Raw genomic sequence first — 57,671 nt, forward strand, 5'->3', positions numbered from 1 at the left:
CCCCGCCACAGTTTCCACACACTCCACACATACTTCCCCACTATCCTAATTGGCATCATCTTCCTCATTCCCTTATTTATCAATCACTTATCATACATTATCTAATTTTGGCACGCGCTTTGATCTTTAATTAGACGTTAGCGAAAAGCAATAACCGATTCCTTAACACAAAGGTAGAGAATTGAAAACATATGTCTAATAATCATTAAAGCAAACGATTATGAAAAAATTAGTATTAGTAGTAGCAATGTTTATGTTTGTTTGTGGTGGTTCATTCCTTGTAAAGGCTCAGAGTTCTGCAGAAGCTGTGACAGCCCCGACAGAAATCAATGCAACAGTTGTCAATGATACAGTAGTAAAAGATACTGTAACTAAAGAAGACGCGCCTGCAAAGGCATCACTGGTTGCACTCGCCGCCAATGTCAATGATACAGTTGTCACAGACACTACATCAAAAGACAAACCGGCTGAGCCTGTCAAGGAATAACCTTGCCAACAACATGCAGGACATAGTCTGCCGAAGAATAGTAAGCACACTACAAAAAAAGCCATCCCTACTTTCGTCTATTCCGGGGATGGCTTTTTTATTATCCTATCTTCTTACAATCATTCTGTAGGAGTACTTGTTTCCAATATCGGATCTGTTTTCCAACTTGAAACAATATTTGCCGCCTCTGCTTCGAAGCTCTTTCCTGCCAAGGACACAAATGTCTTGGTATTACCATTTCCATTATTGAATAACCAATTAGCTACCATTCCATCCTTATCCTCACTCAACAACTTGCCGCTCTGCTCGGAGATCTGTTGATCCGACAAGGCTTTTGTCCAAATACGGGCATAACTGATAGCTCCGTTCAACCGGCGTTTACCATCAGACTGGCCGATGTAGAAATCAGAAGTAAGATTGATCTCTTTCAAATCATCCGGCGTACCGTTTGATAATTGAAGCGTTTCTCTGACACCATTTACATACAATGCAATCCGTTCGCTTCCGCTCTTACTATTATCCAATACCACAGCCACATCATACCACTTATTGGTTTCTATCTTAGTAGAGCCCTCATAGCGAATACTACCTTTATCATCTGCAGCAAGCTGAAGGAAACGTTCCTCATCATTGCTTCCTCCCTTATGCACATCGACACGCAGCAAGAATTTCTTCTCTATACCCATCACCGTATTAATCCGGGCATTTCCATTGTCATTGCCATTCAACGACTCAATGTTGAAACGAGCCTCAAATGTGAGCGTACTCAAATTCTTTAGCGATTCATCTGCCGTACCATTATATTCAAACGGTACTTTAAAGTAATTACCGCTACCCAGGTTTGCCACTTTATCTGCCTGTACCACCGTTACGGTCAGACTTAATTCCTGTTCCGCTTCGTCTCTGACAAACACGGTAGTGATACCCGCTTTCTTACCTATTAAATTGAAACGAGTGTCATCCACCTGCTGAATAGCTACAATCTCTTCATTCTCTGCTGTCAGACTATAACCTCCGTTTCCTTTTTCTACCGTAATCATGATCTTATTGTTGACTCCCACTCTCGGTGTCAGATTGGAGACATCGATAGAAATCGGATTTACCGTCACCTGAACCACTGCCTGTTTTCCTTTATGGTCTGTAAAAGTCACTGTTGTATGTCCGTTCTTCAAACCTGTCAAAGTATAGAAAGGACGGAATTGATCTGTATTAACCATGCTGACAACCGTTTCATCCTCCACCTCATAAGACAATTCATCATTACTGGAAAAGTTTCCCATGCTGACAATCAGTTGCTTTTCACCGGCAACTTCCAAGACCACCTCCGGTTCATTCACTTCCAATTCAAATACACCTACATTCACAGAAATATTGGCAACTACTCCTTCTCCATCCATTACTTCGACGGTAGTGGCCCCATTCTGTGAGCCACTTTTTACAGTTATCAATTCGCCGGAAACGGTAGCCGTTGCAATGGCAGTGTTGAAACTTCTCACGGTATAGTTTCCGTTTCCAACCACTACATTCACTTTGGCTTCCTCATTCTGCCCGATACGTATTACCGGTTTGTTCACAATCAACTCTATCAAGTCTTTAGCCACATCGTCGTCGTCATCGTCATCACAACCTGTAACGGCAAACGATAATACCGACAAAAGCAACAGACACATATATGTATAGATTCGTTTCATCTGATTTTCTTTTTAAAGTTATACATTCCTACCGGTTTACCATCCGGGATTTTGTTCAATGGTCGGTGTCTTCTGCAACTCACTCTGGCGAATCGGGAACAGATAATGCTGAATAGAGAACGTACGTTCTTCCACGCAGAAACGCTCCATTCTATATTTCACACCGTCAACCGTAATGGCCCCATTCTCATCCTGCACCGGACGCATTCCGTTAATCATTCGCTGGCAACGGGGCAATGCACCGTTATTGGCAGCCCAGTATTTCTGCGTACGTTTTGAATTGTCACTCCCGCTCGATTTCCAAAGGCTTTCCTTTGCTAGCTCTTCCTTACTGGTGGGTTCCAGATACAAGCGGCAAGTCCACGGACGTTTTCCTTCATAAAAAAGTTCCACGCGACGTTCGCGCTGAATGTATTCACGCATCAACTGTTGATTAGTCTTTACTTCCGGCGGCATCGGTTTCATAAAAGAACGTTCACGAACCGTATTCACCAATTTATAAGCTTCATCGATATCCTCGCCCAATTCATTACAAGCCTCTGCATAAATATAAATAAACTCCGGAAGACGCCAGATGGCGGGCGCATTGATACTGAAGTTACCGGATTTGTTCCATGACTCCTGTTGGAATTTACGTAAATAATAACCGGTAGTAGTTGCATTGGTAGCACCAATCTTATCGGAACCACTCGCCGTATTGATCGTTTTCGACTCGTTCTTATTATTACGGTAAGGAGCTCCGTGATAAATTACATCACGATAGAAACGCGGGTCACGAGTACCTTTCACATACGGATTAGTATCATCATAGCCACCTTTGCGGGCTTCTGCCGAATATACCGGATAGCCATAATCACCTACGATATATTCGTATTCATCCACTTGTTCCTGCACCGGTTGCTGGCGCGAACTTCCCTCACGGCTGGGCGGATAAATATCACCCTGCCATGCCTGATCCTTGCTCTTCGTCATAAAGAACACATACTCATTGGCAAAGGCATCCATATCATAAAACATATCCCACAAACGAGCATATACATGGCTGTCATTCAGATTACCGTCAGCCGGATCCTTGAAATCATTTGCATCATGTTTCGTATAGAGAGAATAACGCTTGGTTCCGCCGACTTCGAAATCCAGAACGGCTTTAGCCGCTTCTTTGGCTTTTCTCCAACGAGTAGCATCATAAGCATACTCATTTTCAAACACACGACGCAAGTTGTATCCATATTGAGAAGCACCGTTCCACAACGGAGTAGCCGCTACCCAGCGAACAAAAGAAATCAATCCCAGACAGGCTCCCTTATCCACACGCCCAAAATTCTCGGAAGTTTTCACATATTTATTAGGAACCATGCCATAAGCAGTTTGCGCATCCGTCACAATCTTTTCAACCATCGAATGAACAGATTCTTTCTTGAAGTCCATATTATCTCCGGCATTAATCACACGGTCAATATAAGGAGCTTCGCCATACATACGCAATAACAGCATGTGGAAATAACCACGCATGAAATACATCTCACCGATACGGTTGCGAAGATCACCATCCTGCTGTGGGTTGTCGGGCGTGTTATACTTCTGTACATTTTCTATAATCAGGTTCGCTTTACGGATTCCTTCATAAAGAGCTTCCCAATATTGCCCTACACTACCGGGCAAAGAATTCGGGTTCCAAGCACCGTTATTGAAGTTATTCGTAATGTTTCCCTCTACGTTGGTTCCTTCACATTCGTCCGTAATGGCACTGTTGCTGAAGTGCTCGAAGAACACCAGCGGACGGTCTGCTTTCTTTGCAGCCGCGTATACGTCGGAAACCAGTCCGTTCACTTTTTCGTAACGGGCAAAAACGTCCGCTTCCGTAATATTATCATCATCGTCCCGATCCAGGTAATCGCTACATGAAGTAAAGACCAACGGCAGGACCAATAAAGCAATTGCTGAAAATCTATATAACTTTTTCATATTTCTATCTTATTTAGAATGTTATATCAATACCAAAATTGAATACCTTTTGAATAGGATACCAAGAAGCTCCGTCTCCGGATTTCGTTTCCGGATCTATATCCACATCACCCAGTTTATCAAAAGTCAACAGATTCAGACCTTGCACATAAATACGTGCCTGTTGCACATGGAATTTACGTAATAATTTGGGCGATACATTGTAACCAATTTCCACATTCTTAAGACGCAGGTAGGAAGCATCATACAAAAACAAACTACTGTTTCCATTCTTGTTGTTATCATGTGTTCCATAATGCAATGCCGGATATTTGGCAGTAGCAGCCGTTTCCGGTGTCCAACGGTCCAGATGCATTTTCTTCACACGTCCGATCTTATCTTGTTCAAATTGCGGGAAGTCAAATACAGCAGCCCCATTCAACAGAATAGATGATTTTGTCGCACCTTGCAATAATACACTAAAATCAAAGTTCTTATACTGGAAACCGAAAGGAATACCGAACATCAGTTCCGGACTACGCGGATTTCCCATTGCTGTACGGTCTTCATCATCAATCACTCCGTTACGATCCAAATCCTTATAAACAACATCTCCCGGAATTAATTGTCCCCACGGCTGATAACCGATCTTGTTCAAACGGTCAGCCTCTTCCTGATCGGCTACAAAATGATCGAACACATAAACGAAGTTTTCGTATAAACGTTTACCGGTTTCTTTACGCCAGGAGTTCTTGCGGGCAACTTCCGCTTTATATTCCAAACGGTTGCGGGAGAAAGTCAGGTTCGGACGAATATAGTAACGGAAATCCTTTCCAATCTTATCATTCCAGCTCAATTCGATATCCACACCGCGGTTGCTTACTTCACCCAGATTCTGTAAAGCTGCATCTTTACCTACAATATCCGGATATCCCATGATACCGTCACTATTCATATCTGTAATAATGTCAAAACGATATTCATAAAATGCATCTATCGTCAATGCCAAACGTTGGTTCAGGGTAGTAAAGTCAATACCGACATTCAGTTTACGGGCTTTCTCCCAAGTCAGATTCGCATTAGCCAGATTACCTTCGGAAGTACCGCCTACATTCGTACCAAAGTTATTACCGAAATCATAACCACTGCCACCACCGTAGAAAGCCAGATATGGGAAACGGCTGCTGACATTGTCACTACCTACCAAACCATAGGAGGCTCTTACTTTCAGGAAGTCAATCCAGGAAGCCTTTTTCATAAATTCCTCTTCAGAGACTACCCAACCGATTGAACCAGCTGGGAAGAACCCGTAACGTTTGCCCGGAGCGAAGTTTTCGGAACCATTGTAACCGAAGTTAAATTCCATCAGATACTTCTGATTATAATAATAAGCAAAGCGTCCGGTGATACCCTGGCTATGATAAGCCAGTTCATTGTTAACAGTACGGTTACCACGGTTTGCCAATAACATGGCGGTCACTTCGTGGCGGTTGCTAAACAAACGGTTGTAATCCAAACGTGCCTGTATATAAGTACGTCCGTCAGAAGCGTTATGACTGAATCCGTTGCCAATAGTCTGGTCAATATCATATTTGTTACCCGTTTTGTAAGCACCCGTATAGTGTCCGCCTGCCATATAAGCATCCGAACCTTCGATCGGCATAAACGTCGCATATTTCGGATATTCACGATAACCGTCTTTGTAAGTATCCAGTTTGCGATTAATCCAGCGTCCTTCAGAAGCATCATAAGAGAACATCACTTCCGCTTTTAATCCTTTCGTCAGAAATTCCATATCCAGATTCATGGCAAAACTACCATTCAGATACGTGTTCTTTTCATTCAGATAACCGGTACGGCTCAATTCACCCAGAAGATTGTAACGGTAGATATTGTCACCATAAAGCATTCCACGAGGATTTTGCTGAATGTATTCCTCATTCTGCGGATGCGCATTTTCTTCCACCAGGATGGGCAGATATGGAGGCTGGGTAGCACAGATGGTCATCAGGCGACCGGCTGTTGTACCCGGTGCATTACGGTCGGTAATACGGGCCCCCAAATCCAAACGGGTACTCAAATAACGATTAATGTTGATATCGATGTTCGAACGGAAGTTGTAACGGGTGAACTTGGTTTGCGAGTCATATTCACCGGCATTCGAATATTTGTAGTTACCGCCTTGTGAAAAGTAATTGGCCAATACATAATAACGTACCTTGTCCGTACCGCCACGGATGGAGAGGCTGACATCTTCCTGCAAACCGGGTTTGAAAGCAAAATCATAATAATCCCAGTCATATCCCAAACCATCGGAGTTGTCTCCTTTCGCACGGCGGAAATTGTCAATCGCCTGTTGAGAGAAAAGGTTCAAACTGCTGATGTCTGCGCCCGTCATCTTAGCATCGTTCAATCTGGCTTCATTATATAAAGTTGCATAATCGGCAGAACCTAAATATTCGGGGAAACCGATCGGCTGGTTAATACCGATAGAGGCTTTCAGGTTCACGGTTGCCTTTTCCGCTGCCTTACCACGTTTGGTAGTAATAACGATTACACCATTTGCACCACGGATACCATAAGCGGCAGTGGCGGAAGCATCTTTCAGGATAGTGAATGTTTCTATTTCATCCGGTGCGAGGTAACTCATGTCACGTTCGATTCCATCGACAATGACAATGGCACTCTGGTTACCGTAAGTTGCCTTACCACGGATAAACAATTCACTTTGATCCACACCCGGTTCACCACCCGCATACTGGTTTACAATCAACCCCGGCAGACGTCCGGCAAGCGCATTGTTGATATTGGCAGTAGGACTCTGCGTCAGATCTTTCGTTGTGATGGTAGCCACAGAACCGATCATGGTTTCTTTACGTTGTTTGGTATAACCAACTACAACCACTTCCTGCAATGCTTTCGTATCTTCCTGCAACAAGACAGTCAGTTCTTTCTTTGCACCGGGAACAATCTCCTGTGGCTGGTAACCCAGATAAGAAAACACCAACGGAGCTTCCGCATAAGGCAGTTTAAGCGTAAACTTACCATCCATATCCGTAATCGTACCTGCATTGGCCACCCCTTTCACGACAACAGACACACCGATCAACGGGTCATTTGTCGTCTTGTCCAATACCGTACCCGACACTGTTATTTTATGGTTTTGTGTGGTCTGCACCTTTGCCGTTCTTCCCGTTTGCGCCACACCCTGCAAAGGTATACCTGCAAGAAGAGTGCAAGAAACAGCCACCAGACAAATATTTCTTTTTATATGTATCATCTTTCTTTTCGATTTTCTATGTGTAATAAATCAATCTTATTCCTCTGCTTTCTTACCGAAATCCGGTCCGACCCAGTTGGCCTTTTCCGTTGCTTTACCTTGCACCCAGTCTTCATAACGGGCACGGATTTCAATCATTGTTGCTCCCGGGACTTCCGCATTCAAGGAAATTGTCAGGCGATCTTCCCTGTTGTCACGATTACCGAAGGTCGGTGCTTTTGCCCAATCGTACTCCCACACATAATAGCCTTCGGGATGAGCCAACGTCCAAAGCACATCAGAACAGCTGCGCAATGCAGCGATAAACTTATTCTTGGTCTTTTCCGGATAAAGGCTGTTAGTCGGCTGTTTCACCATATCCAGGAAGTAACGGACAAATATTCCACGGAATAAAAGATTATCTCCCGAATTTCCTTCACCACTGAATACCGGATAGTTAGAGTCCATTTTCTTATTTACCTGATAAGAGCCGAAAGCAACCGCATTACGAAGATATTCCTCCTCACCGGTAGCGTTGTACAGCTCCAGGGCAGCCGCCATAAATGTTCCCTGATTATAAGACAAGGCTACTTTATCAGGATCTCCCGGTGTTCCGTCATCTTTAATACTAAGATTATCATATACCTGTCCGGTGGAAATATCACACAGATAAGCCGTCATCCAGTTGTATACCTCTTTAGCGAAGTTCAGGTAATAAGCAGCCTGCTCTTCCCAGCCGTCTTTAGCCTCCTTAACGGTAAGTTGATACAATTTCATAGCCAGAAGGCAACCGGGACCATTGGAACAAGACATACGTGAAGCCGGCGCATCCGTTTTCCATGCCATTCCTCCTACCCCTTTATAGTCATTCTTCGCTCCCTTGATATGGTTCCACATCTTCATCAACGCACTGTAGTAATCCTGATCGCCAGTCAATTCATAAACCCGCAGACAAGACAGTGCCATCCATTCCATATCATCATAGAAGTTATTCCAGAAGTCTTTGCCACCATAACCGCAATGTTCATTCCAGTCATCAAAAGCCGGCAGGAAAGGTTTCATGATGTTTTCATACAAATGAGCTTGATATTCGGGATTGTTTGCGTGACGGATATAAGCATCGATCACGATGTCCAATGCATGTCCCTGCGACCATCCGCCGCTACCGCCCGTGCTTGCCGGTTCTCCGGTTTCCGGTGTATTCGGTTTTTCCCAGTAAATGCTTCCGCAAAAGGTATCCCGTCCGCTGGCATTCTCATAGAAATATTTGATATAAGTTCCCGTACTTTTGTCGGCTGCATCTGTCCAGTTCACATCCGACACATATTCACCGGATGAATTACCTTTGTAGATGTCTCCCAGATCGCCGTCGTCACAAGCTGTAAATATTGCCAGTGCACCGCTTAACAACAAAGCTCTTTTTGATAATGATACTATATAGTTCTTCATATTATTATTCAGTTTTAATCTTCATTCGTTTCCGAAGCTACCCAACGGTGGGTGTACGTTCCAAACTCTGCATTGAAATAGAGGGTTACATCGGTTTTCACCGTAGCATAATAGACATTTCCCTGCTTTTCGCCCCATTGCAGTAATTCGTCGCAGAAACGGAAACTGTAATCCCATGGATCTGTGCCCAATGCCAGTTGATATAAATTATAATAGCTGTTGTCGGTAGTCAGATTCGGTTGCCCTTTATCTTTCTCCTTATGTCCCCAACGGTAGGTTGTTCCGTTGATTTCCATCTTAAAGCTATGACGGGTTTCACCGCTTCCTGCCCAACTTTCCGTTTGTTTCCGGGCAGTATAATTCTTCACACCCCATTTGCCATATCCCAGATAGTTGAAATCCTGTCTATACCCACCCGAATGGTTATAAAGATATACAGCTCCTATTTCATCGTAACTGATCGTTTGTTCACCCATATTGATGGTAATCCGGTAGATGCCTGATTGAGGAACCGTAACTGTATAGTCTTCACCATCATTACGCTCACGCAACACTCCGTTGTCGTCTACATAATAATAGCATTTGCGACCTTCTACAGTAGACATAAATATAAATGGCTGGTCGGCTTTCAATTGAGTGAAAGTCTGATAGATTCCTTCATTCTGACGGAGCATTTGTTGTGCTTCCGCTTCATCACCATCATCTTCCGTACCCACGCCAGTGATATAAACCGGCTCGTTTTCAGAAGGCATATCATCAATGCCGTCCATCATAAAAATTACGAAATAACCTTCCAGACTACTAAGAGCCTGATCCAATCCGCAATAAGCACGCACCTTCCAACGCAGTGTGCCGTTGGTATTGCAACGGAATTTAGCCAGTTTACCTATTGTGTTTGCCTGATAATGGGTTAAAGTCAACTGTGATTCCAAACCGTTATTGTCAGAAAAGATCGTTTCTACCGGTTTGGTAAAGTCTCCCCCGATCGTATCAATCAATACTTCATAACGATATACTGTATTTCCGTGTTTCTCGGTAGGCGTCCATTTCAGAACAATATCCGTCAACGAAGCACCCGAAAGTACTACTCGCTCGCCACTAGCCATTGCATCCATTGTTCTAACAGGTTCAGGCGGAACAATCGGTTCATAATCATCCGGATCAAATCCCGGATTCAGTTTATTGTCACAAGCCGTCAGTCCGATAAGAAAAAACAGCAGGGCAAATTTGATTAGTTTTTTTGTTATCATATTGTTTCTCATATTATTATATTCCTAGTTTTAGTATGAATGAGGACATTCAATTGGTTCAAAGCGGCTCTTATCTCCATTATAAGTTGCAGGAAGTTCCGCTCCCCAGGCAGGTTTATTTTCGCTTATATTCTGCAAACAAACTTGCGCATCCAATCCGCTGCCGCCATTTCCCCAATTTTCAAAAACTGTAGTACCTCCGACACCTTTCGAGAATACCCAATATCCCATCAAGTCAGAGTGTTCTTCTGCATTAAGGATTTTGCACATATTCGCTTTAATTTCACTTTCGTCCAACGCTCTCTTCCACATCCGTGCCTGATAAACTTTGCAATATCCTACCCGATATGAATCTCCGGAACGTCCAATCAACAGTGCTTTATCATTTCCACCTACATCTGTCAGATTGAGAGATGAATTAGGGGCACAATCCTCATAAGAGTTATCTGCAGGAGTCAACGTTTCTCTCACCCCGTTTATATACATTTTATAAGCCTCTTTAGTACTTGATTTCGTTCCATCATATACAATGGCTATATGATACCATTTACCCGGAGTCTTACGTCCACCTTCCGAATCATCGCAATAAATAGTTTGCTGACTACGGAAACGGGGATCACTCTTACCATTAATTTTAGTGGCTATTTCAAAACGCGGATTCACATCCTTAGCTTCTGCACGAAGCAGGAATACACTTTCCAAACCTATAAACGATTGCATAGAACGAGTATAAGTCGGGTAGAACACAACCTCAAAAGTAAGCTGATTCATACTTTTCACCTCTGAATGTGATTCGGCATACTTTTTAATATCAATTTTAAAGCATACGTCATATTCCATACGATAACATACCGGATTCACATAAACTGGTAACGTCAATTTCTGACCTGCCGCATCAGACAGTTCCAGTGTGGTAGTCCCGAGCTTCTTTCCTGTTAGTTTTAACTTGGTAGCCCCGTCTTCCGTAATCAATTCTGCGGTTTTCAAATAGGTTTTATTATCATCTGTGAGTTGTGCCAACTTATAATCACCATTTCCTCTGGTAATAGCTATTTCTGTAGATGCCTCATAACCACCGATGATTAAAGAAGTTGCTTCATTTTCCAGTTTAAGGTTATATGGATTCACTTTCACCGAAATCTCCTCCACAGAACCTTTCTGGTCTGTCACAATCACTTTCACATCACCTCTAGCTTTGGGTTTCAAGGTAATCAGGTTCTCTTTTTCAGTAGCTTCCACAATCGTTGCATCCGTAGTAGGCTCGCCGTCTCCCACCTGATAAGTGAAACTATATCCGCCATTACCTCTCTCAATAGAGATATATTGAGATTCGGCATCCGGTTCGGCAAAAGTGGCTTCATCACTTTTCAGTGTCAGATCCACGATGTTCACTACCACAGGAATAGTGATTGTCTTACCTTTCTTATCTGTTATCGTAATATTTACCGGATCGGCTCCAGTCTCGAACTTGGCAGTCAACGGAATAACTTGTCCGGATAGTTCACCCACTTCCAAAAACTTATCAGCACCTTCCGGTATGGAAATCTGATAATCTCCGTTACCGGTCAAAATCTTCACCAGTCTCTTTTCACCGATAAAAAGGTCAAAACCTTCTTCCGGTGCATCTACCGTCAAATCCCAGAGTTTTGCTACCCGAACCAGCACTCTAGCCACTTTCTTACGTCCATCTACTATTAATATAGTGGTTTCCGTACGGTTATTTTCTTCCAACTGGCTATTTTCGGTAGCTTTAATAGTCACCTTATTACCATTGATTGTAGCCGTCGCCACGTTTTCATCAAATGGCTTCACATAATAATCGCCATTACCGGAGGTGATACTCACCGTAATTTCGTCTCCTTGTAGTAGTGTCACCGAATTATTATCGACAACCAGATCTGTTGCCGGTTTCACTTCCTGTTCTTCTTTATCATCACTGCACGAACCCATAAAAAATGGAATGGTCAATGCTGAAAGAAATAAAAAACTAAGTTTCCTTTTCATTAGATTAAAGATTAATAAATTAATACTTTTCAAGTTTATCTACTTAAAAACTTCGATGAGACAAAGATAAAATCACTAAACTCTACCAAAAGAAAATTAACTATCCTTTTTTACCTTTTGGCACGGATATTTACTATATTAACACGGATATTTACTTCTTCTTTTTCTTTAAAAATTCCCGCCACAGGCTACTGCTGAACCTCTTCCAAATGTTTCATCCGAAACTCTTTTGGCGTGCACTCATACTTTTCACGGAACACCTTAAAGAAAGTAACTTTGTTCGAGAATCCCGAATCGAATACAATTTCATCAATCGTCTTTTTAGTGGTCAGCAATAAATCTTTCGCTATGTGCAAACGACATTCCTTAATCAGATCGGTCGGGCTATCCTCTCCTATCTCTTCCATCTTCCGATAAAGACTCCGGGGACTGATTGCCAGTCGATCGGCGATATAACGCGGAGTCAAATCTTTGTTCGTTATATTATCATTGATAATCTTCAAAACCGACTGAAGGAACTTCTTCGACTCTTTATGCGTCAACTTCCCGTCCGACTTTTCAAAAGAACTGATCGGCGAACTGAAATAATTTTTCAACACCTCTTTCCGTTCTATCACCTGACAGACAGAGATACGAAGATACTCCGCACTAAACGGTTTTGTGATATACATTTCCGCACCGGCAGAAAGGGCTTCCATCTGTTGTTCCATCTCGTGTCGTCCGGAAACCACAATAATAGGAATATGCGCCGTCTCTTTCACCGATTTAATCCGCCTGGTCAGTTCAATGCCACCCATTCCCGGCATCATGACATCACAGATAATCACATTCGGATAAACCTCATTCATCACCTGATCCAGCCGTTCGGGATCTTGCAAGGTTACCACATTGAAGTCAGCCGAGAAGATTTCTCCAATAAACCATAGCATTTCGATTTCATCATCGACAACCAAAAGCGTAGGACGCATCTTATCAAACTCATACTGGGGAAGTTTCAATATCGGTTGAGTATCTATCTTGGGGATATATTCCGCCATCAGTCGTTTGGTTTCCGACACTCCGGTAGTCAGCTCCATGACCGGCAAGGTTAATGTAAACATCACCCATCCGTCAGAAGTGTTTTCCACTTTCAATGTACCATTCAGCAACTTAGCCATATTATAAGAAATAGCCAGCCCCAGGCCATTCCGTGAAAAGTTCTTTTCATCCTGATTCTCGAAATTATCCAAAATGGCATACCGATTAAAAATATACTGAAAATCCTTTTCCTTGATGGTACTTCCTTCATTTGCTACACGAAGAGCCAGCATATTTTCCCGGCTCGTATCCACTTCAATCTTGAGACTCTGTCCGTCGGGAGTATATTTAAAGGCATTAGAAATCAGATTAATAATGATCGTATTCAGGAATCCTTTGTCCGAGTTCCACATCACCTGCTCGGGTATCTTGCTCAAGAAAGTGATGTTTCTGGATTTAGCCATTTCAACAAACGTTTTGGCTATTCCTTTCACAATGGAAGACACATTCAATGATTCAACCCGCACTTCCCTGTTTCCCGTTTCAATCCGACGGAATTCGATCAACTCATGAATCAGGTTGTTGAGACGCTCCGCATTCGTCTGAATCATCTGTACGTAGTCCACGACAAATTTACTAAGTCCCTTCGATGAAAGGATCCGTCCGCAAGGACCATAAATCAAAGTCAGCGGAGTACAAAATTCATGTGCGATATTAGTAAAGAAACGAAGTTTGGACTCAAAGACATTCTTTTGATGGCGTTTCTCTATCTCGTTCAGCAATTCCTGCTTTTTACGTTTGGAGCGCAGGATAAAGGAACGTATCAGCAAGGCTGCCAGTAAAAGCAGACACAGGGCATAAATCAAATAAGCCCACCAGGAAGCATACCACGGATCACCTATACGAATCACCAGAGAATAGACATCACTCTCTTTATCAAAGACACTATTGTAATATTTCACCAGTAAGGTATATTCGCCGGGAGCCATATTCGTAAAAGAGACTCCGCTTTCCGAACCATTGTTTACCCATTGGTCACTCAATCCTTTTAGTTTATAGAAATAGGTACAGTTATTACCATTCAGATAATCCACAGAGGCAAATGAAACAGAAAAGAAATTCTGGTCATACTGCAAATTCAAGACTTCAGTTTCTTTTTTCCGGGTGAGAAATTCGCCCAGATTGTATTGTTCACCGAAGATAGACAGCTTATCAAAATAAACAGGAGGCATATAAAGCTGCTCCGGACGGCCATCCGCCCGGATAGCCACGACTCCATTAATTCCGCCAAAGAACAGAGTACCAGTCCGGGAATCCCGAAAACCGGCACCGTCACTAAACTCTACCACTTTTAAACCATCTCCAAAGCCATACGAACGAAAGACATTCCGTTTCGTATCGAAATTGATTAATCCGAGATTGGTGCTCAACCAGAAGTTGTCGGACGAGTTTCTAAGAATTGCATGAATGGTATTATTCAGGAAACCATTCTTGGCATTGAAGAGCTGATAAGAAGTTTCCGAAGTGTACTTTATCAATCCGTAGCTCGTTCCAAAAAGATGGTTATTGCTGCTGTCTTTATTGATGGCGAGAATATTATTCAGGGTCATGTTTTCGTATTTATGAGTAGACACCGGTTCCAGGCCGTTCGTCGTTTCGTTATAACGGAACACTCCATATCCTTTATTACCAAACAACAAGTTGGCTTCATTCTCCGCATAAATAGTAAAGAAATAGTTCGATCCCAGTTCACCGTCATTGATGACGTAACGTTGCGCATCCACAATCACCGGATTGTCCGGTGTTCCGGCAATACGAGCCTTCACCACTCCCATGCCGACACTCGCCAGCCACAGTTCGGAATCTGCTGTTTCGTAAATGTCATGGATGTATTTAAAATCTTCGTTACCGATCCGTATCGGTATACTCTTAATACGTTTTTCCCGATATGAATAATAAGTTAATCCTTCTTCGTCTCCTATCCAAAGCAAATTCCGGTGGCTCTTGGCAAAACAATAAACGGCATTACTACTCAAAGCACTATTAGAGGTAGTCAACACCTCTGCCCGGCAGTCGGAGATGTTTTTATCGAATTCGTAATCATAGATTTTTAGAATTCCGTTTCCTTTGGTTCCCACCCAGAAAGTACGTTCATCATCAAGATAGATGGCACGCACAGGGCGTTCTATTTTCTCGGTGTAATTGCTAAGCACCATTGATTTGATAGAATAAAGCGGGTTCGAATAAAGATAAACGCCCTGCCCGTCAGTACCAATCCAGACAACATCCTGAAAACGGTCTTTCTTGAGACAGAATACACCACTGTTGATAGGTAACGACTGAATTTGATAATGATCCGTCTCCTTCTGTTTCTCCAACAGGAGAATGCCATCCATCAAAAAGCCCACAAAATAGCTGTTATGATAATGAACGATGGACGAAATTTTGCCACGTTCCTGTATTTCCTTACCCAGATTGGCAATAAATTCATTCTTCTGGGTCGGAATATGGAAAGCATAGAAATTAAATTCCTTGTCTATGTAATAAAGAGATTGCTCGTCATTGAAACAATAAATCAAGGAAGTCTGATAAATCAGGTTTGTTTTCTGGGGTAACAGGGTGATATCTCCCGATGCGTCTTCCCGCTGTATATCATAACAGCGGTTGTAGCCCTTCATCACTACCCACATCCGGTTGCTACCGTCGATAAAAAAGTCTACAATATCGGAAATGGGGATTCCCGTGATATTAATTTTCTTGAAGACACCCTCTTTCTTATGATAATAGTAGATACAGTTGCTATCCTGAATAATGAACAGGTTGCCATGATTATCCTTATTCATAAAGAAGAGTTTCTGAAACTCATTATAGTGAGTGATTGTATTTGTCCGCCGGTCCAGACGGTTCAATCCATAGTAGGTTTGAATCCAGTAAGTTTCATCTCCCGTATACACAATATTGTCAATCAAATTACCAGATAGGTAATCCTCCTTGTCACGGGTCTTAAATTCTTCGATCTCCTGTCCATCATAAATATTCAGGCCGTCGCAGGTTCCGATCCACATCAATCCGCGTTCATCCTGGCACAAAGATGTAATAGAACTGTTAGACATATATTCCTTATCTGCAACTTGCTTCAAGTTATACGCATAAGCATTATGTATCAACAGATTAAGAAAGAATAGAAAGATAAAAACGTTCTGTTTCCTCATAGTGGATTATTCTTAGATTTACTTTATGACAAAGGTAAACAAAAAAACATTCTGCACTTTTTTTGGACAGAAATATAAGTAAATTTTCGCGCCATAGTAGTTAATATTAGCGCCATTAGGTATTTTTGTCTTCCTATTCTGGAAAGCACGTTCCTTTTCTCCCTATTTTCGTTGTAGAAATTATTTTCAAATCAATAAATTCATTTGTTCATGAAAACACATTTTTCATTTAAACACTTGCTATTTCTTGGAAGTGCCGTGTTGTATAGTCTGCAATCCTCTGCCGTTAAGAATCCGGTAGACTACGTCAGCACACTGGTAGGCACTCAATCCAAGTTTGAACTGTCTACCGGAAACACGTATCCAGCTACGGCATTGCCGTGGGGAATGAATTTCTGGACGCCGCAGACCGGTAAGATGGGAGATGGTTGGGCGTACACGTATGATGCCGACAAAATCCGGGGATTCAAACAAACACATCAGCCCAGCCCCTGGATGAACGACTACGGGCAGTTTGCCATCATGCCTATCACCGGCGGACTGGTATTCGATCAAGACCGACGTGCCAGTTGGTTCTCTCACAAAGCGGAAGTTGCCAAACCTTATTATTATAAGGTGTACCTTGCCGACCATGACGTAACAACCGAGCTTGTTCCTACGGAGCGCGCCGTCATGTTCCGTTTCACGTATCCGGAGACTAAAAACGCCTACGTTATTGTAGATGCTTTCGACAAAGGTTCTTACGTAAAAATAATTCCGGAAGAAAATAAAATTATCGGCTATTCGACCAAAAATAGCGGTGGTGTACCGGAAAACTTCAAAAACTACTTTGTGATTCAATTCGACAAACCGTTTACATTCATTTCCACAGTTTCTGAAAACAACATTCTTCCGAATGAGACAGAAGCAAAAGGAAACCACACAGGTGCGGTCATCGGATTCGCCACGAAAAAAGGAGAAATCGTACACGCACGGGTTGCTTCCTCCTTTATCAGCCCTGAACAAGCGGAATTAAATCTCAAGGAGCTGGGCAAAAACAGCTTCGACCAATTGGTAACGAACGGAAGAGAGGTGTGGAACCGTGAAATGAGTAAAATAGAGGTGGAAGACGATAACATCGATAACCTGCGTACCTTCTACTCCTGCCTGTACCGTTCCATGCTTTTCCCACGCAGCTTCTACGAGATAGACGCTAAAGGACAAGTTATGCATTACAGCCCTTACAACGGTGAAGTGCGTCCCGGCTACATGTTTACCGACACCGGATTCTGGGACACGTTCCGTTGTCTGTTCCCTTTCCTCAACCTGATGTATCCGTCAATGAATCTGAAGATGCAGGAAGGTTTGGTAAACGCTTACAAAGAGAGCGGATTCCTGCCGGAATGGGCCAGTCCGGGACACCGGGATTGTATGGTGGGCAACAATTCGGCTTCCGTAGTGACCGACGCTTACATCAAAGGTTTGCGCGGATATGACATCGAGACTCTTTGGGAAGCATTAAAACACGGAGCAAACGCGCATCTTCGCGGGACTGCTTCAGGCCGTCTGGGTTACGAATCTTACAACCAACTGGGATACGTAGCTAACAATATCGGCATAGGACAAAACGTTGCACGCACGCTGGAATACGCATATAATGACTGGGCAATTTATACATTGGGTAAGAAACTCGGCAAACCGGAGAGCGAAATCGACATTTATAAGAAACGTGCACTGAACTACAAGAATGTCTATCACCCGGAGCGCAAACTGATGGTAGGTAAAGATAATAAAGGAGTGTTCAATCCGAATTTTGATGCGGTAGACTGGAGCGGAGAGTTCTGCGAAGGTAATAGTTGGCATTGGAGCTTCTGTGTGTTCCATGACCCACAGGGACTTATCGACCTGATGGGAGGTAAAAAAGAATTCAATACGATGATGGATTCTGTCTTCGTCATTCCAGGTAAACTGGGAATGGAGAGTCGCGGCATGATTCACGAGATGCGTGAAATGCAAGTGATGAACATGGGGCAATATGCACACGGTAACCAGCCGATTCAGCACATGGTGTATCTCTACAACTATTCGAGCGAGCCTTGGAAAGCTCAATACTGGATACGCGAAATTATGAACAAGCTATATACCGCCGGTCCCGACGGTTATTGCGGCGACGAGGACAACGGACAGACTTCCGCCTGGTATGTGTTCTCCGCACTCGGTTTCTATCCTGTTTGTCCGGGAACGGATGAATATATTATAGGAACTCCGCTCTTCAAATCGGCGAAGTTACATCTGGAGAATGGAAAGACCATCACCATCAAGGCAGATAACAATCAACTCGACAACCGTTACATCAAGGAAATGAAGATAAACGGAAAATCTAATTCCCGCAATTATCTTACACATGACCAATTGATAAAAGGTGCTAATATTCAATTCCAAATGAGCCCCGTACCCAATAAACAACGGGGAACCACAGAAAAAGATAGACCTTATTCTCTTTCATTTGAATAAAATATTGTACTTTTGGAGGTCAATGAATTATCTACCAAACAAACTATAAAAACATGAAACTCAAAAGTCTTTTACTAATTGCCCTTGTGACGATAGTCTTCTGCGGTTGTCAGAGTAACTATCAGCCTACTACATTCACTGTTGCCTCTTACAATCTAAGAAACGCCAACGGCAGCGATTCACTCCATGGAAACGGTTGGGGACAACGCTATCCGGTGATAGCCAAGATGGTACAATACCACGATTTCGATATTTTCGGAACGCAGGAGTGTTTCCTTCATCAGTTGAAAGACATGAAAGAAGCGCTTCCCGGTTATGACTACATTGGCGTAGGCCGTGATGACGGTAAAGACCGAGGCGAACACTCTGCCATCTTCTATCGTACCGATAAGTTCGATTTGGTAGAAAAAGGCGATTTCTGGCTGTCGGAAACTCCCGATGTACCGAGCAAAGGCTGGGATGCGGTGTTGCCGCGTATCTGCAGTTGGGGACACTTCAAATGCAAAGATACCGGTTTTGAATTCCTTTTCTTCAATCTGCACATGGATCATATCGGCAAGAAAGCCCGTGTGGAAAGTGCATACCTCGTGCAGGAGAAGATGAAAGAACTCGGTAAAGGTAAAAATCTTCCGGCTATCCTGACCGGTGACTTCAATGTCGATCAGACCCATCAGTCATACGATGCTTTTGTAAACAAGGGAGTGCTCTGCGACTCATACGAAAAGTGTGACTTCCGCTATGCAATGAACGGAACCTTCAATAGCTTCGATCCCAACAGCTTTACTGAAAGCCGTATCGACCATATATTCGTATCTCCGTCTTTCCATGTGAAAAGATATGGTGTATTGACAGATACTTACCGGAGCATCGTAGGAAGCGGCGAAAAGAAGCAGGCAAACGACTGTCCGGAAGAAATCGACATCAAAGTTTATCAAGCCCGCACTCCTTCGGATCACTTCCCGGTAAAAGTAGAGTTAGAGTTTGACGAACGTCAGCAGCAATAATCTTATTAGTAATAAAATAACCTGAAAAGTCTCACTACACAACCTGATATTCCTATGAGAAATGTATGTACCCTAGTCTGTATATTATTTTGCCTTACTTCCGCAGTGGGAAAGACACCCGAAAATACTCGTTATCTTTCCATTGCTGACTCGATTCTACACAATGTATTGAGTCTTTATCAGACGAAAGACGGATTACTGACAGAGACATATCCTGTCAACCCCGACCAGAAAATCACTTACCTGGCAGGAGGAATGGAACAGAGCGGAACGCTGAAAGCTTCTTTTCTATGGCCTTACTCAGGGATGATGTCGGGTTGTGTGGCTTTATACAAAGCGACCGGAAACAAGAAGTACAAAAAGATTCTCGAGAAAAGAATCCTACCGGGAATGGAGCAGTATTGGGATAACAGTCGCTTGCCGGCCTGTTATCAGTCATACCCCACCAAGTACGGGCAGCACGGACGTTATTATGACGATAACATCTGGATTGCACTGGACTATTGCGATTATTACCAACTGACTCACAAGCCTGCATCTTTGGAAAAAGCCGTTGCATTGTATCAATATATCTACAGTGGATGGAGCGATGAGATAGGCGGTGGCATCTTTTGGTGTGAACAGCAGAAGGAAGCGAAGCATACTTGTTCCAATGCACCGTCTACTGTGCTCGGTGTCAAGTTGTACCGGCTGACGAAGGATGCCAAATACCTCGAAAAAGCAAAAGAGACGTATGCCTGGACGAAAAAGCATCTGTGCGACCCTACCGACCATCTTTACTGGGATAACATCAACCTGAAAGGGAAAGTTTCCAAAGAGAAGTACGCCTACAACAGTGGACAGATGATTCAGGCGGGTGTATTGCTCTATGAGGAAACGGGAGATGAGCAGTATTTGCACGATGCACAGCAAACAGCCGCAGGAACAGATGCCTTTTTCCGCACAAAAGCCGACAAGAAAGACCCGACTGTCAAAGTGCATAAAGACATGGCCTGGTTTAACGTGATCTTATTCAGAGGACTGAAAGCTCTGTATAAGATTGACAAGAATCCGGCGTATGTCAATGCGATGGTGGAAAATGCGCTTCACGCCTGGGAAAACTACCGGGATGAAAACGGATTATTAGGCAGGGATTGGTCGGGACACAACAAGGAACAGTATAAATGGCTGCTCGACAATGCCTGTCTTATTGAATTCTTTGCAGAGATTTAACACTTCTTCTCCGCAACACTTTCATAATCAATACTAATCAACAAAAAAAGACTATTACCATGAATATAACTAAAGCCTTTTGTTTGTCCATAGCACTCTTTGGTGCTAGCAATATGCAGGCTATAACGAACAGTGATTTTGTCATCCAACAAGATAATACCAAAATCAACAACTATCAGACGAACCGTCCGGAAGCATCGAAACGTCTGTTTGTCTCGCAAGCTGTGGAACAACAGATTGCGCATATCAAGCAACTGCTGACGAATGCCCGCTTGGCATGGATGTTCGAAAACTGTTTCCCGAACACCCTGGATACTACTGTTCATTTTGACGGCAAAGATGATACGTTTGTTTATACAGGCGACATCCACGCCATGTGGTTGCGCGATTCGGGTGCACAAGTATGGCCTTACGTACAACTCGCCAACAAAGACGCGGAACTGAAAAAGATGCTGGCCGGCGTTATCAAACGTCAGTTCAAGTGTATCAATATCGACCCGTATGCCAATGCTTTCAACATGAATTCCGAAGGCGGCGAATGGATGAGCGACCTTACGGACATGAAGCCCGAACTGCACGAACGCAAATGGGAAATCGACTCGCTCTGCTATCCTATCCGTCTTGCTTATCATTACTGGAAAACGACGGGAGATGCCAGTATATTCTCCGACGAATGGCTTACAGCCATCGCGAAGGTTCTGAAAACGTTTAAGGAACAGCAACGAAAAGAAGATCCGAAAGGTCCTTATCGTTTCCAACGTAAAACGGAACGTGCACTCGATACGATGACCAACGACGGCTGGGGTAATCCTGTAAAGCCGGTCGGACTGATTGCTTCTGCTTTCCGTCCTTCGGATGATGCTACAACTTTCCAGTTCCTCGTTCCATCCAACTTCTTTGCTGTAACTTCATTGCGCAAAGCTGCCGAAATTCTGAATACAGTCAACAAGAAACCTGATTTAGCTAAAGAATGTACTACACTGTCGAACGAAGTGGAAGCAGCCCTGAAACAGTATGCGGTTTACAATCATCCGAAATATGGCAAAATCTATGCTTTCGAAGTGGACGGTTTCGGCAATCAACTGTTAATGGATGATGCCAATGTGCCGAGTCTCATTGCCCTGCCTTATCTTGGGGATGTGAAAGTGAACGATCCTATTTATCAGAATACCCGTAAGTTTGTATGGAGCGAAGATAATCCTTACTTCTTCAAAGGTACTGCCGGTGAAGGAATTGGCGGTCCGCACATCGGATATGATATGATTTGGCCCATGAGTATTATGATGAAAGCATTCACCAGTCAAAACGACGCAGAAATCAAGACCTGCATCAAAATGCTAATGGATACGGATGCCGGAACAGGGTTCATGCATGAATCTTTCCACAAGAACGACCCGAAGAACTTTACTCGTTCCTGGTTTGCATGGCAAAATACGCTGTTTGGAGAACTAATCCTAAAACTCGTGAATGAAGGAAAGGTAGACTTACTGAATAGTATCCAATAGTCTTCTATTATGTTTTTTATTGTATTCCCGCTTATGAGATAACTGTTTCTAACCTTGAAGCTTACGCTTCCAAAGTAGTTTCAAGGTTGAAGAACTTTAGTTTCACGCCTTTGAAACCACAGTTTCAAGTAAGAGAAACTAGAGTTTCTCGCTGACGAAACAAAAGTTTCAAGCAATAGAACTTTTAGTTTCAAGTACTGAAACTCTCTCTTCCGTAATAGTCTGATAATCCTTGAATACCGCTCCGGATAGAGAAATAAGTACCCACATAGCAGAGAAACAATAAAATCCTTGCTTTCAACAAAGTGACAGCAAAGTTGTCGTCACCTTGCCGTCACATCATGCTGTCACACTGCAGTATATTTATAATCAATCATTTATGCCCAATCAGGTGACAGATGACAGCATTTTATTTATTTTCCAATTTATATGTAGGGAGTATATGACTCCTAAAAAATAAATGACCCATATAATATGAACAATATGAAATCAACTTTTTTATTCCTACTTACTACAACCATGATGACCTGTACTGCCTACGGACAGTCTTCCAATCATAAAGAGAACAAATTACCCGATTGGGCTTTCGGTGGTTTTGAACGTCCAAAGAATGTCAATCCGGTAATATCTCCTATAGAAAACACCAAGTTTTACTGTCCATTGACCAAAGATTCTATTGCGTGGGAATCGAACGATACATTCAATCCGGCTGCTACACTCTACAATGGTGAGATTGTCGTGTTATACCGTGCAGAGGATAAATCAGGTGTCGGTATCGGACACAGGACTTCTCGCCTCGGTTATGCCACTTCTACCGACGGCACACATTTCCAACGGGAAAAGACTCCTGTATTCTATCCGGATAATGATTCACAAAAAGAGTTGGAATGGCCCGGCGGCTGCGAAGACCCACGAATTGCCGTAACCGATGACGGATTATATGTAATGATGTACACCCAATGGAATCGCCATGTACCTCGCCTGGCAGTAGCGACCTCCCGCAACCTAAAAGACTGGACAAAATACGGTCCTGCTTTTGCCAAAGCATTTGATGGAAAGTTCTTCAACCTGGGTTGTAAGTCCGGCTCTATCCTGACCGAAGTTGTTAAAGGGAAACAGGTTATCAAGAAAGTCAACGGGAAATACTTTATGTACTGGGGAGAGGAGCATGTATTCGCAGCTACTTCCGATGACTTAATCCACTGGACACCGATTGTCAACATTGACGGCTCCCTAAAAAAGCTGTTTTCTCCCCGTGACGGCTACTTCGACAGCCATCTCACCGAATGTGGGCCTCCAGCTATCTACACTCCGAAAGGAATTGTCCTTCTTTATAATGGTAAGAACCATTCAGGAAGAGGTGACAAACGCTATACCGCCAATGTCTATGCTGCCGGACAAGCACTCTTCGACGCCAATGATCCTACCCGCTTTATCACCCGTCTCGATGAACCGTTCTTCCGTCCGATGGATAGCTTTGAAAAGAGTGGGCAATATGTGGATGGAACCGTATTTATAGAAGGAATGGTCTACTTCAAAAACAAATGGTATTTGTATTATGGTTGTGCTGACTCCAAAGTAGGAGTAGCCGTTTATGATCCGAAACGACCGGCAAAAGCTGATCCGCTTCCATAGTTATAAAAATAGTCTTGATTACATTCTTTTTTAAAGGAAAGATGTAATCAGGACTAACTTATTTCTTAAAACTATATTCCCCAAAACGGCTGAAAACAGTAAGTTCTTGTTAAGGATTTGCTTTTCAGCCGTTTCTAGTATAAAATAAAGCTTTCCGAAGCAGAATTAAATGCTACAATCGGAAAGCCTTATAATACCTATTGAAAACTGAATTGAATATTGAGAACCAGCTTTATTCTTTCATTGTCGGAGGCTTCTTCCTCCTTTCAACAATTAGCTGTCTTTTATAAGTAAGCCATCTTTATCCATTTATCTTATTCAAAACAACCGGTCTGTTTGCCGGAGCCTTACCAAAATTCTTATTAGGCTTTTTCCCCATTACAAACTTCAATGTGCTGCCATTTATTATATCCTGATAAGTGATATAACTCTTATCATAAGGCTTGCCATTCAAATACACTTTCTGGATATAGATATTTTCTTTGCTGTTATTGGGTGCTTCTACAGTAAAAGTGTTACCACCACGTACCTTCACTTCTACTTTCTTAAAACAAGGGTTACCGAAAACAAATACACCATCCGACGGGTTCACCTGATAGAGTCCCATAGATGAAAGAAGATACCAGGCAGACATTTGGCCACAATCCTCATTACCGATGATACCGTCCGGCTGGTCTGTGTAAAAATCGCTCATGATAAAACGAACCTTTTCCGCCGTTTTCCATTGTTCACCGGCATACGCATAAAGATAAGCAACATGATGGCTCGGTTCATTTCCATGTGCATATTGTCCGATCAATCCGGTTATGTCGCTCGATGCTCCTTCCCCCATACTGTCGGTATTGGTAAAGAAACCATCAAGCCTCGTTGTAAAAGGTTTGTCACCTCCAAACAAGGCAATCAGCCCATAGGGGTCTTGTGGAGCAAAGAAAGTATATTGCCATCCGTTTCCTTCACAGAAATCTCCAACAGTATGGATGGAACGTGCCGGATCGTAAGGAGTACGCCAAGAGCCGTCTTCCAGTTTCGGACGAATGAAATGGATAGAAGAATCAAAATAGTTCTTGTAATAATGAGCACGTTTTGAGAATGTTTCAGCATCTTCTGTCTTTCCCATCTTACGTGCCATAGCGGCAATTCCCCAGTCGTCCACTGCATACTCCATGGCTATGGAAGTAGCTTCATGAACTTTGTCGGCAGGGATATAGCCTTTTTTGACTACATAAGGCACTCCTTTCTGCTTTTCATAAGTAGCTGTAGCTATCATTGCTTGCAATGCTTCTTCCGCATCGAACCCAGTAAATCCTTTCAGATATGCATCGGCAATCACCGGCACGGAACTATACCCCGGCATCTGATCGGTCTCTCCACTCATCAAAGGCCAGATAGGGAGTTTGTCCTGCTGACGATAGATGGAAATCATCGAATTGACTACATGGTCAACCATTTCAGGTTGAGTAATAGTCATCAAAGGATTTAATGCACGGTAGGTATCCCATAAAGAAAGAGTCGTATAGTTGGCTTTCTTCGGGTCTGTGTAAATCATGTCATTCATCCCTCTATACTCTCCATTCACATCGCAAAAAAGCGTAGGGGCAATCATAGTATGATAATGGGCGGTATAGAATACACGCTTGGAAGCCTCATCATCAGTCTCTACTGTCATCTTCTCCAGTTGCTTGTTCCATCGGTCGGCACTCATATCCACCACCTTATCAAAATCCCAGTGAGTAAGTTCGGATTGCAGGTTCATCGCTGCGTTGTCACAGCTGACAGAAGAAAGGGCGACTTTTATCTTCACTTCCTTCACGTTACCAAAAGTGAGGACACTCTTCACCGATGCCACTTTCAGTTGGTCCCAAGGTTGCGGGTTATTATCATCATAGGCAGTAAACTGCTCTATCTTCTTATCACTTTTCAACACAAAATAAACTTTGCGGGAAGGACTCCAGCCTCTCACATAACGATAACCCTCTACTGTATAATCATCTACCTTACGGATATAGCTGTCGTAAGCATTCGATCCGTTTCCTTCACGTAAGTCGATTAATATGGAAGCCGGTTTTCCTTCAGGATAAGTATAACGATGGAAGCCTACACGATCTGTAGCTGTCAACTCGGCTTTGATATTGTAACGGTCGAGAAGCAAAGAGTAATATTCGGGACGGGCGATTTCATTCGCATGAGAATATCTGGAAGCATACCCATCACGTATATCATCCTGATTGCCTCTGGGAGTACGGATCTCATTCAATGGCATGATGAGAATATCACATAAGTCAGTACAGCCCGTACCGCTCAAATGGGTATGTGAAAAGCCAATTAAAATACTATCGGAATAATGATAACCCGAGCACCAGTCCCAACCTTTATGGATATTGGTAGGACCCAGCTGTACCATTCCATACGGAACACTCGTCCCAACAAAGACGTGTCCATGATAACCGGATCCGATATACGGATCGACGTACTGCAATAATCCTTCACTTTTTGAATAGTTCTGTTGCGCTACTCCATTTCCCGCTGCAAGCAAGACACAAGAAGTAAGTGCAAGTAGTTTAAATGCCTTCATTCGTATTTTTCTTTGGTATGATTGAAAATTATAGTTAGCGAATGATGCAAATATACTACCTATTTAGGAATTAACTAACTGTCGCTAGAGTTTACAAGAAAAATGGCAGGCAGGTTTACTCTTTTGGCAAGTTCCAACCACAGATTTACACGGTTTTCCACAGAAAAACTGCGTACCGTCTACTAAATAACATAATAAATGAATCTGTGGAAATCCGTGTTAATCTATGGCGAATCCTTTCCATAAATTCCCTTCGGGAAGAGGAGCTTCAAGCTCTATCAGTTCTTTTGAGACAGGATGTATGAACCGTACTCTCCGGGCATGCAGACAAATGCTCCCATCCGGATTGGAGCGTGGAGAGCCATATTTCAAATCTCCCTTGATAGGGCATCCCATTTTTGCCAGCTGACAACGAATCTGATGATGACGTCCGGTTTTTAAATCGACTTCGAGCAAATAGTAATTCTCCGAATGACCGATCAACCGGTAATGCAAGATCGCTTTCTTGCTGTTCGGCACTTCTTTGTCGTATGCATAACTTTTGTTCTGCTTTTCATTACGTACAAGAAAATGTACCAGTTCACCTTCCGGTTCTTGCGGAGCATTTTTCACAACCGCCCAATAAGTCTTTTTCACCTCACTAGTGCGAAACATTTCGTTGAGCCTTGTTAATGCCTTACTCGTTTTGGCAAAAATAACAAGACCGCTTACGGGGCGGTCCAGCCGGTGTGTCACACCGAGGAAAACATTTCCGGGTTTCTGATACTTCTCTTTCAGATACTGTTTCACAGTCTCCGAAAGCGGCGTATCCCCCGTCTTGTCTGCCTGGACAATCTCGGAAGCGGTCTTGTTGACTACAATGATATGGTTGTCTTCGTATACAACAGTCATTCTGTTCGATTACATATTCATACCACCATCTACCTGAATCACCTGACCTGATACATAAGAAGACATATCAGAAGCCAGGAAGGTAGCGATGTTTGCCACATCTTCAGGAGTACCACCACGACGCAAAGGAATTTTCTTTGCCCATTCAGCTCTTACTTCGTCAGAAAGAGCAGCTGTCATGTCTGTCAGGATGAATCCCGGAGCGATAGCGTTGGCACGGATGCCGCGAGAGCCCAACTCTTGTGCGATAGACTTAGCCAATGCAATCATACCTGCTTTGGAAGCAGCATAGTTAGCCTGTCCTGCATTTCCGTGAACACCTACAACAGAGGCCATATTGATAATGCTACCAGCTTTTTGACGCATCATGATAGGTGTACAAGCATGGATGAAGTTAAATGCAGACTTCAGGTTCACGTTGATTACCATATCCCATTGCTGTTCGCTCATGCGCATCATCAAACCGTCACGAGTGATACCGGCATTGTTTACCAATATATCGATCCGTCCGAAGTCCTTGTGGATTTCTTCAACGACCTTTGCAGTATCTTCAAAGTTAGCCGCGTTAGAAGCGTAACCTTTGGCTTTCACGCCCATTGCTTCCAATTCTTTAGCTGTATTTTCTGCATTTTCGTCAATGACAAGGTCAGTAAATGCGATGTTTGCGCCTTCGGCAGCAAACTTAAGAGCGATAGCCTTACCAATACCGCGAGCAGCACCGGTTACAATGGCTGTTTTTCCGTCTAATAATCCCATACTAAAAGTTATTTAATTAAATTTCTGTTCTATGCAGTGCGCCAAACACAATGTTGGACACATATCTATTTCTTGTATCTTCATCCAGATGTGCACCTATATGGCCTCGAATATAAGGAACTTCAATTCCTTTCACACAATAATGTATCAAGTCGGCAGTCATCTCCACATCGTCAATATGGAAAACTCCTTTTGCCTGTCCTTCCAGAAGAACAGCTTTAAAGAGCTGGACTTCCTTTGCATCAAACTTCTTGCGAACTTTTTCCACCCGCCATATATCACGGAAGAAATAAGCACGCAGTGTTCCGTTTCGATAGACGACCTCTTTTACTGCGTCCAACCGGGTATATATCATCTCCAACAATTTCTCGTCCGGTGAGATATTTTTCTCGGCCACCCGCTTCATCATATCCGACAGAATATCCAATTCCGATTCCACAACAGCCAAATAAATTTCATCCTTACTTTTAAAATAAGTATAGAGCGTTCGTCTACCTTTTTTAGAAGCAAGAGCGATATCATTCATAGTTGTGTTTTCTACTCCCATCTTCGCAAAAAGCTGACGGGCTACATCTACTAATTTGGCTTTTGTCTTGGATACGGTCATAGGTTACAAATTGCACATTGCTGAATATTTTGAGCAAAAGTAATTCTTTTCTTTAGACCATACAAGAAAATAGAGAGAATATTAACATTTGTATATTAATAGGTGCTAAGAAAAAGTTTCATCATTATTTCATTCATTCTCAACTAAATAAGAAAAAAATGATGATTTACTCGAAAAATATTCAGCAAATTATTTGTTTGTTTCAAAAAAAGCCGTACCTTTGCACCCGTTAAACATCGCGGAGTGGAGCAGTTGGTAGCTCGTTGGGCTCATAACCCAAAGGTCATTCGTTCGAGTCGGATCTCCGCAACTAAAGATAAGAAGAATCGCAGAAATGCGGTTCTTCTTTTTTATGACGACTCTTCTTTACTGGTTTTATTCACAACCTAATTTCAGTTATCAACAAGGATATCAACAAAGTTATTAACAGGTTAATTTGCTTATAACAAGACAATTAAGCATATAGACTCCTTTTCTATCAACAAGGCAGTATTTAGTTATTCACCATACAAAAGCCGGCTGATTCATGAGGGATCAGCCGGCTTTTATGTTCCTTCGAAAAAGGGTATCCTATTGATGTTTATAAAACTTCAGTATCTTTTTCGCATAACGTTTTCCTAATAACAGTTGTGCTTCCGTATTAAAATGAGGGTCTTTCTCATCTTTATACCATCCCAATCCTTTCGATGATACCCAATCGGAATAGGGAATAAATGAAGAAACTTTTTTAATCATCTGATTAAAGGGGACTGTACCTGCTTCTCTTTTCGTCCAGTTCCATTGTGAAATCTGTCCTACAACAACCGGTAGATCCGGCATGTCCAGATCTTCCCGCAAGTCTTTCACCAAAGAAATCAGTTTCTGTTTATACGCTTCCGGATTCGAACAATCGGCTTCTCCCTGATGCCAAAGGATTGCTTTCAAAACACCTCCCTGCTTCATTGCAATCCGAACCCGGGAAAGAGCTTCTTCATAATATCCGTCTTTACTCCCTTTTAGCCAGGAGTTGATGGATGAGCCTCCACGCGCATTTACTACCAGCCCGACAGGACGTTTCGTTTGTCGGGCCATCTCTTTAGCAAAGCCGTAAGCCGGTCCCAAACGCTGCATTGACAAATCTTTCCGAACTGTAGAATAACGATTGAGAGGATTTACTGCCGGTTCAAAATTCCCCTTATCATTCAATAGATACACATTTTGGAGGGTATCCATGACTTCCGGAGTTAATGTTGCACGCCCCGCCATGTTGGATTGTCCGATGCATACATACAAGTCAAAAGAAGACGGAACATTCTCCTTTACATTCCCGGCAAAAGCAAATAAAGATTGCAGGAGGAGAAAAGACAGTAAATAAATAGACCTAAGCATATTGACAGTGTTTATGATTAATAGTTTCTATAAATACGGATAGCGTTCAGAATAGGTTCTCCTTCTTTTTTATGAAAGTCAACACTCAATCCTTTTCCATCCTTCACCGTTACTACAAACTTCTTGATAACAGCACGGGCATATCCGTAATCACGAGCTATGTTGAAATCATCCAAAACAGTCGTTCCATTCATTGAAATTCCGAAGCTACGGTTTCCGGCAAACGTCTGTTCCGAGTCAGCTCCCAGATTATAAACCAACGCTTCCCTCTCTTTGTCCGACTCCAATTCTGCCCAGTACAAATATACGGAATATTCTCCATTCGGTACATCAGCTTTAAAAGATTTTATTCCAACACGTTGAGTCTGGAAGATTGGATTCATATCCGTTCCCAGAATGTCAATATCCGAACCAAGCATACTGCCGAATCCTGTTTTACGACGATAAGAAGTTCCGCCTACAAATCCCCAGCTACCGGGCTTATACTCCTGCTCGGGAATCCATGCTACATTTGCTGTACGGTCTTCAAAATATCTCGGAGAACCCAACATTACATTTATTTCCGTAAATGGGATTGCTTCGTCTTTCAACTGTGAGCCTACCAACCGGAACTGAATCCGGAGCATATCCCGCAATTTGCTATCACCAGCCACAGCAACCGCTTCCAGGAGATTCTCCCCACCAACGAACGGTACATCGAACAAAGCATAATTATCTTCCACCTTTTTCTTTCCCAGACTCTTATTGTTCACAAACAGCTCTACTTCTTCCGCATTGGAGAATACAGGAACAGACTGAATACATTCTTTCTGTGCAGTATTCACCACTCCCCCACGGCTTTTCCACTCCCGATTACCTATAACAAGTATCGGACGACGTGACAAAGCTGTCTTATAAAACCAATAAACATCCTTCTTCTCCCTGTTTAATCCGACAACTCCTTTATTGTTTACATGAGGAACAGCATCGACACGGGATTCGGAATAAAAATCATTCAGATTCCACAGACTGGAACCGGCAATAAACGGACGTTTCATCATTTCACGGAGATAATGTTTATGATACACCAAACCATATTCCTGTGAGAAGTCGAAACGTTCCGGCTGGTAGGAATGAAGTCCCGGATCTACTCCCGGTCCATATTCCGTAACCATCAACACTTTTCCCTTGTATACCTTATGGGCACGGTCGAGCAAACGTTGAAACTCATTGATATCCGGCTCATACCAGCCTTGATACAAGTTCCATCCCTGAATCATCGGGATTTCGGTCAGATGGGCATCTTCGTAATATTGAGGCATATTATGATAAGCCATCATGGTATATCTTGAAGGATCTTCCTCGCGGATGGTCGCTTCCAAGGCACGGGCTACTTTTTCAGTAAAGCGGTAGTAATCTTCCAATTGCTTGCCTTCGGTATAAGGGCGACGCAGAAAAATCTCATTCATATACCCCCAAATCATAACAGAAGGGCGGTTGAAATCCTGACGTACCATTTCTTTAGCCATCTCAACGGAGTTCTGCAAAAACTCTTCAGTTTCCGTAACAGCATTGACAACGGGGATTTCAACCGAAGTCACAATACCCAGTTTATCACACATTTCCATGATTACAGGATCTTGGGGATAATGTGACACACGCAGGAAGTTCCCTCCCATCTCTTTCAACAGTAGTACATCCTGTACATGCAACTCGTCGCGCAAGGCATTTCCTTTCTGAAAATAATCCTGATGCCGGGCAGTTCCGATTAGTTTACGTCCTTTGCCATTCAGGAAAAAGCCCTTTTCCGAATCAAATTTAAACCAGCGCAAGCCTAACGGATTCACCACTTCATCCAGCAAAGTACCCTTTTTCTTATCGAGAATACGCGTATATACCATATACCGATAAGGATCGTCTATATCCCACAAACGGGGCGAATCTATTTTTATCTTTTTAGAGATGTCTGTCTTTGTTTCACCGGATGCCAGCTTTATTTCCGCATGAGTCTTTTTCACTTCCTTACCATCCGCATCGCAGATTACATTTTCCACCCTGATTTCTGCAGGTTGGAGTGTATTATTCGTCAGTAATGTAGTAATTTCTACCGAGGCTGCGGAGTTGTTCACTTCGGGTGTACGGATATAAACTCCTGACGAAGCATAATCATTCGTTGCAATGTGCACCGGATTCATAAACTGCAGATAGACATCCCGGTAGATACCGCCAAAGAAAGTAAAATCGGCAGATAAGGGAGGAATATTCGGATTATAGACATTGTTCACATAAATGGTAAACAGGTTTTCCTGTCCATAACGCAAATGGGAAGTGATGTCAAAACAGAAACGGGTATACCCTCCTTTGTGTTCTCCCACGAACTGACCGTTCAGATAAAATCGTACTTCCTGATTGGCTCCTTCAAAATAGATCACTGCCTGACGTCCCTCCTGGCTTTTATCTACAAACAATTGTTTCCGGTACCAAGCCGGTCCCCGATAAAATCCCGGAGTTTCGTCGTCTGCATCTTTATTATTCCATGTATGAGGTATATTGACCGTCTCCCAAGAAGAGTCGTCACAGCCGGCCAGCTGCGCTTCAAACGGAGATCCTTTTGTAAATTTCCATCCGTCGTTGATTGTGTATACCACACGCTGTTGCGCCTGTGCCCATCCCACAATAAACAATAGAATAAAAATATAGAGAAACTTCTTCATAATCGATATATACTTATAATTAAAACTTTATTTTTACTTCTCTACCTGTGTAGACGCACTCTTTGCTATCAAGAGCTACACCTTCAGGCAGATATAATTTCACATGCATTTTTATTTGTTCCGGCATACCGGGATAAGTTCCCTCACGCAGTCCAATAGTCAATGTCCGTTCCGAATCTTTCCATTGCATCGGCACTTTCGAACATACACCCTCTTCATAGCGGTAGGAATCACCTTCATCCTCATACCATAAAAAAGCAGCATCCGCTCCTCCATAGATACGCAATTCCAGTTCACGATCGGGATATTCCATCGCATATTGTTTCACTTCTGCCAAAGGCAAGATAGAACCAGCCTTCACATAGAGCGGAAGTATGTCGAGGATATTTGTCTGCATTTGTTCTCTTCCTCCTTCAAAAGCTTCTCCGGTCCAGAAGTCATACCAATATTTACCGCTATGTTCCGGCAGATAAATACAGATGTTCTTTTCTTCCGATTGCGGATGAAATACCGGACGCACCAATAAGGAAGTACCGAACATATAGGCATTATCAATATCAAATGTCCGGGTATCTGTTGTGAAATCCATTGCCAAACCTCTCAACATGGTATAATTATTGGCGGTTACCTGATGGGACATTGAGTAAATGTATGGCAACAGACGGTAACGCAGATAAATATACTTCACTTGATTATCATAAGATAATGTCCCCTCTTCACCGAATTGCCAAATTTCACGCGGCACATTCGTACCGTGAGCACGGAAGATAGGAGTAAATGCGCTAAACTGGAACCAACGGGAATATAACTCTTTATAATCATTACTTTTCAGTCCGTCGGGATATTTTGCATCCCGTTCTGTGACAAAGAATCCTCCCGTATCGGAAGTCCAATACGGAATACCGGACATAGACAAGTTTAAGCCGGCAACCAGTTGTTTGTGCATATTCTCCCATGAAGCCGAAACGTCACCCGACCATACGGCTGTACCATAATGCTGTTGCGAGGCAAAGGCGGAACGAGTTAGGATAAATATACGCTTCTGATCGCTCTCGGCGCGCAGGCGTTGATAGAAGTCCTTTAGCATTTCTAAAGAATAAGTGTTCAGATAACGGTGGAAGCTACCCAGATAAGTATTACCAGCTGATTTGGTCTTTTCTTCCTGCTTCAACTGTGTGAATCCATCCCGGAAAGATGGTTCCGTTGCATCCATCCACCAAGCATCCACACCCATATCATAGAGTCCTTTCTTGAGGTATTGCCAGAAAATATCCCTCGCGGCAGGATTGTAGGCATCAAAAACCTTATAACCTGCCCATGTAGGTTCACTAAACAATGCACCGATAGAATCCAAAGACTGATAGACAGCCGTTTCCGGTCCGAATCCGGGCCATACGGAAAGCATAAAATGAACATGGTCCTGTTGATGCAGTTCATCAATAACTTGACGGGGATGATTAAAGTTTGCCGGATGGAAGGTCAGGCTGTTCCAATGAGGTTTGTCTCCCCAATATTCCCAGTCCTGCACAATGTTATCCAACGGAATTCCCCGTTTACGGTATTCTTTAACGACTGCCTTCAATTCATCGAACGACTTATAACGTTCTTTGGACTGCCAGAAGCCATACACCCATTTTCCAAACATCGGCACGTCCCCCGTCAATTCCCGATAACCGGCAACGACTTCGTCCATATTCTTACCATAGACAAAATAATAGTCGGAGGCATCACCTACTTCGGAAGTAAATGAGTAGCCCTCCTTCGTATCTTCAAACTTCGTAGAAGAATAATTATCCCATAAGACACCGTATCCGTTGGTCGAAATAAGGAACGGATTGACAATATCCATATTGGCCTGTAACAGAAGTACAGATTTCCCCCGATAGTTCATGATTCCATTCTGATACTGTCCCAGTCCGTAAATGGCCTCATCCTCGGTAGGAACAAAGCGTTGAGTGACTTCGAGACATTGTTCACCTCCGGCAACCGAACGTTTGAAGTTCCGTGCCTTTCTATCCCCTTTCTCTTTTAGTAATAACTTACCTGTGGATGTTTCCTGAAAAATGAAAGCCGCATCTGCCTTATCAAAAACTACGGAAAATTCACGGGTGCGAAAGAGCAGCTTCTGTCCCGTATCTTCCCATTTATAATCTTTGAAAGCCGGCTTTTCCGAATCACCCACCAATCTTTTTGTTACCAGCGTATCACCTTCGGGAAAAGACAGAATCCGCACGCACCCCGCCGACATAAACTCGACCCGATATTGAATACTGTCAGATACGAAAGCACATCCCCTACCGTCTTCATGAACCGGAGAGGAACATCCGATGCAGGATAGTACAGATAAAACTAATAACCAATTAAAACTCTTCATCCATGCATTTATTTGACTGAGTAGATCGTATAACCCAATGACAAATTACGAACTACGACATTTCCTTTTAAATAGAAAGTAGGCATATTGAATCCATTCATGATATTATCCTTATACAATTCTACTTTTGCGCTTTTCCATTCACCTGTATTGTCGGTACGTATCCGGGATACAATTTTAAACGGCTCTTTCGGTTCGCGCTGTGTAGATGAACGTATAAAAAGAGATTCATTTCCCTTGTCCAGGTATTCAAAATAGAGATACCCTACATAGTTATTCATTTGTAATTTGGAAACCAGCTCTTTGGGCAAAGAGATAGAGAGAGTTTCTTCGGCATTGTAACCACCGGATTTTCGCTTTCCCTGAATCTTCATGTCCGACTCACGCAAACGCATCATCTCAACCGCCAAAGCGGATTTTGCTGTCTTGACATCATTTTCTATTTGTGACAACAAGCCTATCGCCACCGGATAACGTCCCTGGCTAATCAACAATGCCGCCTTATCGAGCGAACGTTGACAAGCGGATACGTCCATCTTCGTCTTTTCCAGGAAACGGGCTTCTTTTCGCAGCCGGAAAAGCATTAAAGGTAAGGTTAATCCACGCTCGTCCGCCTGTTCGTCTTTGAATTCCGCTGCATACTTTAAAGTCGTACGTAGTTCACGGTCACCGTTTTCAATGGTCGGCTCTATTTCGTGTCCTTCGGTATAGTCACTCCACGAAGCGATAAACATCATGTCCAGGCTGTCCTTCTCTGCCATACAGAACTTCCACATACTTTGATAAGTTTCTCCATTGTTACGAGGGATATAATAGAAGTGTCCACGTCCCCAGCCTGCACAGCCCCGGTTATCCATTCCCGGCATGGCAAATCCCGACTTAATGGTATAAGCAGGATTGTTACTATGCCAAATTGAATCACGGAAAGGTTTCATAAACTCAATAACATCATCCTGAGTGGCGTAATTATCCCATTCGGCATGTGCCTGATCTCTTGTACGGACACGGGCAGGAAGCCATGCAGTCGGTATTTCTCCCACTTTTTCCCAAGCATCCATATCATCACTGCGGGTGACGGGAATGTATTTATCATTTTCCAGTTTTCCCCAATCCGCCCAACGGCGTAAGGCAACGGGCTGCCTCATTCCTTGCGGAAACTTCACTTGTGATAACACTTTCTTGTATTCATCGACTTTCGCTCCGGGACCGAAATGATAAAAAACAGGCATTCCTTTCACCATAGGAGCAGTCGGATCTGTGAAGACACTATCTACCAGATATTGATAACATTTAGCCATGTATTCGGTCTTTGCCTCACGGGTGTTAACTTCCGGATAAATCTTCGTAATCCAGTCATAATATAACCAACCGTCGCACCAGTTTACGCCGATTTCAAAGTCATACTTTGCTGCCACTTTCTGCATCTCACGCAGCAAGATGTCATTTTCGTGAGGCTTGAACCCCCATTCGATAAAGAATCCATCTATCTTAGCCGCTTTTGCCGACAATATCTGATATTCGATATAATCGGGATCGAGATTGGACTGCATTCCGACTTGGGGATAAGCCACTGCCGCTATCTCATGCCGCCCTTCACTATCTATCAGATCGGCATTATAACACAGCGACTTCCTTCCGGTACTTGATTTTTCCGTATTGGCATACATTTCCCAACGGCCCAACTTTCCGTCATGCTGCCGGGTGTAACGTACACCGTGGAAGTCGGCATACACTTTCTTTCCATTCTGCGCCAAGGCCGGTAATGCGATAGATACCAATAAAAAAAGAAGAAGTTTCCTCATTGTTCCAAACTTAATTATTCAACTTATGTACTTAATCAATCTTCCACCATACTTAATCAGTCCTCACTCAACACGAAATCATGCTTTTCCGGATAACTGAAAAGATTGTCTATCATCCAACGGCCTTTATAAATCTTGGCTCCGTCCATTTTGAAAAGTTCTTCTCCCTTCTCATTTACAAGTCCTTCTGCCCACCACTCTTCAGTCGGTTTCAACATCAGGATTCCATCCGGTCCGTTGCAGATACTTTTTATATCGGCTATGCTGTAAACTTTCTCGCAAGTAGGTTCGGTAGAGTCATTAGTCGTAGCGTCGGTAACTCCAGTCAAATCAAACTTATAGACAGCCGAAGCAGCAGTAAGCCATAATTTATCTTCTTCACCATATACCGGGAACAAATCATGCCCACCCGATTCATTGCTGAATGTATAAAGGGTAGTCTGATTTATTAACTTGGGATTACTCCGGTTGCCATCGTACTTAAAACGGAATAATGCAGTCACTCCCTCTTTTTTGGTAGCTGTAGCATAAAGATACGATCTTTTCTTATCCCAAACAACATTATGCGCATTACCCAACTTCACCGTATTAGCTTTTGCTCCCAATACCTTAACCGTGTCAACCACAAAGGTATTGATTTCACCGGATTTAGATTCTGCCGTCACGATATTTCCATCGGGCAATACCTCCGCAGAGTGGGGATTCTGTCCGCAATTTGCGTAGAACATTAATTTATGATCGGACAAACGGATTAAAGCCACAGCTCCGCCGGAGGCAGTCATCAAGATATAGCGTCTATTGAAAACCGGTTTTACTTCACTCGGATTAACAAACCAACCCTGCTGTGCAGCAGGAACACAGGCTGTATAAGGATCCCAACTCCAAATATTGCGGTGCGTCTCCGCATCTCTGATGACAATAGCCCGTCTGGATTGTTCCGCCAGTACATAAGCCTTTTCCGGAAGTTGAAAGATTTCATTTTTTACTACAGGAGCGGCATCATCATCGGAACATGCTCCCAAAGCTATATTAAATCCTAAAAGGATTGCAAATAAACTAAACTTCTTCATGGTCATAACTATTTTAATTCTAAATATTCAATTTGTCTATTTAAAGTTTCCGTCAATCTATTGAACCGATTTTGTATCGTTATAATCGATCAATGAATGAACTGAAAGATTCAACTGCCGCATGTGCGACAGAAAAGATTCATAAGGTTCGTATTCGATGGAAACCACTCCTTTATTAGAAGCTTTTCCGTTAGAATCGTAACCATCATTATACTCAAAATGTACCCAGCCTACACAGTTTCGAGTTTCAAGCAAACGAAGACAGAAGTTCTGATAAAACTCACCTCTATTTTTTTGTGTATGCACCAACCAGCCACCTCCTTCAGTATTAGCATATCCAGTTCCCTGATAACTGGCATCTTCCGCTTTTATATAGAATTCTGAAACTAAAAAAGGTTTCGCTCCACACCAGACTTTCAGGTTTGCCAAGAAATCTGCCTCCGGTTGCCAACGTGCATAATAGTTGACGGAAACAAGATCGCAATAACGAGCACACGCTTCCACCACTTTCTGATTATATTTACTCCAATCATGCAGACGTGTTCCCAATATCAAATGCTCTTTATCATATCGTCTGACGGTAGCGGTGGTCAACTGATAATAATAATCAGCAACCATCCCCCGGAAATCTTCCTGATTTTTCTTGGTTATCACTCCGGTAGAAGCTATACCGTTATCCCGCATAAACTTTTCTGCATACTCACGAGCAGCTTTATAGCGTTCGGGCAAAGACAAGAAATGTTTCAGATCAATTCCTCGCAAAGGGTCAGCATTCTGATAACTGGCAAATGGCAATTCATTGTCAAGATAGAAACCTATAAAATGCCGGTCACCGGCAAATAAAGCTGACTTCTCTTGTACGAGACGATCTATGTACGTAGCAAATGTGGGTTCAAAAAGAAGAACTAAGCGATTATATTTGTCATCATCAAACGCGTAGCCCAAATTCTTACTCATATCCCACATAAAGGTACGAAGCAGATACAGATTCTCTGCATAAGCAATCTTTTGCGTCTTAGGGGTCAACAAGTTACCACGTACTGCAGCAGGAAATACTTCAATACGGTTCGAGCCATACGAAATATAGTTTATATGATTGCCTGCTAACAGTTTGCCAGTCTCTTCACTCCATTGCGCCTCACTACCGTATCGAGTACCGAAAGCCTTCTTATGAGCAGTAGATTCTCCCGGACGAACATGCTGAATTCCATGAATGATAACAGCTCCATTATCCGGATCGAGCAAATAAGAACGGCCTCCACAATAAGCCACTCGGAAAAAGCCTTCTTTTCCAACCACAGATGAAGGTTGCAAACCGATTCGTCCTCCCCATGCAGTCCGGCTATAACCCGAAGAGGGAGTATACCAATTCATATTATCAATGGTACGTGTTTCCCTTGAATCTGCCGTTGTCCATGCCTGGAAAGTTCCGTTCTGCCACTTCCGGTATTCTACATTCATAAAAGTATATTCATCTTTTTCCAAAGGAGTATCTTCTCCTTCCGGTTTCAAAGGTTCTATTTCGTTGGAAGAGGAGGAACAGCTAAACGTCAACTGCATCAGTCCGACCAAAGATAAAAAGAGGAAATACCTATATATTATATGTTTTCTCATATTACTTTCAGCTACTGCACATTATTACTTAACCATCGTATTTGTTATCAGTCGCATCTTTCGTATACTCTATCTACGGTTCACCGGATAGCTGTTACTAACTCTCGCGTTGGCTATTAATAGAAAAGTTATTCTCTACAAGGAGAGAACTCCCTTCCCCCTTGTTGCAAACTTCTTTTATCCCTAACATAAACTATAAACGAAAGCTTTGTTTTTATAATTGAAATCTTTGTTTTTATAAACGCAACTTGCATTTATAAAAACGGAAGCTTCGTTTATAGTTTGTATCGGACAGAGAACAACTTTATTCCCAATGAAAGGGAAGTTTAGTCTTAATAGAAAAGAAGTTTTCTATTAAGACTTCAGACGGTAGGTAATACTACCCTGCTTACTTCTTCTTAGGGAATTTGATTTCAACCGTTGCTATCTGTTTGGTCGTATTATTATCCATCTTTCCGGAGACATCAAGTACCTTCATGACACCGTATCTTTCTCCACCGGCACTTGAATTACCACTAGTCTTAAATCCAATCACACTGCCGACAAAGTTATCAATTGTCATATACACTTTCTGATCGGCACTTCCGGCCAAATATTCATTCTTAATAGAAGAACGAGAAGCCGCATCGTAATCAAAGCCTGCCGGGAATAACACAAATTTTGTCATATTCTTAGCCGGCAGATTGCTCAAGGACTTTCCGCCCGATCCTTTATACAGACTATTCTTGCTATCTACATTCTCCATCGAATAGAAACGGAAAGAAAGAACACTATTAGCAGAATTTATAAAGAACTTTATATCAACATTCTTAGCACTTTCCACACTGGAGATAGCTTCATCTACCGAATACGTTTTCATATCATTCAACGAAATCAGAGCGAACGGTTCGGCATTGGCCAATACATGACTGCCAACCTTAAGTTGGACAACTTCCATATTCACATAGGTCTTTACGATCCCTATAACTTCCTTGCCTTCCCGACCATCAGAAACAACCACCTTGAGTTGAGATGTTTCTTCTGTCAGTTGCACCTTAGGCTTATAATCAAAATTCTTGTTATCGCCCACTATCTGCTCACGGAAAATCTCTGTACTTACTCCATTCTCCACCCGGAAGATAGCTACCTGTTTTACACCGCGAACGGATTCGATGTGCATCGGAACTTCCGTATCTACTCCTTCATCAGTAGTAATAAGCTCTTTACCCAAAGTCAATACAGGAACCGGAACAGTCTTATATGACACCTGCAAAGTAGAAATTGTGATATTACCATAGATATCTTCCGCTTTCACTTTAAAGCCCTTATCGCCTTCTTTATATTCTATCAGTTCATCGTGCTCATACGTTTTGTCGCCATTCAGTATATCACTGCCTTTCGGTGTTTGTCCGTCCGTAGAGACCAAGAATCTTTCCACTTTCTTCAAACCTGCTTCCGAAACAATTTTAAAAGTAGTACGAGGCATTACCGGATTCTCATCCATTTCATCATATATAATCTCTTCCGGGTCGAATGTTATGACAGGACGTGCCATTACATCGGTAACAGCAATTGGTAAAGTTCCGCTCGTAACATGATTCAATTTATCCGTAGCCTCAATGATAAAGGCTTCGTAATTTGCATTGTATTCCAGATTTTCAGACAAGCTGTAAGAATTGGGATTAAAAAATTCAGTCACCGTTTTATATTCGGTCACCCCCTCCACTGTCTGCAATTTCATTGTCACACTCTGGAGTCCGGCCTGCGACTTTATGACAGCCACTACCGGCAGATTATCTACTTTATTTAAATCCACATCCAGTTGTTCCATCGGGAATTTAATCACAGGAGCAGCCGCATTAGGATCCAGACCATCATTATCATCGCTACAGGCAGCAAAGCCCAGGCAAAGTCCTAGTATTAATAAGGTATATATTTTACGAATCATAATTAGTTCTCTTTTTAATTAACTGTGGTTATTTGGAATATTTGCAATAGTTCTCAAATATATGAATCACACCGTTCGTCGGCAGAATGTTGCTAGTCTTAGCCTGACGCTGTGGAGATTTCCCGTTGCTTCCGGTCTGATTCACCAGAATCTTACCTACTGCAGCCTGCCATGGGTTTTTCCATACAGACATTGTCATCAGTCCATTCTCTCCTTTCAGCATCGTCAATACGAACATCGGTTCCACCTGCAACTGTCCATAAGAACTATATTCACCGTCTACAATGTGATAAAGCAACATGTTCGTTACTTTCTCTTTATCACAATCGGTAATGGATGCTGCACCTGCAAATTCATTTTCACGATACAACTGCATACCTGCATTATTCAAAGCCAGAAAAGTATATTTATTGTCAGTCTGGGTATAATAGTCCTTCAGACCTGTATACTCAATAGCTGCTATCAACTCCGAGAACATATCTTTGTGATCTTGGAAATATTCCCACGCTGTCACTTTTACATACGGATCATCCACCGAAGGCTCATAATCATAATTCTTCTGCAAGTCCAGGTCACAGCCGGTCAATGCCAATATCGCCCAACAAAAGAAAAGGGTCTTATATAATATTGTCTTTTTCATTGTTTCTACCTTTTTTAGTTGTTAGTATTACCATAATACGTGTTCTGCACAATCTTCGGATTTTCCAAGATATGTGAATAGTGAATCGGGAAGAGTTCGTTTCCGTCCTGTTCCATTCCGTTAATCGGTTTCATCACTTCCTTCCACTTTCCGGTACGCAACAAGTCAAACCAGCGGCGTCCTTCGCCGGCTAATTCCACTTGCCGTTCACGCAATATATAATTAACGACTTCGTCTTCAGAAGCAAAATCATTTTCAGTCAACGTGTTCAATCCGGCACGGTCACGTACAGTTTTTACTAAATCCAAAGCTTCACCCCATTTTCCCTGATGAGCACGAGCTTCTGCTTGCAACAACATCATATCTGTGTAACGATAAATTGGATAGGCTACTTCGCATGTCTTATTCAAAGAGTTACTGATGTCACCTGCCATATATTTACGCAATTCATTTCCATTCTGGTAATTCTTCACCGTATAATCTTTGCGCAAATCACCTTTCATATCCTTTTCATCAAAGATGCTCATAAACTTGTCGGACATAACTGCCGCACGGTTTCCTGAACCGGAAAACCATTGATACATATAACTGTAACCATTCGTGCCGACTTCATCCATGTTGAAATGAACAAGGAATATTAACTCTCTGGAGTTATATTCATCATTTTCGGGCGTATCATCCGAAGGCTTATTGTTCAGTTCTTCTGTAAACATGGTATGCCAAGTAGCAATGTTAGGTTCGAAGTCTACAAAGCGTCCACCCTTTTTGGAGGCAATAGTTGCCATTTTATCAATGGTTTGGTCAGCCAGATTATATTCTTCAGCCCACATATAAGCGTCCGCCATGATAGCCCATACGCCACAGATAGAAATACGCTTGCGTTCGTAATTCTTATTACGGTTAATCAGGCTTTCCGCCTTTTTCAGGTCAGGAAGAATAACATGTTCCAGAATATAATTCTTATCTGTACGTTCCTTATAGATAGCCTCCGAATACTTTTCAGTAGGTTCTATAAACAAAGGTACGTCTCCCCAGACACGGATAGCATAGAAATAAGCCAGAGCACGCAACGCATACGCTTGTCCGAGGTAATCATTACGGTCTGCCACATCAGGCATACTGATATTAGGAACATATTTGATGGCCAGATTGGTCTGGTTAATCATCTGATACAAGGTCGTCCATTTCGCACATTTCTCGTCCGTAGACATCAGGTTGTTGATCACACGTGCCTGATCGGCCATCACTGGTGCTCCGGGAGCTACGTTATCCGAACGGAACTCACCCCAGTAAAAATAATTCTCGCGTAAAGTGGAACGCAACAGTCCGTAGATTTCATTTATACCTGCCTTAGCGTCGCGGGCGGTCTGCCACATGTCACCTGCCGGGATCTCACTCACCGGTTCCTCATTCAGAAAGTCTGAACAGCTATTCAATGATAGAGCCAGGCATACAGCTCCAACAAAATATTTTATATTCTTCATACGATATCTTCAATTAAAAGTTTGCAGAAAAACCAATACCATATTCTCTCTTTCTCGGATAGCGGTAAGAGTCTTTACCTACCTGCAGAGGATTACTTGTAGAGAATTCAGGATCGAATCCCGAATAGTTGGTCCATGTCAATGCGTTGTTTACAAAAGCGTAGATATTTATATTCTTCAACATCAGCTTCTTTATCCAGTTTTCAGGAAGATCATAGGCTATACGTACGTTCTGCAGACGAATAAAGGAAGCATCTTCCAGATAGAACGAGTTACCCATACGTGCATTGTTATAATCATCATTATACGGACGCGGATAGATTGCCTGGTCACCCGGATGCAACCACATATTATGGATGACTTCCGGCGAAGGAGTGGTTCCGGTATATTTGAACATATTACGATTATGCTCGGCTGCATTATAAATCTGTCCTCCTAATGAATAATAGAATCCGAGATACAAGCTTACGTTTTTCCAAGTTACGGTTGTATTCAAACCACCGGTCACATCAGGCATGGCATTACCAATCACCATACGGTCGTTATCATCAATCACACCGTCGCGGGTTCCTTCCGGTTCTTCCCAGTTGTAATCTCCGCCACGGAACGGTTTGCCGTTCGGTAACGTTTTCTGGCGAATATCACCTGCATATTCCTTTCCATTCAATAAATACTTGTATTGGAATACACCATTTTCAAACACCGGAGTCAGTTGCTCCCAGTTATCCGTAAAAGCATTTGATTCATCATAAGCAAAGACACCGGCACTTTTAAATCCGTAGAAGTCACCTACACGGCCGCCTTCCTGCATCCACCAGATATCACCTTCCATATATGCCTTACCTTCAGACAGCTTTTCAATACGGTTGATGTTTCTGGAGATATTGAAAGAAGCATTCCATTTCCAATCCTTCGTGCGGATAATATCACCGGTAACGGCAATTTCAAACCCGCGGTTGCTCATCTCACCGACATTGGTTTTCATATATGCAAAACCAGACTCCTTAGGTAATTGGTAGTTTGCCAACAAACCGTCTGTGTATTTATCGTAGTAATCGGCAGTAATCGTCAAACGGCTATTCCAGAAATTCAAGTCCAAACCAAGGTTGAACTGTTTAGTTTCCTCCCATTTCAGATTGTCTTTACCGATACGGGTCGGAATAACGCCGCCCACTCCGTCATAGATAGAATTCGGAGAATAAGAATAAATATAATCATAATTTCCGATCGCTTCATTACCGGTGATACCATAACTTACACGAATCTTACCATCTTCCAGGAATTTCTTCGAGAACTTCATGAATTTTTCATCTGAGAAACGCCATCCCACTGACACTGACGGGAAATTACCCCATTTGTTTTCTTTCGCAAAACGAGAAGAACCGTCACGACGCATATTCGCTGTAAACAGGTATCTCCCCAGATAATCATACGTCACACGTGCAAAAACGGAAGCCATGGAGTGATTACTCAATGTAGATCCCGTAGAGGATAAATCCAGATTGGCAGCAAACGCGTTCATTGTATAAATAAAGTCGGTAGAGGAATTCAATCCCACAAAAGTTTCATTTTCATAACGCCATTGTTGAGCACTGACACCCACCATCGCGCTGAAATTATGTCCTTTTATCTTGCGTGCATAAGTGATGAAATCTTCATTCATCCAGTTCCAGTTGAGGTAATTATAAGAATACCCTTTATTCTGTTTCTGCCATTCATCAGTAATAAGACTAGGTTCGAGTTTTTTGCGCTTGTCCAAATAGAAGTTGGCATTTATATTGGCTCTGAACTTCAGGTACTTGTTGAATTTGATTTCAAAGAACTGGAAGAAGTTAGCCTTATAAGAATCCGTAAAGTCAGTGGTATAATTGACCTGTGCAATAGGATTCTTCTGACCATTAAACACCCCGACCAAAGAGCCATCCGGATAATAAGTATTGAAATAAGGACGACGAGTCAACACTGCGCTCAATAACGTACCTTCATTCAGACCTTTCTTTTTAGAATAAGTAAGAGAAATACGGCTACCCATATTCATCCAGTCTGTCGGTGAATAATCGGAGTTGATACGAGTATTTAATCTTTGGAAACCAGTATTGGAAATAATACCCTTCTCGTTATAATAACCGGTATTGATGAAATATTTCAGTTTCTTTGTACCGCCACCTACGCTGATATCCACCTGATCTTTCTGCGCAGTACTTGTAATCATGTCCAGATAATCATTGTCTACATTGAAGAATGAATTCAACGGATCATCCAGAATATCAATACTTTCATCCGGATTACCTCCGCCGTATGTTTCAAAATACTCTTTACGATATTGGTCGTACAACAAACGTTCCTTGCGGTTTGCCTGTGGAACCTTGTGAGACAATGTACCCCACGAGTGATTATACTTGATATCAATACGGGCTTTACCTTCCTGCCCACTTTTGGTAGTGATAATAATCACACCGTTCGCCGAACGGGAACCGTAGATAGCTGCAGAAGCGGCATCCTTCAAAATCTCCATAGAAGTAATATCATTGGTATTGATACCATCGATACTTTCCAAAGGCACACCGTCTACGATATAAAGAGGAGTAACCCCTTCGGCAGAGAACGTGGAAGTACCACGTATTTTGATAGAAGAAGATTCACCGGGCTGTCCGGAACCGGATACCACCTGTACACCGGCAGTAGTACCCTGCAATGCTTCAAAAACATTAGTAGCCATTTTTTGCTCAATGGTCTCGCTTGAAATGGAAGTAATAGCTCCCGTTACATCACGCTTTTTCATCGTACCGTAACCCACTACCACTACTTCGTCCAATAGCTTAGAGTTCTCTTCAAGCGTAATATTCATTGTTTTATCTTTCACTACCACATCTTTAGGGGTATATCCCATGAATGATACAGTCAAAGTAACTCCCTTCTTCGAAACATTCAATGAGAAATTACCATCTAAATCTGTAATTGTTCCATTAGATGTTCCCTTTTCCATCACATTGGCGCTAGGCAAAGGAAATCCTGTTTTATCCACAATAACTCCCTTCACTGCAAACCCGCCTTGAGCATAAGCCGGATTGACAAGGAAAAAGAGACTCAAGGAAATCAAAAGGAACGACTGAAGCAACCGCACTTTTGTCCTACTCTGCAAATTTTTCATAACTAGAATAAAATTAAATTGGTTAATTATCAAGGTTTTACTCACTACTTAATTAATTGGGGAAAATATATTGATTCTCTCCAATAAGATGCTATCTTTTATTTACTACATGGATATTTGTCTTTCATAATACTACACAATAATTATTATATTAGAATAAAGATTACACAGTACCCGGTCTACCAAATGAAAGTGTGTGCGGACACACCTAACCAAAGAAAACTCAAGTACAAGCTGGCATTATCCAACGCCACAAAAGTATCGCATTTGAATATATTGCACCCTATCGAATTGTTCGTTTTATCTAGTCTAAAAATTCAGATGACTTATTTCAATCACTTCACAGAGGGTTCGGAGGAGGTATTATGAGCTTTTCGGTATTGCGTAGGAGCAATATCAAAAAGTTCTTTAAAGCATTTATTGAAGTATTGAGGATTTCCAAATCCTAACCGGTAAGCAATATCCGATATATTCATTTCCGGAGAATTCTGCAGAAAATATGCCGCTTTTTTCAGACGCAGATTCATGATAAAATTATTTGGCGTACTTCCCGTGATACCTTTTATCTTCTGGAATAAGACAGTACGTCCCACCCCCATCTCACGTGAGAAGACATCTACACTGAATTCGGGATTTTCCATATTATCTTCCACTACCTGCGTCGCTTGTTCGATAAACCTCTGATCGAGTTCATTCGTTGCAATCTTCTCCGCTTTGCTATCCAGCTGATGGGCATATTTATTCTGTAAAAGTCTGCGGGTATTAATCAGATTATTGCATTGCATCACCAGCCGCCGCATATTAAACGGCTTCACCACATAAATATCCGCTCCAATTCTCAATCCTTCCAACTCACGTTCGGGCGCACTAAGGGCAGTCAGAAGAACGACGGGGATATGACAGGTTTCAATATTGTTCTTAATTTTGGCACACAATTCCGTTCCGGGCATTCCGGGCATCATAATATCCGAAATAACCAGATCAGGTTGCATCATCTTTACTTTCTCATACCCTTCCTCACCATCACTTGCAGTTTCAACCGTGTACAATGGAGAAAAGATATCTACAAGGATATTTCTGATTTCTTCATTATCATCAATAACCAACAGCTTGCAGTCAGTAGTCCCACTCTCACTTTGAGCCGACTGTACCTCCTTAACCAATAGTTCTTTATCTTCCGAATAATAAATATATTCCTTATCCTGCTCCGGTTCAATCCGGGAAACAGAAGAATCAAAGTGAGCATCTCCTTTCTTCAGAGTGACCTTAAAACATGAACCTTTCCCCAACTGACTTTCTACAGTTATATCTCCCTGATGAGCTTTCACAATCCCCTGACTTAGAGCCAGCCCGATACCCGTTCCTCCATACTGTCCGATATTCTCAGCCTGATAGAACCGCTCGAATATCTTCACGTAATCTTCCTCGGATATTCCTGCCCCATTGTCTGAAACAGAAAACATACATTCATCCGCTCCATCAGCCAATTCCATACTGATACTTCCACCGTCTGAAGTATATTTAAAAGCATTCGACAGCAGGTTATTAACCACTTTCTGCAATTGCATACGATCTCCCCACACGAGGCATTGCTCACAGTCAGCATGCAAAACAAACGAAATATTCCTGTTAGCTGCCAATTCTTTGAACAATACATAATGCTCTTTGAGTAAAGAATATAAATCAAATTGAGAAACTTTCAATTTCAAAAGTCCCTGCTCCTGTTTCCGAAAATCAAGCAACTCCGTTATCAATGATTTCAGGTTACCGGCATTTTTATGTATATTCAGTAATTTCGAATAAGCATACGTAGACAACTTACCGGAATTCAACAACAGATCAACCTGCCCCAGGATAAGGGTAATAGGGGTTCTGATTTCGTGTGAGATATTAGTGAAAAAACGCAGTTTGGATTGGTTCATTTCTTCAATGTATTGTTTCTCACGAAGTTCAAAATCCAACGAGGTTTTCAAGAACAGCCGAATTCTATATTCTCTCACCACAAAGAATAGAATCGTCAGAATCACACACACATAAATTGTATAGGCCCACCAGGTGGCATAAAAAGGTGGTGTGATCGTTATATGAAGAGATCTAATTACTTCCGGAAAGTTCTTCAATCTGATCTCAAAAACATAATCGCCCGGAGATATATTTGTATAAGTAATATCATTCCCCAAACGATTCTCACTCCATTCGTCATTAGAACCTATCAACCGGTATTCTACCTCACCACCGCCAATATGCAGAAAGTTATCTGTCGAGAAACCGATAGAAAACACATTCTGCAAATAATTCAATTTAATCCGGTCGGTATAGGCAAAGGACTTATTTAGGATGCCGGTTTGATCGCCTGTGGTAATCTCCTTATTATTGACATACAAATGAGCCAACTCCAAATCATATATTTTCGGAGGATAGGACAAGCTACTTTCACGAATGGCAACCAGTCCGGTAGCTCCTCCCATATAAATATCATGATTGCGGGATACATGCATGGATTTCCTATTAACAAGAGTCAGCGGAAATCCTGTTTTAGAATTGAAGTTTATCACTTTCCCGTCTTTCTGTTCTAACACAGACAATCCATGTCCGGTACCAATCAATAAATTCCCGGAAGGAGTTTCGCCCAACACTCTGATATTTTCTCCCGATAATACGCTTTCAGGAGTATGCAAACGAAACAAACGCTCTTTCTTATCCAACAAGAAAAGCCCGTTGCCATGTGTTCCGACCCAAATGTTTCCCTTTCGATCCTCATAGATGACATTGACCAGCTCTTTTTGAGATCTGACCTGCTTCTTCAGACTTATCCTATACGTTTCAAACCGTCCTTCATCAATCACATAAGCTACACAACCATCATCGGAAGCAAACCATAGCCGGTTTTTCGAATCAAGCAACAAAGTGTTATAATTATGTGTAAACAACTCCTTTTGATGAAACAACACTTCAGTTTTTAAAGTCTGTTTATCCAGACTAACAACTGCAGATGTTGTACCTACATACAATTTACGAGGAGTGTCGGCCAAGGCAAACAGAGCTTCTCCCACACTTTCCTCTCCGAGCGGTTCGAGGTCATATATATCATTCCGATAGTTATCAAGATGAAAACAGTTGACCTTGTTTGTAAAGTCAGCGGCAATCCACAAGCAGTTATTAGCCTCATCAAAAACGACATCTTTCAGATAATCCGTACTAAAATGATATCCGGTATGCGCATTAAAATGCTTGAATGTTCCTTGTTCCGGTTGATATAAATCCAGTCCCCCACCTTCTGTGCAAATCCATATATTTCCGGATTTATCTTCTGCCATAGCACCCACCACCGGAAAAGACAATCCGGTATCCGAAGCATGATAATGTACAAAATGTTGATATTCCGGTGAGAAGAAATTCACGCCGCCCCAATAGGTCCCCACCCAGACAGTTCCTTGTTTGTCCGTATAAAGAGAAGTCACCGAACGATTGGACATAGCCCCCACCCGGTTAGGATCCGCCTGATAATGAAATATTTTCCCGGTAGCCACCTCAATCTTACTCAATCCGCTTCTGTAACCTACCCATATATTCCCTTCCAAATCCTGACATAGCGCTCTTGCCATATCATCCCGGACCGTGTAAACACTCTTGTTGTTATAATCATAATGATGTATGACTGCACCTTGAGGTGAAAAACAGAAAACACCATGATCCTGCGAACCAACCCAAATATTCTGATCGTTACTTTTTATCAGTTTCATCACCTTGATTCCGGGCAAATAAAGCGACATCGATCCACAAGTATCCACACGCATCACCCCGCCATCTTTCAAAGCAACCCAAAGATTTCCTTCCGAACCTTCTACCATTGTCGGCCCGGTGTCCGGCAAATGTACCTCCGCATACATTGGTTTCACGGAACGGGTATTCTTATCATACAAGAAGAGTTTTCCCCCTTCTGCAATCCACACTCCCAACTTTCCTTTGGCAAGAGTGGAAGGAGAAGGCACCGGAAGAATATAATATTTCTCCGTTTCAAGGTCGAACTGGAAAAGTCCGGTAGAAGTCAAGAGAAAAAGACTCCCCTGGCCGTCCTCCACCATCTGGGTGACATATAGATTACCATAACTGATGGAATCGTTATGAAAATGATTAAAGACTTTGATATGATTGCCATCGAAACAATTCAGACCATCCAGTGTGGCAATCCATATACGCGACTTCTCATCCTGGCAAATATCGCTCACCGTTATTTGCGACAATCCATCCTCCACACCCAATGTTCTGAACTTATATTCCTGTGATTGAAGAGGAGATATAAATCCTAAAAGAGATAACAGAATAAGAAAATGGATCTTAGATAGTTTTTGTCCGCGCATATCAAGAATGATGGTTTATAGCACATTATCTTCGCCACAAAAGTAACAGTTTTTATGATATTCCCAAAATCAGAGCCAAATAACTAATAGATATGGACTTCATCCTATTCATTCTTCCCGCCCGAACGAACGATACTCCAACGGAGTAAGTCCCGTACGTTTCTTGAAGAAAGAGAAAAAATATTCGGTTGACTGGAAACCTAGAAAAAAAGAAATCTCTTTTACTGACTGGGAAGTTCCCACCAGCATTTGTTTTGCTTTACGAAGTTTCAATTCCTGGAAATATTTAGCAGGAGCATAACCTGTATACTCCTTAAAAACACGTCGAAACCATGAATAACTAATATTGAGTCGCATAGCCAACTCTTCCGGGTCCACATTGCCGGAAACATTTTCATTCATAATGATTTTTGCCTGTTCGATCTTCTGATCCACATCACTCATCTCGAAAACCTTATTCTTGGAGACGGAAAGAATCATCCCTATCATGTGGAGCACAATCCCGGAAAGATATTGTTGCGCGGAAATCTTATCCGCTTCGGCTACGGCAAGAGCACGGGAGAATAATGAGACTAACTCTTCATTAAGGCCTATTTCCAGTATTTGCTGTTCCTGCGACAAAAAAGCATCATCAACAATGGCGTCTATCATAGGCCCCTCGAAACCGATATAATATTCCGTCCAACCAGTCTGCCGCAACGGGCGATAAGTATGCCATTGCCCGGGAAACAATACCATCAGCCGACCTTTACAAACTTGCTTTTCAGAGGTAGAATCAGATGAAAACAAACCACGCCCCTTGGTGATATATACCAATTGATACTCACGAAGCACTCTTCCTTTTTCTGCATTAAAGAAGTAACCGGAAGGATGCTCTTTCAACGGATAAGGTGAATCAGGAGGAATGGATTGATAGCCGACGGTATTTACCCATAGCCCGAATTTACGGTCCATGTCATTTACAATCAGATATTTAAATTCTAATCCCAAACTATTATCCTCGATCATACCGATGTGTTTTCATGTAATTGAGTTGGACAAAAATAGGAATTATTTTCAGAAAAACACCACAGATTACACAGATTTACACAGATTATTTTCTAATCGGAAGCCGATATTTAAGAATTAAATCTGTGTAAATCTGTGTAATCTGTGGTGAAAAGAACTTCCGCAAAAACTAACTTTAGAAAGCTTTGCGATATAGAGCTTCGATATCTGCTACCGAAGTAGGACGAGGATTACCGCCTGTACAAACATCATTGAAAGCAGCTACAGCCAGTGCAGGAATATCTTCTTCCTTCACATTGATTTCATGTAATTTCTGCGGTATATTGATACTGGCAGAAAGTGCTTTCACTGCCTCAACAGCCGCTTTTACTCCCTCGGCTTCACTCATTCCGGTAGTGTCCACTCCCATTGCTTTCGCAATATGGATATATTTCGGAGCTGCTGGAGATTCAGCATTGTATTCCATCACATACGGCAACAATAAGGCATTGGCTACCCCATGAGGAGTATCATAGAACGCACCTAACGGATGCGCCATCGAGTGGACAATTCCTAAACCGACATTCGAGAATCCCATACCGGCAATATATTGTGCCTGTGACATTGCTTCGCGGGCTGCCACATCTTTACCATTATCCACAGCTGCTTTCAAGTTTTGAGCAATCATTTCAATGGCTTTCAATTCGAACATATCACTCATTACCCAGGCACCCGGAGTGATATAACTTTCGATGGCATGAGTCAAAGCATCCATACCGGTAGCAGCAGTCAGTCCTTTTGGCATTGAGTACATCAGTTCAGGGTCTACGATAGCTACGGCAGGAATGTCGTTCGGGTCTACACAAACCATTTTCTTGCGAGCATCTTCATCAATAATCACATAATTGATCGTTACCTCGGCAGCTGTTCCGGCAGTAGTAGGCAGCGCGAAAGTAGGCACCGCTTTGTGTTTGGTATCGGCTACCCCTTCCAGAGATTTCACGTCTGCAAAATCCGGATTGTTCACAACAATACCAATTCCTTTGGCAGTATCGATGGAAGAACCGCCGCCCAAAGCAACGATAAAATCGGCTCCGGAAGCTTTGTATGCCGCCACACCGTTTTGTACATTTGCAATCGTAGGGTTCGCTTTTACATCACTATAAAGTTCGTAAGGAATCTGATTTTCATCAAATACTTTAATGATTTCGGCAGCCACACCAAACTTGATAAGATCTTTATCCGTTACAAAAAAGGCTTTCTTAAAGCCACGTCTGGCTGCTTCCACAGCAATGACACTACGGCATCCGGCACCGAAGTACGAAGTTTCGTTTAAAATAATGCGATTCATGGTTATCTATTTGTTTAAAGGGTTAACCGCAGCACCTTCCAGGGTAGAAAATGCCACGGTTTCTAAAGTAATTAAAATCAATGACTAGTATAAATCTTATTTAGGAAGATTGAAAGCTACTGACATTTCTTTCATCTGTTCCTGACTCATACCATCCGGTTCGAAGCCCATATTTTTAGCTGCGATATAAATCAGAGCCGACTTATTGAGTACATCAATCTGATCGAATGCCTGCATCGCATCGCAATCCACTGCAAATACGCCATGTTTCTCCCACATCACCACATCGTAATCCTGCAATTCTTTGATGGTAGCTTCAGCCAATTCCACCGAGCTAGGTAATTTATAAGGAATGATACCCAAACCACGCGGGCAGAATGCCTTTGTTTCAGGAATCATACTCCACAACAGATTGGTAGCCACATCTTTTTCCAGAAACTTCGGACAATGTGTCATGGCAATCAGTTCGATCGGGTGTGTGTGTACAGATGCTTTATAAGGAGAGTTTTTGCTCAACAGGTCATTGTGTACGCTCAAGTGAGAAGGCAATTCCGATGTCGGGGCTACAGCTTCATCCGCAATAATCACATAGCTGGCACAGTCATCCAGAATACGGATTACCGAACCATTTTCCATCGGCCAGCGGGCTAAATCACGCATGCGTTTATTAGTTCCCTTGCAGTAGAAATAGCAGCCTTTCAGATAAGGAAGAGTCACACCGATAGATTTTACTTCGCTGATCGGCTTCATCTGACGGATTTCATCGTCTACAAACTCTGTGATATTAACAGTGATATTACCACCATTACGTTCAGCCCATCCTTTCTGCCACAAGTATCCGGCAACTTCTGCTACCTTGTTTACTTCTTTGGCAAGTGCCGGACGATTCTCTAAAATTGATTTCATTATATATATATTTTAATTAGGCACGGATTACATGGATTTTGCCGCAAGTTATAAAAAAACTGCGTAATCCGTGTAATCCGTTCTTGATTTTTTTAAAACAAATTTGGGAATACTAAAGAGAAGATAAGGACGATCAGACCAGCTATCAGCACAGTTATGGTCTTGTTTGACACCCCTTTCCATTCTTTCAGAATTATTCCCCAAACATTACTAAAAGTTACGTTCAATGCCATCAGGATACACCAGGAGAAAGCCAGTAACACCGGGCTTTCGGTGAGGAAGCTCTTACCCATTTCCAATCCGAAGAACTGCATATACCATAGTACACCAGCCAACGCACAGAACACTAGATTATTGCCCCACACTTTTCCTTTAGCATAGTCACCCATCGATTTATTAGCTACATTCTGTTGCAAACAGTAAGCTGCATTTGTCAGGAAGCCTCCAAGCGTAACCAGAAAGATAACCGGAAGACCGGCATAAAGTCCTTCTACTCCACCAACCAAAGCGGCTTCTTTGATAGGTGTTCCTGCATCCAGTCCCAAAGCAAAGCAGGCACTCATGACACCAGCCAAAAGTGCAACCAGTAACCCTTTTGTCAATGCAAAGTCTTTTACGGCAGCACGTTTTTCTTCTTCACTCATGTTTTGCGCACGCAAGCTACCGGCATACCCGATAATAGCAATACCTGCCAACGTGATGCAAACACCCAACAAAAGAATCAGCCCGTTACCTTCAAACAAGTTTGTACCGGCAAAAAGAGCCGGAAGAAGGGTACCGAAACCGGCACAAGTACCCAGTGAGATACTCTGTCCGAGCGCAACACCCAAATAGCGCATGGAAAGTCCGAAAGTCAACCCTCCTACTCCCCACAATATACCATAAAAGATGCTCATTCCAGCACCTCCTGCTCCCCACAAGTCGAACAAACTGCTCTCTTGGGGTACACCCAGTAGTGAACCCAGGAACGGGAACACTAACCAGGCAAATACACCTTGTATTAACCAGAAGCTTTCCCAGCTCCATTCTTTTACCTTTTTGATAGGTACATAAGAACTGGACTGGCAAAAGCTACCGATGGCTATAATCAATAAGCCGATTAAGATTTCCATAACTTATCGTTTAGAAGTTACTTCGGCTTCGTACTTTTCAATTTCTGCGATGAAATCTTCACCAACAGGAACATTGTTCTTCAAGCAGAACATATCCCAAACTGCATTCCAAGGAAGCGCCTTTTCTTCTTCGAGCAAAGCCAGACGTTGGAATCCCTGTCCGTTTGCTTCGTATTCGCGCAACTTGGCAATCGGTTCGAGCAGAGCACGAGTCATACATTTCTGTGCAGCACGACTACCGATTACGTATGCACCGATACGGTTGATAGATGCATCGAAGTAGTCAAGACCATAATGTACACGGTCCAAAGCACCGCAGCGAACGATTTCGCTGAACAGTTCCATTGTCGGATCATCCATGATAGTAACATGGTCTGAATCCCAACGAACCGGACGGCTTACGTGCAACATCAATTCAGGTACATAAAGCAACAGTGAAGATACTTTATCAGCTACACTTTCTGTCGGATGGAAGTGACCGGTATCCAACGTAATCATCTTGTTACGAGAAGCACCATAACCGATATAGAAGTCATTAGAACCCACTGTATAGCTTTCCAGACCGATACCGAACACCTTAGATTCGATACAATCCTTCATATTCTTATATTCGGTAGCGAAGATCTGATCCAAAGAATCTTTCAGCAATGCACGATATTTCATACGATTTACCGTAATATCCTTGCTTCCGTCATGTACCCAAAGATTCATGATACACGGATCCCCCTGTGCCTTACCCATTTCTTCCGCAACGGCACGACAGCGTTTGGTATGTTCAATCCAGAACTGACGGATACCTTCATCAGGATTAGAAAGAGACAAGTCACCTGATTTCGGATGAGAGAAAGAGGTAGAGTTGAAGTCGAGCTTCATGTTATGCTCTTTACCCCATTCGATCCAGCTCTTGAAATGTTCCGGTTCTACCTGGTCACGGTCTACCACCTTACCCTGGAAATCTCCATAGATTTCGTGCAGGTTCAGACGATGAGTACCCGGAATATAAGAAGCAGCTTTCAAAATGTCAGCACGCAATTCATCAATATTACGAGCTTTGCCCGGATAATTACCGGTTGCCTGAATACCTCCGGTCAATGAGCCGGCCTGTACTTCAAATCCTGCAACGTCGTCAGCCTGCCAGCAGTGAAGTGACAGATGAAAATCCTGCATCGTTTTCAATACTTGTTCAGTGTCTACACCTACTGCTGCATAACGTTCCACAGCAATCTCATACGCTTTCTGAATCAGTTCTTCTTTTTTCATGATATTCTATTAGTTTAAATAAATGATTATTCTGTCGGTTGTTCAATGCATTATCGAACGCAATTCTTAAAATGGATATAAGCCGCGTCCCAAGCTTCCGTATCTTGCGGCTGATAAGTCTTCAACGGGATAGAGCGGTTGATTAACTGGCGCATACCGGCAACATCCGTTGCTTCACCTGCTGCCATTGCCTGAATCATTACATTACCGATAGCTGTTGCTTCAGACGGACCGGCTATCACAGGAATTCCTATCGCATTAGCTGTAAACTGGTTCAACAGATCATTCCGGCTACCGCCGCCAATTACGTGCAATGTATCAATCGGACGGGGAGAAAGCGAACGTAAATTCTCCAATACCTGACGATAACGCAAAGCCAGACTTTCAAAAATACAACGCACCACTTGTCCACGTTTCTCGGGAACTGCTTGTCCGGTAGCCCGGCAATATTCAGCAATAGCTTTTTCCATATCCGCAGGATTCGCGAAACAATCATCATCCGGATTAATCAGACTACGGAACGGCTCGCAAGCATCCGCCTCATTGATTAATTCAGGATAGCTTGTATCTCCCCAATTCAGAC

The 57,671-nt window shown here is 42.5% G+C and carries 34 protein-coding genes and 1 tRNA gene (1 of these 35 running past the window's edge); 7 read left to right on the top strand and 28 right to left on the bottom strand.

What is annotated here, in order from left to right; translation table 11 throughout:
- The first annotated feature begins 220 nt into the window (after window positions 1-220).
- Entirely contained in the window at window positions 221-487 is a 267-nt protein-coding gene (locus DW173_RS11435; protein WP_004299920.1) for a hypothetical protein, read from the top strand.
- Window positions 488-606: 119 nt separating this feature from the next.
- Here DW173_RS11435 and DW173_RS11440 read toward each other — a convergent pair whose 3' ends face one another.
- From DW173_RS11440 to DW173_RS11470, 7 genes are all read right to left on the bottom strand, one after another.
- Window positions 607-2,178, bottom strand: coding sequence for a LamG domain-containing protein (locus DW173_RS11440; protein ID WP_120144470.1), 1,572 nt, complete (start codon window positions 2,176-2,178; stop codon window positions 607-609).
- 36 nt (window positions 2,179-2,214) lie between these two features.
- On the bottom strand, window positions 2,215-4,143 hold the full coding sequence (locus DW173_RS11445; protein ID WP_120144471.1) for a RagB/SusD family nutrient uptake outer membrane protein: 1,929 nt from the start codon (window positions 4,141-4,143) through the stop codon (window positions 2,215-2,217).
- 13 nt (window positions 4,144-4,156) lie between these two features.
- Complete coding sequence (locus DW173_RS11450; RefSeq protein WP_004310444.1) at window positions 4,157-7,402, bottom strand: SusC/RagA family TonB-linked outer membrane protein; 3,246 nt, start codon at window positions 7,400-7,402, stop codon at window positions 4,157-4,159.
- 36 nt (window positions 7,403-7,438) lie between these two features.
- Window positions 7,439-8,830, bottom strand: coding sequence for a glycoside hydrolase family 76 protein (locus DW173_RS11455; protein ID WP_120144472.1), 1,392 nt, complete (start codon window positions 8,828-8,830; stop codon window positions 7,439-7,441).
- A gap of 14 nt (window positions 8,831-8,844) precedes the next feature.
- Complete coding sequence (locus DW173_RS11460; protein WP_004299915.1) at window positions 8,845-10,092, bottom strand: SusE domain-containing protein; 1,248 nt, start codon at window positions 10,090-10,092, stop codon at window positions 8,845-8,847.
- Between the two features lie 18 nt (window positions 10,093-10,110).
- Window positions 10,111-12,084, bottom strand: coding sequence for a LamG-like jellyroll fold domain-containing protein (locus DW173_RS11465; protein WP_004304946.1), 1,974 nt, complete (start codon window positions 12,082-12,084; stop codon window positions 10,111-10,113).
- 188 nt (window positions 12,085-12,272) lie between these two features.
- Window positions 12,273-16,313 carry a response regulator gene (locus DW173_RS11470; RefSeq protein ID WP_074708146.1) on the bottom strand — a complete coding sequence of 1,347 codons (4,041 nt, stop codon included), beginning with the start codon at window positions 16,311-16,313 and terminating at the stop codon, window positions 12,273-12,275.
- A 210-nt stretch (window positions 16,314-16,523) separates the two neighbouring features.
- On the opposite strand from DW173_RS11470, the gene DW173_RS11475 reads away from it, so the two are divergent.
- The 5 genes from DW173_RS11475 (at window position 16,524) to DW173_RS11495 (ending at window position 24,162) form a co-directional block, all read left to right on the top strand.
- Entirely contained in the window at window positions 16,524-18,806 is a 2,283-nt protein-coding gene (locus DW173_RS11475; RefSeq protein ID WP_120144473.1) for a GH92 family glycosyl hydrolase, read from the top strand.
- 53 nt (window positions 18,807-18,859) lie between these two features.
- Window positions 18,860-19,810: an endonuclease/exonuclease/phosphatase family protein gene (locus DW173_RS11480; RefSeq protein WP_061448198.1), complete on the top strand. Its 951-nt coding sequence runs from the start codon at window positions 18,860-18,862 to the stop codon at window positions 19,808-19,810.
- Window positions 19,811-19,864: 54 nt separating this feature from the next.
- Window positions 19,865-21,022 (top strand): glycoside hydrolase family 76 protein, encoded by a 1,158-nt coding sequence (locus DW173_RS11485; protein ID WP_061448197.1) that lies wholly within the window; start codon window positions 19,865-19,867, stop codon window positions 21,020-21,022.
- 59 nt (window positions 21,023-21,081) lie between these two features.
- Window positions 21,082-22,527 carry a glycoside hydrolase family 125 protein gene (locus DW173_RS11490; RefSeq protein ID WP_004304956.1) on the top strand — a complete coding sequence of 482 codons (1,446 nt, stop codon included), beginning with the start codon at window positions 21,082-21,084 and terminating at the stop codon, window positions 22,525-22,527.
- 474 nt (window positions 22,528-23,001) lie between these two features.
- Window positions 23,002-24,162, top strand: coding sequence for a glycoside hydrolase family 130 protein (locus tag DW173_RS11495; RefSeq protein WP_167509087.1), 1,161 nt, complete (start codon window positions 23,002-23,004; stop codon window positions 24,160-24,162).
- Window positions 24,163-24,463: 301 nt separating this feature from the next.
- Here the strand turns inward: DW173_RS11495 and DW173_RS11500 are convergent, their stop codons facing one another.
- From DW173_RS11500 to DW173_RS11515, 4 genes are all read right to left on the bottom strand, one after another.
- Window positions 24,464-26,734, bottom strand: a complete 2,271-nt coding sequence (locus tag DW173_RS11500) for a GH92 family glycosyl hydrolase (protein WP_120144474.1) — start codon at window positions 26,732-26,734, stop codon at window positions 24,464-24,466.
- A gap of 219 nt (window positions 26,735-26,953) precedes the next feature.
- Window positions 26,954-27,625: an RluA family pseudouridine synthase gene (locus tag DW173_RS11505; RefSeq protein WP_004299905.1), complete on the bottom strand. Its 672-nt coding sequence runs from the start codon at window positions 27,623-27,625 to the stop codon at window positions 26,954-26,956.
- 9 nt (window positions 27,626-27,634) lie between these two features.
- Window positions 27,635-28,381 carry a 3-oxoacyl-[acyl-carrier-protein] reductase gene (gene fabG / locus DW173_RS11510; protein WP_004299904.1) on the bottom strand — a complete coding sequence of 249 codons (747 nt, stop codon included), beginning with the start codon at window positions 28,379-28,381 and terminating at the stop codon, window positions 27,635-27,637.
- Between the two features lie 16 nt (window positions 28,382-28,397).
- Window positions 28,398-28,988, bottom strand: coding sequence for a TetR/AcrR family transcriptional regulator (locus DW173_RS11515; protein WP_004299903.1), 591 nt, complete (start codon window positions 28,986-28,988; stop codon window positions 28,398-28,400).
- A 237-nt stretch (window positions 28,989-29,225) separates the two neighbouring features.
- On the opposite strand from DW173_RS11515, the gene DW173_RS11520 reads away from it, so the two are divergent.
- Window positions 29,226-29,298, top strand: a tRNA-Met gene (locus DW173_RS11520).
- A 260-nt stretch (window positions 29,299-29,558) separates the two neighbouring features.
- Here DW173_RS11520 and DW173_RS11525 read toward each other — a convergent pair.
- From DW173_RS11525 to rhaB, 17 genes are all read right to left on the bottom strand, one after another.
- Complete coding sequence (locus tag DW173_RS11525; protein WP_008645237.1) at window positions 29,559-30,356, bottom strand: sialate O-acetylesterase; 798 nt, start codon at window positions 30,354-30,356, stop codon at window positions 29,559-29,561.
- A gap of 17 nt (window positions 30,357-30,373) precedes the next feature.
- Window positions 30,374-33,049: a glycoside hydrolase family 2 TIM barrel-domain containing protein gene (locus DW173_RS11530; RefSeq protein WP_120144475.1), complete on the bottom strand. Its 2,676-nt coding sequence runs from the start codon at window positions 33,047-33,049 to the stop codon at window positions 30,374-30,376.
- A gap of 19 nt (window positions 33,050-33,068) precedes the next feature.
- Window positions 33,069-35,423, bottom strand: a complete 2,355-nt coding sequence (locus DW173_RS11535; RefSeq protein ID WP_120144476.1) for a TIM-barrel domain-containing protein — start codon at window positions 35,421-35,423, stop codon at window positions 33,069-33,071.
- An 8-nt stretch (window positions 35,424-35,431) separates the two neighbouring features.
- The gene (locus DW173_RS11540) at window positions 35,432-37,225 is read right to left on the bottom strand and encodes a glycoside hydrolase family 71/99-like protein (RefSeq protein ID WP_120144477.1); all 1,794 of its coding nucleotides are present in this window, start codon (window positions 37,223-37,225) and stop codon (window positions 35,432-35,434) included.
- Window positions 37,226-37,281: 56 nt separating this feature from the next.
- The gene (locus tag DW173_RS11545; protein WP_004310453.1) at window positions 37,282-38,295 is read right to left on the bottom strand and encodes a DUF6528 family protein; all 1,014 of its coding nucleotides are present in this window, start codon (window positions 38,293-38,295) and stop codon (window positions 37,282-37,284) included.
- Window positions 38,296-38,352: 57 nt separating this feature from the next.
- Complete coding sequence (locus DW173_RS11550; protein ID WP_032849584.1) at window positions 38,353-39,909, bottom strand: hypothetical protein; 1,557 nt, start codon at window positions 39,907-39,909, stop codon at window positions 38,353-38,355.
- Between the two features lie 388 nt (window positions 39,910-40,297).
- Entirely contained in the window at window positions 40,298-41,836 is a 1,539-nt protein-coding gene (locus DW173_RS11555; protein WP_008776393.1) for a hypothetical protein, read from the bottom strand.
- 28 nt (window positions 41,837-41,864) lie between these two features.
- Window positions 41,865-42,476: a fasciclin domain-containing protein gene (locus DW173_RS11560; RefSeq protein ID WP_004304976.1), complete on the bottom strand. Its 612-nt coding sequence runs from the start codon at window positions 42,474-42,476 to the stop codon at window positions 41,865-41,867.
- Window positions 42,477-42,490: 14 nt separating this feature from the next.
- On the bottom strand, window positions 42,491-43,960 hold the full coding sequence (locus DW173_RS11565) for a RagB/SusD family nutrient uptake outer membrane protein (protein WP_008776394.1): 1,470 nt from the start codon (window positions 43,958-43,960) through the stop codon (window positions 42,491-42,493).
- Window positions 43,961-43,973: 13 nt separating this feature from the next.
- A complete protein-coding gene (locus tag DW173_RS11570; RefSeq protein ID WP_120144478.1) occupies window positions 43,974-47,111 on the bottom strand; it encodes a SusC/RagA family TonB-linked outer membrane protein in 3,138 nt (1,045 codons plus the stop codon).
- 335 nt (window positions 47,112-47,446) lie between these two features.
- Complete coding sequence (locus tag DW173_RS11575) at window positions 47,447-51,472, bottom strand: two-component regulator propeller domain-containing protein (RefSeq protein WP_120144479.1); 4,026 nt, start codon at window positions 51,470-51,472, stop codon at window positions 47,447-47,449.
- Window positions 51,473-51,580: 108 nt separating this feature from the next.
- Window positions 51,581-52,480, bottom strand: coding sequence for an AraC family transcriptional regulator (locus tag DW173_RS11580; RefSeq protein ID WP_004310460.1), 900 nt, complete (start codon window positions 52,478-52,480; stop codon window positions 51,581-51,583).
- Between the two features lie 175 nt (window positions 52,481-52,655).
- Complete coding sequence (gene fucO / locus DW173_RS11585; RefSeq protein ID WP_004299884.1) at window positions 52,656-53,810, bottom strand: lactaldehyde reductase; 1,155 nt, start codon at window positions 53,808-53,810, stop codon at window positions 52,656-52,658.
- A 96-nt stretch (window positions 53,811-53,906) separates the two neighbouring features.
- Window positions 53,907-54,716, bottom strand: coding sequence for a rhamnulose-1-phosphate aldolase (rhaD, locus tag DW173_RS11590; RefSeq protein WP_004299882.1), 810 nt, complete (start codon window positions 54,714-54,716; stop codon window positions 53,907-53,909).
- A gap of 92 nt (window positions 54,717-54,808) precedes the next feature.
- Window positions 54,809-55,828 carry an L-rhamnose/proton symporter RhaT gene (gene rhaT / locus DW173_RS11595; RefSeq protein WP_120144480.1) on the bottom strand — a complete coding sequence of 340 codons (1,020 nt, stop codon included), beginning with the start codon at window positions 55,826-55,828 and terminating at the stop codon, window positions 54,809-54,811.
- 3 nt (window positions 55,829-55,831) lie between these two features.
- Entirely contained in the window at window positions 55,832-57,088 is a 1,257-nt protein-coding gene (locus DW173_RS11600; protein ID WP_008018351.1) for an L-rhamnose isomerase, read from the bottom strand.
- A 50-nt stretch (window positions 57,089-57,138) separates the two neighbouring features.
- Window positions 57,139-57,671 carry the final stretch of a rhamnulokinase gene (gene rhaB, locus DW173_RS11605; protein ID WP_087316974.1) on the bottom strand. It continues 925 nt past the right edge of the window, so 533 of the gene's 1,458 nt are visible here — the last part of the coding sequence; its start codon lies off the right edge, out of view — the gene reads right to left on this strand; the stop codon is at window positions 57,139-57,141.

The sequence above is a fragment of the Bacteroides sp. AM16-13 genome, from assembly GCF_003602705.1.
GTDB lineage: Bacteria > Bacteroidota > Bacteroidia > Bacteroidales > Bacteroidaceae > Bacteroides > Bacteroides xylanisolvens.

Excerpts from the sequence above, each read along its gene's own strand:
- DW173_RS11435 (WP_004299920.1), top strand. The coding sequence starts at position 221 with ATGAAAAAATTAGTATTAGTAGTAGCAATGTTTATGTTTGTTTGTGGT.
- DW173_RS11440 (WP_120144470.1), bottom strand. The coding sequence starts at position 2,178 with ATGAAACGAATCTATACATATATGTGTCTGTTGCTTTTGTCGGTATTA.
- DW173_RS11445 (WP_120144471.1), bottom strand. The coding sequence starts at position 4,143 with ATGAAAAAGTTATATAGATTTTCAGCAATTGCTTTATTGGTCCTGCCG.
- DW173_RS11450 (WP_004310444.1), bottom strand. The coding sequence starts at position 7,402 with ATGATACATATAAAAAGAAATATTTGTCTGGTGGCTGTTTCTTGCACT.
- DW173_RS11455 (WP_120144472.1), bottom strand. The coding sequence starts at position 8,830 with ATGAAGAACTATATAGTATCATTATCAAAAAGAGCTTTGTTGTTAAGC.
- DW173_RS11460 (WP_004299915.1), bottom strand. The coding sequence starts at position 10,092 with ATGAGAAACAATATGATAACAAAAAAACTAATCAAATTTGCCCTGCTG.
- DW173_RS11465 (WP_004304946.1), bottom strand. The coding sequence starts at position 12,084 with ATGAAAAGGAAACTTAGTTTTTTATTTCTTTCAGCATTGACCATTCCA.
- DW173_RS11470 (WP_074708146.1), bottom strand. The coding sequence starts at position 16,313 with ATGAGGAAACAGAACGTTTTTATCTTTCTATTCTTTCTTAATCTGTTG.
- DW173_RS11475 (WP_120144473.1), top strand. The coding sequence starts at position 16,524 with ATGAAAACACATTTTTCATTTAAACACTTGCTATTTCTTGGAAGTGCC.
- DW173_RS11480 (WP_061448198.1), top strand. The coding sequence starts at position 18,860 with ATGAAACTCAAAAGTCTTTTACTAATTGCCCTTGTGACGATAGTCTTC.
- DW173_RS11485 (WP_061448197.1), top strand. The coding sequence starts at position 19,865 with ATGAGAAATGTATGTACCCTAGTCTGTATATTATTTTGCCTTACTTCC.
- DW173_RS11490 (WP_004304956.1), top strand. The coding sequence starts at position 21,082 with ATGAATATAACTAAAGCCTTTTGTTTGTCCATAGCACTCTTTGGTGCT.
- DW173_RS11495 (WP_167509087.1), top strand. The coding sequence starts at position 23,002 with ATGAACAATATGAAATCAACTTTTTTATTCCTACTTACTACAACCATG.
- DW173_RS11500 (WP_120144474.1), bottom strand. The coding sequence starts at position 26,734 with ATGAAGGCATTTAAACTACTTGCACTTACTTCTTGTGTCTTGCTTGCA.
- DW173_RS11505 (WP_004299905.1), bottom strand. The coding sequence starts at position 27,625 with ATGACTGTTGTATACGAAGACAACCATATCATTGTAGTCAACAAGACC.
- fabG (WP_004299904.1), bottom strand. The coding sequence starts at position 28,381 with ATGGGATTATTAGACGGAAAAACAGCCATTGTAACCGGTGCTGCTCGC.
- DW173_RS11515 (WP_004299903.1), bottom strand. The coding sequence starts at position 28,988 with ATGACCGTATCCAAGACAAAAGCCAAATTAGTAGATGTAGCCCGTCAG.
- DW173_RS11525 (WP_008645237.1), bottom strand. The coding sequence starts at position 30,356 with ATGCTTAGGTCTATTTATTTACTGTCTTTTCTCCTCCTGCAATCTTTA.
- DW173_RS11530 (WP_120144475.1), bottom strand. The coding sequence starts at position 33,049 with ATGAAGAAGTTTCTCTATATTTTTATTCTATTGTTTATTGTGGGATGG.
- DW173_RS11535 (WP_120144476.1), bottom strand. The coding sequence starts at position 35,423 with ATGAAGAGTTTTAATTGGTTATTAGTTTTATCTGTACTATCCTGCATC.
- DW173_RS11540 (WP_120144477.1), bottom strand. The coding sequence starts at position 37,225 with ATGAGGAAACTTCTTCTTTTTTTATTGGTATCTATCGCATTACCGGCC.
- DW173_RS11545 (WP_004310453.1), bottom strand. The coding sequence starts at position 38,295 with ATGAAGAAGTTTAGTTTATTTGCAATCCTTTTAGGATTTAATATAGCT.
- DW173_RS11550 (WP_032849584.1), bottom strand. The coding sequence starts at position 39,909 with ATGAGAAAACATATAATATATAGGTATTTCCTCTTTTTATCTTTGGTC.
- DW173_RS11555 (WP_008776393.1), bottom strand. The coding sequence starts at position 41,836 with ATGATTCGTAAAATATATACCTTATTAATACTAGGACTTTGCCTGGGC.
- DW173_RS11560 (WP_004304976.1), bottom strand. The coding sequence starts at position 42,476 with ATGAAAAAGACAATATTATATAAGACCCTTTTCTTTTGTTGGGCGATA.
- DW173_RS11565 (WP_008776394.1), bottom strand. The coding sequence starts at position 43,960 with ATGAAGAATATAAAATATTTTGTTGGAGCTGTATGCCTGGCTCTATCA.
- DW173_RS11570 (WP_120144478.1), bottom strand. The coding sequence starts at position 47,111 with ATGAAAAATTTGCAGAGTAGGACAAAAGTGCGGTTGCTTCAGTCGTTC.
- DW173_RS11575 (WP_120144479.1), bottom strand. The coding sequence starts at position 51,472 with ATGCGCGGACAAAAACTATCTAAGATCCATTTTCTTATTCTGTTATCT.
- DW173_RS11580 (WP_004310460.1), bottom strand. The coding sequence starts at position 52,480 with ATGATCGAGGATAATAGTTTGGGATTAGAATTTAAATATCTGATTGTA.
- fucO (WP_004299884.1), bottom strand. The coding sequence starts at position 53,810 with ATGAATCGCATTATTTTAAACGAAACTTCGTACTTCGGTGCCGGATGC.
- rhaD (WP_004299882.1), bottom strand. The coding sequence starts at position 54,716 with ATGAAATCAATTTTAGAGAATCGTCCGGCACTTGCCAAAGAAGTAAAC.
- rhaT (WP_120144480.1), bottom strand. The coding sequence starts at position 55,828 with ATGGAAATCTTAATCGGCTTATTGATTATAGCCATCGGTAGCTTTTGC.
- DW173_RS11600 (WP_008018351.1), bottom strand. The coding sequence starts at position 57,088 with ATGAAAAAAGAAGAACTGATTCAGAAAGCGTATGAGATTGCTGTGGAA.